We start from the raw sequence: 43474 nt of genomic DNA, 5'->3' as shown, positions 1-43474 counted from the left end.
TCCGGAGCCTATGCCCAGGTCCTGGTCGTCAGTCCCGTCAAGGGCGTCGACGTAGGCCTTCGTGGCCGCGTCACTGGCCGCCGTGGGGGCCCCAAGACCGGTCAGCACAAGGCCGTTGGCATCGTTCCCATCGGTGAGAACCTCCTCTATGTTCTGTATCTCGTTCAAAGGGTCCGCGTCGGCGTCGTCCGTGTCAAGGGCGTCGACGTACGCCTTCGTGGCCGCGTCCTGTGCATTGGTAGGGTCCGCGATGTTCGTGATCGCGGAACCGCCACCATCGTTACCGTCGGCAAGTACCTCTGCCAAGGTTTGGTCATCAGTATTTATCAGAGCTGCCAAATCGGCCAACGCTACAGAATAGGTATTGCCCTCCGAATCTGTAATGACCAAATTGGTGTTGGTGCCATCTATTCCAAATGAGGCAACCGTAGTATTGGTATCCGTTAAGCTGTCGCTTAAACTACTTAAGTCCACATTGGCACTGCCCCCGTTTTCCAAGGAAAGTGTCAATGTATTGGTAGTTCCATCAAAAGTAAACCCTGTCAGCTGTTGATCATCGGTTGATGTCAATTCCCAAGAATCACCGTCCCAGAAGTAAATGGTCCCGGTATTGGTATTTACGTAAATATCTCCCATATCGGCGCCAGTCGGGCTGACTGCTCCTGTACTGGAAACATCGGTTCCTTTGAGGACTTCACAATTACATTGGTCCTGTAAGGTTACTGTGGTTTGGGAAAAGGCAATTCCTGTAAAAAGTAGAAACAGTAGGGCAACTATGCTCTTTTTCATGAGGTTACTATTTGTTGAGGCTCGGTATTCGATATGTTTTTTGTTGTTTCAGCCGTACTATTTTCAGTGCTTGCCTCAAGACAGAACACTTCGAATTTTACAACTCCCTACAAAATTACCTTTACCTATAGGGGTAGAAAATATTTGTTGTGTACAACTAAAAACCTACTGTATAGCATCCATATCATGAGGTCATTATCCCAATTCTTTATCATTTTTTTAAGACTGTTCATCGATGAGAGTCAATAAAAGCAGTTGTTCGGACGCCCGAACCCAAGTAGTATACGTAATCTAATTCTTACTTTATTTATTTTGAGAAGTACAAAGGATTCTTATCAAAAAATTAGTTGCCTTATTTAAGGAATAGCTACCAAAAATTTTAAGTAGAGGAATTAACTAAGATAGATTAGACACAAAATAAAAAGACCCTCCTAAAGAGGGCCGTTCATATTTTAAGAAGAAAAAATGTTATTTTATAATTCTGTTAATCAGTACATTATTCAAAAATAATGAACTCTGAACGTCTGTTCAACTGATGTTGTTCCTCAGAGCATCGAACCCCATTCATGCATTCATTGACCAATCTGGTCTCCCCAAATCCTTCCCCTTGAAGTCTATCTGGAGATATTCCTTTGGATATCATATAGTTGACCGTTGATTCTGCCCTTTTTTGGGACAACCAAAGATTATAGGCATCATTGCCACGGCTATCGGTATGGGAATTCACCTTAATCTTCAAACTAGGGTATTTTTCCATGGCCACAATCACTTTTTGGATTTCAATTTCAGCATCGGGTCTGATGTTGTATTTGTTCAGGTCGAAATAAATGGTGCTCAATTGCAACAGTTTGGCCAAATCGTCTCCAAAACCTCCTGTGACCAGATCCCTTTCCAAATAGAAATCTATGATTCTGGGCTTACCATAGGATCTGCCAAAATATTCCTCAGCAGGTACATACCCATCCCGGGATGCCCTAACAAAATTTCCTTTGGAACAGTCGAGTTGCAAAAAGTAATTCCCATCAGAATCGGTTATGGTAGATGAAACCTCTTTGTTCTCTTCATCAATGACCATTACGGTAGCACCTGCTAAAACTTCATTGGAGATACGATCCCTTACGGTTCCTGACACATCTTGGATACAGTCCAAAACCAAAGGCTCATTTTCCACGAATTCATAAATATCATCATCTCCCATGCCTCCTTCCCTATTGGAAGAGAAGTATCCGGTCTTGCTATCGGTATCATAAATAAAGGCGAAATCGTCACTGGGCCCATTGATTGGTCTTCCCACATTCACCACAGGTTGGTCATAATCATCAAAGGCAATCTTTGTAGCAAAAACATCCAATCCGCCCAATCCCAAATGCCCATCAGAAGAAAAATACAGTACCCCATCCGAAGTAATGAAAGGGAACGTTTCCCTTGCCATAGTATTGATATTCTTTCCTAGGTTCACTATGGGGCCATAGGTGCCATCACCGATAATATTGGTCATGAAAATATCCGATTCTCCAAGGCTACCTGGCATATCGGAAACAAAATAGAGCCTTTTTTCATCCGGACTCAACATTGGGTGCGCCACAGAATAAGAATCACTGTTAAAAGGAAGTTCCGTGATATTGGTCCACTCGCCATTCACTTTTTCGGCGCTATAGATCTTTAAACGGGTAATGCCCTCACCGTCTTTGTATTTTTTCCCGTCCATGAAGTTATTACGGGTAAAATACATGGTGCTACCGTCCTTTGTGACCACTGAAGTGGATTCGTGAAGGCGGGTATTGACATCTCCTTCCAATTTGACCACTGTATTATTGGACACACTATCCGCATTTACCTTGTATAAATCCAAAAAGTCCCTTGAATTCCATGTATGTCGATATCGTGCCAAATTACCTGTATCCCGATCGGAAGCAAAAATGAGTCCTTTTTCGTAGTAGGAAGCGGCAAAATCAGAATACTTGCTATTGTACCCAAATGGCTTGATGGTATACCTTCCCGAGTTCTCCTCGATTTTGGTCATGTAGTCCTCATCAAACCCACCGGTATAGGAAGCCGTCATGGTCTTGAATTTTTCCATCAACCTGGCCGCTTCATCATAATTCCCCACGGATTTTAAACTTTGGGCGTATCGGAACACATACTCCACCTCCATTTCATCCGGATATTCTTCTTCCAGTTTTTTATAGATGTCGGCCGCTTCTTGATATTTGGCGTTGAAGTAATAGGAGTTACCCAGTTTTTTCAACAGATCTGGCGAAGTGTAGCCCTTATCCAATACCTTTTTATAGATGTCGATGGCAGGACTGAAGGAATATTCCCGATAGCGTTCATCGGCCTTCTCTATGGTCCTTTCAATCTTTTTTTCGGGAATGCTGTCCTGAGCGACCATTTTGGCCCCTGAACCTAAAACTACGATAAGTATAATGAGTATTCTTTTCAGCATCCTATACTATATTAAAAGAATCTTGGTGATACGGTTCTCTGAAAACTCTTCAACAGTTCCAACCTTAAAAAAATCTCGAAGGAGCCATCATTGAACTGCGTTCCTCCCAATTCTGTGGTTTCCCTATCATATGCAAGTCCCACCATAAGTTGTTCGGTCAATTGAAAGCCTACCAAGCCACTCACAGCAGCATCCCATCGGTATGCGGCACCAAAACTGAACCTGTCCGCGAACAAAAAGCTGGCGGAAAGATCAACCTGCAAAGGTGCCCCTCCCACTGCCTTGGTCAACAGTGCAGGTTTAAACTTTAGGTCCGGGCCCAAATCGAACACATATCCTGTAATGAAGTAAAAATTGATACGCTGGGCCGACAAAAAGTTAACCGAGTTATCAGAATTGTCGTTGTCGAAATATTCGGTCTCCAAAATATTGGGTGCCGATAATCCTGCATAAAAGGTATCGGTATGATAGTAAATTCCCAAACCAAAATTGGGAGTGAACTTATTGTCGATATTGTTCTGGTTGACTACTTCCTGATCAAAGTTGCGAAGGCCGTTAAAATCAAGGCTGATCATATTGCCCCCTGCTTTCAACCCAAAGGATAGCTTGGCATCCCTAGCAAATTCAAGGGTATAGGAGATGGCCGCATCCAAATAAGTCTGCTGTACCACTCCATCCCCGATATTATCGTTCACCACGGAAACCCCATAGCCCAATCTACTATTCCTGATGGGCGAATGAAGGTTTAGGGTAAAGGTTTCTGGAGCACCATCCAAACCAACCCATTGTGAACGGTACAATCCGGCAAAACTCAATTGTCCACGAGATCCGGCATAAGCAGGGTTGACACTCAATGTATTGTACATATATTGTGTGTATTGGGCATCTTGTTGGGCATTCATACCCACGGATACGATTCCAATAAACATCAACGTGATTAAAAAACGCATTCTTACCATTCTGTCAATATTACCTGCTTATATATATGTATTCGGAATCCGTGAAACTGCCTTCATCCGTTTCGTAGTTAAAGATATAAAAATACACTCCTGCTGGAAGGTAATCGTTGACACTCAACGACGACCTACCTCTTGAACGACCATCAAACACATTGTTGACATTGTCATAGTTTTTACCCTCATATACGGCCACGCCCCATCGGTTAAATATTTGCAGGGTGCTAGATCGTATCCTATCGACACCTCTAATGAAGAGGAAGTCATTCTTTAAATCCCCGTTGGGCGTTAGCATCTGGTTCACTTCAATTTTGGAATCATCATCGATTCCATCCACCGTGACGGTCACAATGGCCGTATCACAATTTTCGGGGTTTGATGCTTCACAAATCGTATAGCTGATGGTATAGGTACCATCTTTTGTTCCAGGAATAACCGTCACACTACCATCTTGGTTGATGATCAGTTCATCCGTTGGGGTCGAAGTCAGAATCACATCATCAAGGTTAACGGATTCACCATTCAAGGTATCGTTATCCAATACATCGCTGTTAGGTATCAAACCCAATGCATCGGCACCATAAGCATCATCCACCGCATCGATTATATTGACCATGCCTTCGGTCACCTCGACGGTAACGGTAGCCGTGTCACAATTTTCCAGATTGGCAGCCTCACAAATGGTGTATGTGATGGTATAGGTTCCCTCTACAGTTCCTGGGTTCACGGATACACTTCCATCTTCGTTGATGGTGAGTTCGTCCGTTGGAGTAGAAGTCAAAATGACATCTGCCAAAGTTACTGACACTCCATTCAAGGTGTCATTGTCCAACACGTTACTATCGGTAATCACTCCGCTGGTGGTGTCCCAAGCATAGGCATCATCTACCGCATCAATCACATTGGCCATTCCTTCGGTGACTACTACAGTTACTGTTGCTGTATCGCAGTTTTCCATGTTGGCGGCCTCACAAATGGTATAGCTGATGGTATAGGTTCCTGCTGTAGTTCCCGGGTTCACGGAAACGCTTCCATCTTCGTTGATGGTGAGCTCGTCTGTTGGAGTGGAGTTCAAAATGACATCTTCAAGTGTTACAGATGCTCCATTAAGCGTATCATTATCCAACACGTCACTACCCGAAATTATTCCACCTGTGGTGTCTGCATTATAGGAATCATCCACGGCATCAATAACATTCGCTGCACCCTGTGTTACTTCCACAGTCACGGTTGCGGTGTCACAATTGCTTGGGTTAGCCGCTTCACAAATGGTGTAGCTGATGGTGTAGGTTCCTTCGGATGTTCCTGGGTTTACAGTGATGCTTCCATCTTCATTGATGGTGAGTTCATCGGTAGGGGTCGAAGTCAAAATAACATCTCCTGGAGTTACCGGTGTACCGTTCAAGGTATCGTTGTCCAACACGTCACTATCTGAAATAGTCCCACCATTGGTATCCGTAGTGTAGGCATCATCAACCGCATCAATGGTATTTGCACCCACTTGAATGGTAACCGTTGCCGAAGCACAAACATTTGGATCAACAGCAACGTTGCAAACTTGGTAAATAACGGTAATCGTTGAATTGGATTCCGACAAGACTGGAGTATAGATTATGAAACCTGTGTCGGCATCAAAAGTAACCGTGCCCAGTGCATTACCCCCAATTTGTGAAAGTGCGGTAATCCCCAAATTATTGACATCATTATTGGGTAGATAATCATCATTCTCCAAAATATTGATGGCAACCTGTGTAAGGGCAGGAGTTGATCCGGAATCATCCATGGCCGTGGCCTTCAATGGATTTGGATCTGTGCCGTTCGGATTTCCGTCATTATCACAATCCAAGGCTTCCCAATCCGCTGAAGGGGTCAAGGTCACACTCTCTGGCTTATAATCGCAAGGATCCAAGGGATCGGTACCATCTTCTTTTTCATCGCCATTGGTCACCCCATCGCCATCACAGTCGGAACTGTTCCAGGTTGATGATGGATCCACGGTCTGGCTACCAAGGACAAAGTCGCACGCATCGTTAGGATCGGTGCCGTCCTCTTTCTCATCACCGTTCGTCACCCCGTCCCCATCGCAGTCAGCAGTAAGGTAATCACCACTTTGTGGCAGGGTCACATGATCAGGGTTGTAATCACAGGGATCCAAGGGATCGGTACCGTCTTCTTTTTCGTCGCCGTTGGTCACCCCGTCGCCATCGCAATCCAACTGCTTCCATGCATCGGAAGGCGCACAGTTTTGGTGTTCCAATACAAAATCACAAGGATCCAACGGGTCTGTTCCATCTTCTATTTCTTTCTCATTCGTGACTCCATCACCATCACAATCGGCTGATAGGTAATCGCCGCTTTGTGGCAAGGTCACATGGTCAGGATTATAATCACATGGATCTAATGGATTGGTTCCGTCCTCGTGCTCATCACCATTGGTCACCCCATCGCCATCACAATCCAATTGTTTCCATGCATCGGAAGGTGCGCAGTTTTGGTGTTCCCAAACAAAATCGCAAGGGTCTAATGGATCGGTACCATCCTCTTTTTCTTTTCCATTGGTTACCCCATCACCATCACAGTCCATATTTTTCCAACTGTTGGGCACAGTACAATTTTGATGTTCCACAACCAAATCACATGGATCAAATGGATCGGTACCATCCTCTATTTCCTTTTCGTTGGTGACTCCGTCCCCATCGCAATCCATTTTTTTCCAACTATCCGGAACGGTACAATTTTGATGTTCCACAACCAAATCACAAGGGTCCAATGGGTCGGTACCATCTTCTTTTTCCTTTTGGTTGGTCACCCCATCACCATCGCAATCCATATTCTTCCACGTACTGGTTGGTGTGCAATTCTGGTGGGCCAAGATAAAATCACAAGGATCCTCCGGATCTGTTCCATCTTCTTCTTCCTTATCACAGGTCACACCATCACCATCACAATCCGTAAGGGCAGTAATGTTCATCCCAAAAGAATTTGTGTGATGATCATTGGATCGGGAAGAAAATGGGTCCCAAAGTCCGGATATGTCCCAAACCGAACTGGTGGATATTTTATCAACCCCAATTACGTGGTCGCTCCACGTTCTAATTTTGGAAGAATGATATGAAGGGGCAACACTGAAGGATGAAAACAGTCCTAAACCCAATAAAAGGGCCACAACACGAACGTGTTGGACTAGATTATTATCCCTAAGTCTTACAAAAGTAATGTTCTCCATAAATGATAAGTTTTGGTCAACTAATCACCATGGCTCCAGTGGTTCCCGTACGTGTAAGAAATTGGGGTTTCTTAGTTATTCTAGGTGTTCTTGTGCTTTTGACACACCACGTTTGAATTTCGTCACATAATTAAAATATTTGACGCTCACCTCCTATTTTAATCGACAAAAGGCGTTTTCCTCATCATTATTTACCATATACGCTACAACCACAAAAGGATAAACGTGGAATATCTCTTGAAAAAGAACAAAAACAGGCGAAAATTACTCTACTTTTTGATTTTGAAGTATCATTGCCCTCTATTTTTTTCCAATGATATCAACAATTGGCAATCCTATCCTAAATGTGGCTCAAAACAGATAATTCCCCTATTTTTGCCGAAATTTTTGTTGATGGATTTTGAAAGGGAAATAGCAAGAAGACGAACGTTTGGGATCATCTCCCACCCAGATGCCGGTAAAACCACTTTGACCGAAAAATTGCTTTTGTTCGGAGGGGCCATCCAAGAGGCCGGTGCCGTAAAGAGCAATAAGATCAAAAAATCGGCCACCAGTGACTTTATGGAAATAGAACGCCAAAGGGGAATCTCGGTCGCCACCTCGGTATTGGCGTTTATCTACAAAGACAAGAAAATCAATATTTTGGATACTCCCGGGCACAAGGATTTTGCCGAGGATACCTTTAGGACCCTCACAGCAGTGGACAGTGTGATTGTGGTAATCGACGTGGCCAAAGGTGTGGAGGAACAGACCGAAAAATTGGTGGAAGTATGTCGTATGCGAAACATCCCCATGATTGTTTTCATCAACAAACTGGACCGTGAAGGAAAGGATGCCTTTGACCTTTTGGACGAAGTGGAACAAAAATTGGGACTCTCCGTTACCCCGTTGAGTTTTCCTATCGGGATGGGATACGATTTTAAGGGCATCTACAATATCTACGAAAAGAACATCAACCTATTTAGCGGTAACAGTAAAAAAAATATTGAGGAAACCATTGCTTTTGATAATATTGACAGTCCCGAACTGGAAAAGATCATCGGCTCCAAAGCTGCTGAAAATCTTCGGGACAATTTGGAATTGGTAAATGGTGTATATCCCGAGTTTGACAAGGAAGCCTACCTTAAAGGCGAACTCCAACCCGTTTTCTTTGGCTCGGCCTTGAACAATTTTGGTGTCCGTGAGCTGTTGGACTGTTTTGTGGACATTGCCCCTTCTCCAAGGCCTAAAATGGCGGAAGAGCGCTTGGTGAAGGCCAACGAAAAGGAATTTTCTGGATTTGTTTTTAAAATCCACGCCAATATGGATCCCAAGCACCGTGACCGTTTGGCTTTTATAAAAGTAGTATCGGGGACTTTTGAAAGGAACATCCCTTACCTGCATGTCCGTCAGGATAAGAAGCTGAAGTTTTCCAGCCCCAATGCTTTTTTTGCCGAAAAGAAAGAGATTGTGGATATTTCCTATCCAGGTGACATTGTGGGACTACATGACACCGGAAACTTCAAGATCGGTGATACGCTGACCAGTGGTGAAAAACTCCATTATAAAGGCATTCCAAGCTTTTCACCAGAGCATTTCAGGTACATCAACAATGCAGATCCGATGAAAGCGAAGCAATTGTACAAAGGCATCGACCAGCTTATGGACGAGGGTGTCGCCCAGCTGTTTACCCTTGAGCTGAATGGCAGAAAAGTGATAGGAACCGTTGGGGCCCTCCAATATGAAGTAATCCAATACCGCTTGGAGCATGAATACGGAGCCAAATGTACCTATGAAAACTTCCCTGTTTACAAGGCCTGCTGGGTGGAGCCGGAGAACAAGAACAATGAAGAGTTTGCCGAATTCAAACGTGTAAAACAGAAGTTCTTGGCCACGGATAAAAGAGGTCAATTGGTATTTTTGGCCGATTCACCCTTTTCCCTTCAGATGACACAACAAAAATACCCTACGGTAAAGTTGCACTACACTTCGGAGTTTGAGTAAATCCTTATAAGAAGTTATTCTTTTGAAAAAGTTTTAAGCTTCTCCCGTTGGTCCAAAATTCAATGGGATTGCTGGTTGCTCATAGTCTTTGATGGGACCATGTGCTTTCTCAAAACGGGCCACATTGTCGTTCAATGCCTTCAAGAATTTTTTGGCATGCTGCGGCGTAAGAATGATACGGCTCTTAACTTTTGCTTTCGGAGCGCCCGGCATCAAACTAATGAAATCGACCACAAATTCCGATACGGAATGGTTGATGATTGCCAAATTGGAATAGGTTCCCTCAGCGGTCTTCTCATCCAACTCTATATTGATCTGTTTTTGATTTTGGTTCTGATCAGCCATAAATATGTGTCTTTCTTTATAATAAAAAAACCCTGACCATTTGGCCAGGGTTTTGTTTGTATTTAGAATTTGAATTCCTCTTTTCGGGCCATGATCTCATCATATTCCTCTTTCGAGCCCACGATGATACTGTCATAATCCCTCATACCGGTACCGGCCGGAATCTTGTGTCCAACGATTACATTTTCCTTCAATCCTTCCAAACCATCAACCTTACCGTTTACAGCGGCTTCGTTCAATACTTTGGTAGTTTCCTGGAACGATGCTGCAGAGATAAACGATTTAGTCTGCAACGACGCCCTAGTGATACCTTGAAGGATAGGTGTAGCAGTTGCTGCTACAGCATCTCTTGCCGTTACAAGGGTCTTGTCCTCTCTTCTAAGAATAGAGTTCTCATCCCTTAGCTGACGTGCGGTAACAATCTGACCAGGCTTCAACCTTTCGGAGTCTCCTGCATCTTCCACCACCTTCTTACCAAAGATCTCATCATTCTCATGGATGAAGTCGTCCTTGTGAGCCAATTGGTTCTCCAAGAAAATGGTATCTCCCGGATCTTCGATCTGTACTTTACGCATCATCTGTCTTACCACAACCTCAAAGTGCTTATCGTTGATCTTCACACCTTGTAAACGGTATACTTCCTGAACTTCGTTCACCAAGTATTGCTGTACTGCAGAAGGTCCTTTGATGGCCAAGATATCCTCTGGGGTAATCGACCCATCGGACAATGCCATACCGGCACGTACGTAGTCATTTTCCTGAACCAAAATCTGGTTGGAAAGTTTCACCAAGTACTTCTTCACCTCGCCAGTTTTGGACTCGATGATAATCTCACGGTTTCCACGCTTGATCTTACCGAAGGATACCACACCGTCAATTTCGGTAACCACGGCAGGGTTGGATGGATTCCTTGCTTCGAAAAGCTCGGTTACCCTTGGAAGACCACCGGTGATATCCCCTGCCTTGGCAGATTTACGTGGAATCTTCACCAAGATTTTACCTTCCTTGATCTTCTCACCGTCGTCCACCATCAAGTGGGAACCAACAGGTAAGTTGTAAGAACGCAAGGTTTCTCCTTTACCATCCTTGATCAACAAGGTTGGGATCAAACGCTTGTTCCTTGATTCGGAAATAACTTTTTCTTGGAAACCGGTCTGTTCATCGATTTCAACTTGGTAAGTCATCCCTTGTTCTATATTCTCGTATGCAATCTGTCCCGTAAACTCGGAAACAATAACACCGTTATAAGGATCCCACTGACAAATCACGGTTCCTCTGGTAATCTTGTCGCCATCGTTCACGAACAATTGTGATCCATAAGGAATATTGCTGGTACTCAACGTTATTCCCGTCTTGGCATCGATGATCTTGATCTCCGTGGTCCTGGAAATTACAATGTTGGTCTTCTTACCTTCACTGTTCTCTCCTTCAACAACCCTTAAATCCTCAATCTCGGCAATACCATCAAACTTGGATTCCAATCGGCTATCCTCAGAAATGTTACCTGCAATACCACCAACGTGGAAGGTACGCAATGTCAACTGTGTTCCTGGTTCCCCAATGGATTGGGCAGCAACCACACCAACAGCTTCACCTCGTTGAACCATCTTGTTGGTCGCAAGGTTTCTACCGTAACATTTTGCACAGATTCCCTGAGGAGCCTCACAGGTCAACGGTGACCTTACTTCAACTCTTTCGATAGGAGCTGCTTCCACTTTCTTCACATCGGCTTCAGAGATTTCCTGACCTGCTTTCAAGATCAATTCCTCAGTCAACGGATTGTATACATCATGAAGGGATACCCTACCCAAGATTCTTTCACCAAGGGTTTCAACAATCTCTTCATTTTTCTTCAATGGCTCCACTTCAATACCTCTCAACGTGCCACAATCCTCGATGTTGATGATCACATCCTGGGAAACATCCACCAAACGTCTGGTCAAGTAACCCGCATCCGCAGTTTTCAAAGCGGTATCGGCAAGACCTTTACGCGCACCGTGGGTTGAGATAAAGTATTCCAAGATGGACAATCCTTCCTTAAAGTTGGAAAGGATCGGGTTCTCGATAATCTCACCACCACCTGCTGTGGATTTTTTAGGCTTGGCCATCAAACCACGCATACCGGTCAACTGACGAATCTGTTCCTTGGAACCCCTCGCACCTGAATCCAACATCATATACACAGAGTTGAATCCTTGTTTGTCCTCGCGAATTCGCTTCATGGCCAATTCGGTCAACATAGCGTTGGTAGAGGTCCAAACATCAATAACCTGGTTGTATCGTTCGTTGTTGGTGATAAGACCCATGTTATAGTTCATCATGATACCATCTACCTGCTCATTGGCCTCGGCGATCATCTCATGCTTCTCTGCTGGGATAATGATATCTCCCAAACTGAAGGACAATCCACCCTTAAAGGCGAACTCATATCCCATGGATTTGATCTTATCCAAGAAATCAGCCGTTGTAGGCACATCGGTTACCGCAAGGATATCACCAATGATGTTACGAAGCGCTTTCTTGTTCAATACGGTATTGATGTATCCTGCTTGTTCTGGCACCACGGTGTTGAACAATACACGACCTACCGTTGTTTCAATAATTTTGGTGACCAATTCCCCTTCTTCGTTGAAGTCCTTGGTCCTTACCTTAATACCGGCGTTCAATGCAACTTTCTGCTCGTTAAAGGCAATTTCCACTTCCTCGGGAGAATAGAAAGTCAACCCTTCGCCCTTAACAGGCTCTTCCGGGGTAGACTTTTTCTCTTTGGTCATGTAGTACAATCCCAAAACCATGTCCTGGGAAGGTACGGTGATCGGGGAACCGTTGGCAGGGTTAAGGATGTTCTGTGAAGCCAACATCAACAATTGAGCTTCCAAAATGGCCTCTGGCCCCAATGGCAAGTGTACCGCCATCTGGTCCCCATCAAAATCCGCGTTGAATGCGGTACAGGCCAATGGGTGCAAACGGATCGCCTTACCTTCAATCAGTTTAGGCTGGAACGCTTGGATACCCAATCGGTGCAATGTGGGGGCCCGGTTCAACAATACAGGGTGTCCTTTTAGGACGTTTTCAAGGATATCCCAAACCACGGGCTCCTTTTTATCTATGATTTTTTTGGCAGATTTAACGGTCTTTACAATCCCCCTCTCGATCAACTTACGGATGATGAACGGTTTGTAAAGCTCGGCCGCCATGTCTTTTGGAAGACCACATTCGTACAATTTCATTTCCGGTCCAACGACGATTACCGAACGAGCGGAGTAATCCACACGTTTACCCAAAAGGTTTTGACGGAAACGACCTTGTTTACCTTTCAAGGAATCTGAAAGGGATTTCAATGGTCTATTGGACTCGGTTTTAACCGCAGATGCCTTTCTTGTGTTATCGAACAACGAATCCACAGCTTCCTGAAGCATACGTTTTTCGTTACGCAAGATCACCTCTGGTGCCTTGATTTCCATCAAACGCTTCAAACGGTTGTTACGGATGATCACCCGTCTGTACAAATCGTTCAAATCGGAAGTGGCGAAACGACCACCATCCAATGGCACCAACGGACGCAATTCTGGTGGGATCACAGGAATCACCTTCATGATCATCCATTCAGGTCTGTTTTCCCTGTTGTCCTGAGACTCACGAAGGGCCTCAACCACCTGAAGGCGTTTCAAGGCTTCGGTCTTACGTTGCTTGGAGGTTTCGGTATTTGCCTTGTGACGTAGTTCGTACGACAACTGCTCTAGGTCGATACGAGCCAAAAGGTCGATCAAACATTCGGCACCCATTTTAGCAACGAACTTGTTGGGGTCCGTGTCTTCCAAATACTGGTTTTCAGTGGGAAGGGACTCCAAAATGTTCAAGTATTCCTCCTCGGTCAAGAAATCCAATTTTTGGATTTCCTCACCTTCCGGACCTTTGGCAATACCAGGTTGGATGACCACATATCTTTCGTAGTAAATGATCATGTCCAACTTTTTGGAAGGCAATCCCAAAAGGTATCCTATTTTGTTCGGCAATGAACGGAAGTACCAGATGTGCGCCACCGGAACCACTAGGTTGATGTGTCCTACACGGTCCCTACGTACTTTTTTCTCTGTTACTTCAACACCACAACGGTCACAAACAATTCCTCGGTAACGGATACGCTTGTACTTCCCACAGGCACACTCATAGTCTTTTACTGGACCAAAAATACGCTCGCAGAACAATCCATCACGCTCAGGTTTGTGCGTTCTATAGTTAATGGTTTCAGGCTTCAACACCTCGCCACGGGACTCGGCCAAGATAGACTCTGGAGAAGCCAATCCGATGGAGATTTTGTTGAACCTTTTTGGTGCGTTATTGTCTTTTATTCTAGCCATAACAATATGGTGATGATATAATTAATGTAATATAGTGTTCTATTCTTCCAGTCTGATATCCAAGCCCAATCCTTTAAGCTCGTGCATCAATACGTTGAAAGATTCTGGTAATCCAGGTTCAGGCATTGTTTCACCTTTCACAATGGATTCATAGGTCTTGGCCCTTCCGATCACGTCGTCGGACTTCACCGTCAAGATTTCCCTTAGGGTAGATGATGCGCCATAGGCTTCCAATGCCCATACCTCCATCTCACCAAAACGCTGACCACCAAACTGGGCCTTACCACCCAATGGTTGTTGTGTGATCAATGAGTATGGTCCAATGGAACGTGCGTGCATCTTATCATCCACCATGTGGCCCAATTTCAACATATAGATCACACCAACGGTAGCAGCTTGGTCAAATCGTTGACCGGTTCCACCATCATAAAGGTGTGTATGTCCAAATCTTGGTACACCGGCTTTGTCGGTAAGCTCGTTGATCTCGTCCAAGGTAGCACCATCAAAAATTGGGGTACCATATTTTTGGCCCAGTTTCAAACCTGCCCAACCCAAAACGGTTTCGTAGATCTGACCGATGTTCATCCTTGAAGGTACACCCAGCGGGTTCAATACGATATCCACAGGGGTTCCATCTTCCAAGAACGGCATATCCTCTTGACGAACGATACGGGCCACGATACCTTTGTTACCGTGACGACCGGCCATTTTATCACCTACCTTCAACTTACGTTTTTTGGCGATGTATACTTTGGCCAATTTCATGATACCTGCAGGAAGTTCGTCACCCACGGAAATCGTGAATTTGTCCCTTCTCAAGTTACCTTGAATATCGTTCAACTTGATCTTATAGTTGTGCAATAGGTCGGCCACCAACTCATTGGTATCCTCATCCGTTGTCCAGCTTCCACCAACCAAGTGGGCGAAATCATCAACAGCATTCAACATTTTAATGGTGTATTTCTTTCCTTTTGGAAGTACTTCCTCACCCAAATCGTTGATTACACCCTGCGATGTTTTTCCGTTGATCAAACCGAAAAGTTTTTCGATCAACACATCTTTCAATTGTTGGAACTTCACTTCGTAGTCCATCTCCAATCTTGCGATGGCCTCTTTGTCCTCGGAACGTTTTCTCTTGTCCTTGATGGAACGGGAGAACAATTTCTTATCGATGACCACACCACTCAAAGATGGTGAAGCTTTCAAAGAAGCGTCTTTCACATCCCCGGCTTTATCACCGAAGATGGCACGCAACAATTTTTCTTCCGGAGTAGGATCGGACTCCCCTTTTGGAGTGATCTTACCGATCAAGATATCCCCAGGTTTCACTTCGGCACCGATACGGATCATACCGTATTCATCCAAATCCTTGGTGGCTTCTTCTGAAACGTTCGGAATATCATTGGTCAATTCCTCCGCACCCAATTTGGTATCCCTTACTTCAAGTGCGTACTCATCCACGTGGATGGAGGTAAAGATATCTTCACGTACCACTTTTTCAGAGATTACGATCGCATCCTCGAAGTTGTACCCTTTCCAAGGCATGAAGGCAACCTTCATGTTTCGACCCAAGGCCAATTCTCCTTTTTCGGTAGCATATCCTTCACAAAGTACCTGTCCTTTTTTCACCTTATCACCTTTTCTCACGATAGGCTTCAGGTTGATACTGGTACCTTGGTTGGTCTTTCTGAATTTCACCAATTCGTAGGTCTTGGAATCTTCCTCGAAGCTTACCAAGCGCTCTTCCTCGGTTCTATCATACTTGATGGTAATCTTCTGTGCATCCACATACTCCACAACACCATTTCCTTCGGCATTGATCAATACCCTTGAATCAGTGGCCACTTGTCTTTCAAGACCTGTACCTACGATCGGGGATTCTGGACGCAACAATGGAACGGCCTGACGCATCATGTTCGATCCCATCAAGGCACGGTTCGCATCATCATGCTCCAAGAACGGAATCAAGGATGCAGAAATGGACGCAATCTGGTTCGGTGCAACGTCCGTATAGTTTACTTCCGCTGGATCTACCACAGGGAAGTCACCTTCCTCACGGGCAATAACCTTATCCCTATCTATTGTTCCATCTTCTTTCAACGGAATGTTGGCCTGGGCAATCTTCATTCCTTCTTCCTCCTCTGCACTCAAGTAGCTGAACGCTTTGGTATCCACCACTCCATTTTCCACCTTGCGGTATGGAGTTTCCAAAAAGCCCATTGGGTTTACCTTGGCAAATACGGACAATGAAGAAATCAAACCAATGTTAGGTCCTTCAGGTGTCTCGATGGGACACAATCTTCCGTAGTGGGTATAGTGAACGTCACGCACCTCGAAACCGGCTCTTTCACGGGAAAGACCCCCTGGTCCAAGGGCAGACAATCTTCTCTTGTGTGTAATCTCTGCCAACGGGTTGGTCTGGTCCATGAACTGGGACAACTGGTTGGTACCGAAGAAGGAGTTGATCACGGAAGACAAAGTCTTGGCGTTGATCAAATCGATCGGGGTAAACACTTCGTTGTCACGAACGTTCATACGCTCACGGATGGTACGGGCCATACGGGCCAAACCTACACCAAACTGTTGGGACAATTGTTCCCCAACGGTCCTTACACGTCGGTTGGACAAGTGGTCGATATCATCGATCTCTGCTTTGGAGTTGATCAACTCAATCAAATACTTGATGATGGTGATGATATCTTCCTTGGTAAGCACTTCTTTGTCCATACCAATATCCAAGCCCAATTTCTTGTTCATCCTGTAACGGCCCACCTCTCCAAGGCTGTATCGTTGATCGGAGAAGAACAATTTCTCGATAATACCACGAGCGGTCTCCTCATCGGGCGGCTCGGCATTACGCAATTGTCTATAAATGTGCTCTACCGCTTCCTTTTCAGAGTTGGTAGGGTCCTTTTGCAAGGTATTGTGGATGATGGCATAGTCAGACTGTGCATTGTTCTCCTTGTGAAGCAAGATGGTTTTCACGTCGGCATCAATGATCTCGTCTACATGCTCTTTCTCCAAAATGGTATCACGGTCCAAGATGATCTCGTTACGCTCGATGGAAACCACTTCACCGGTATCCTCGTCCACGAAATCCTCATGCCATGTGTTCAACACCCTTGCGGCCAATTTACGGCCCAATACTTTTTTAAGTCCGGCCTTGGAAACCTTCACTTCCTCGGAAAGGTCGAAGATTTCAAGAATATCCTTGTCCCTTTCAAAGCCAATGGCACGGAAAAGGGTGGTTACCGGTAATTTTTTCTTACGGTCGATATAAGCGTACATAACGCCATTGATGTCCGTAGCAAACTCGATCCAAGATCCCTTGAAAGGAATTACCCTGGCCGAGTACAGTTTTGTTCCGTTAGCGTGGAAGGACTGCCCAAAGAAAACGCCGGGCGACCTGTGCAACTGGGAAACAACGACCCTTTCGGCACCATTGATCACGAATGTCCCGCTAGGGGTCATGTAAGGTATGGTACCCAAGTATACGTCCTGTACGATGGTCTCGAAATCCTCGTGCTCGGGATCGGTACAGTACAGTTTAAGACGTGCCTTTAATGGAACGCTATAGGTAAGTCCACGCTCGATACATTCTTGGATGGAATATCGTGGTGGATCTATGAAGTAATCCAAAAATTCCAGTACAAACTGGTTTCTGGTATCGGTGATTGGAAAATTCTCCATGAAGGTGTTGTAGAGACCTTCGTTCCCTCTTTCGTCAGATTTGGTTTCAAGCTGGAAAAAATCTTGAAATGATTTGATCTGAATGTCCAAGAAATCCGGGTATTCCGGTATGTTCTTAGCGGATGCGAAATTAACTCTTTCAATAGTGTTTGTGAACATCTATGGACAAATTTTGAACGTGAATACTATTCGGGTCTGTGTACGGCTTTATACACTCCTTATTAAAATAGGCTAAGGTCTAACCATAAAATGGAAAGACCTTAACCAAACTTGTATGGGAAAAGCTATTATTTAAGCTCAACTTCTGCTCCTGCTTCTTCCAATGATTTTTTGATGCCTTCGGCCTCATCTTTGGAGATGCCTTCCTTAACAGCTTTAGGTGCGCTGTCAACGATGTCTTTAGCCTCTTTAAGACCAAGACCGGTCAATTCCTTAACCAATTTAACTACTGCCAATTTAGAGGCACCAGCTGCTTTAAGGATTACGTCGAATTCGGTTTTTTCCTCAGCGGCTTCTTCACCACCACCAGCGGCACCGCCAGCGGCAACAGCTACTGCAGCAGCAGCAGGCTCGATACCGTATTCGTTCTTAAGGATGTCAGCCAACTCGTTTACTTCTTTTACGGTAAGGTTAACCAACTGTTCTGCAAAATCTTTCAAATCTGCCATTTTTTCTATCGTTTAATAAAAATGTTTAAAAATATACTTAGTTTATTGTGCGCGAATTACTTCTCAGATAAGGTTTTAAGGATACCGGCCAATTTACCTCCACCAGACTTAAGACCAGAAATAACGTTCTTGGCTGGTGATTGCAACAATCCGATGATGTCCCCGATAACTTCTTCCTTGGACTTGATGTTCACAAGTGCTTCCAAGTTTTGGTCACCGATATAGACAGCCTCTTCGATAAAGGCTCCTTTCAACAAAGGTTTATCCGATTTTTTTCTAAAGTCCTTGATAAGCTTAGCTGGGCCATTCCCTGTCTCGGACAACATCAAAGATGTATTGCCTTTCAACACACTGGAAAGTTCACCAAACTCCTTATCAGAAGCTTCCATTGCCTTTGCAAGCAAGGTGTTCTTTACGACCGCAAGTTTAATGTTCGCCTTAAAACATGCCCTTCTTAGGTTAGAAGTGGCAACGGCATCCAATCCTGAAATATCGGCCAAATAAATATTGGCGTTTTCAGCTAACTGTGCAGTCAAATCTTCTATTACGATTGCTTTTTCTTCTCTTGTCATAGTTAAAATATTGAACTACCAGTTAATTAAACTGCTTTAGGATCTAATTGAACACTGGGACTCATGGTACTGGACAAGTGGATGCTCTTCATGTAAACACCTTTTGCCGCTGAAGGTTTCAATTTCACCAAGGTATCGATCAATTCCTTGGCGTTCCCAGCGATTTTATCGGCTGAGAAAGAAGCCTTTCCAATTGCAGCGTGTACAATTCCGGTCTTGTCTACCTTAAAGTCGATTTTACCTGCCTTGACCTCGGATACCGCTTTTGCAACATCCATGGTCACTGTACCTGTTTTTGGATTGGGCATCAAGCCCCTTGGACCCAATACTCTACCCAATGGACCCAATTTTCCCATAACGCTTGGCATGGTGATGATCACATCAACATCGGTCCAACCGCCTTTGATCTTATCCAAATATTCATCCAACCCAACAAAATCGGCACCGGCCTCTTTGGCCTCTGCTTCTTTATCAGGTGTCACCAATGCCAAAACCTTTACATCCTTACCGGTTCCGTGTGGAAGGGTAACAACGCCACGTACCATTTGATTCGCTTTTCTGGGATCTACACCCAAACGAACAGCGATATCAACCGATGCGTCAAATTTTACATTGGTTATTTCTTTTACCAAAGCTGATGCCTCTTCCAAAGAATAGAGCTTGTTCTTGTCTATCTTGGCCTGGGCCTCTTTCTGCTTTTTAGTCAATCTTGCCATTTACTAATTGCTTTAAGATTTTAAAAAGGTTTGGTTCCCGATACCTTAAGACCCATAGATCTTGCAGTACCTGCTACCATACTCATTGCAGACTCGATGGTGAATGCGTTCAAATCCGCCATTTTGTCTTCTGCGATGGTTTTCACTTGGTCCCATGATACGGTACCATTTTTCACCCTGTTAGGTTCGCCAGATCCTTTTTTAATCTTCGCCGCTTCCATCAATTGAACTGCCGCAGGTGGTGTTTTTACGACAAACTCGAAAGATTTGTCCATGTAAACGGTGATAACAACAGGCAATACCTTGCCCTGTTTGTCCTGCGTACGAGCATTGAACTGCTTGCAGAACTCCATGATGTTAACACCGGCAGCACCTAAGGCGGGTCCAACCGGTGGCGATGGGTTCGCAGCACCTCCCCTAACTTGTAATTTAACTACCTTACTTACTTCTTTTGCCATTGTTTCTAATTAAATTCAAAGTTGTGTCAATTGGAAGCAACACAGCTTTTATATGTAACAGCTCTTGTTATACTTTTTCAACTTGCATATAGCTGAGTTCCAATGGTGTTTTTCTTCCAAAGATTTTCACCATAACCTCTAGCTTACGCTTTTCTTCATTGATTTTTTCAACGGTTCCATTGAATCCGTTGAAAGGTCCATCAATAACCTTGACCGTTTCACCCAGCACAAATGGAATGGCCACGTTGTCCGTATTGACGGCCAACTCGTCCACTTTCCCCAACATACGGTTCACCTCTGATTTTCTCAAAGGCACGGGATCACCTCCTTTGGTTTCTCCCAAGAAGCCAATCACATTGGTAATGGATCGGATGATGTGTACCATCTCACCTCCCAAATTGGCCTTTATCATGATATATCCAGGAAAGTAAACCCTTTCTTTATTGATTTTCTTTCCGTTTCTGATCTGTACAACTTTTTCGGTAGGGACAAGAACCTCGTCAAGATAGTCGCCAAATCCGGCGCGTTCTACCTCGCTCTCTATATAGCCCTTGATCTTGTTCTCTTGACCACTGACCGCTCTTACCACATACCATTTTTTCTCCAGAACCTCAGACATACCGATCGTTATCCTATTAATTTTTCAAAATACAATCTGATCAACTTACTGAAGAGGGAATCCACCCCCCACGTTACCAATGCGAACAAGATTGAAAAAACTGCAACAATGACCATCAGATTAGATGCCTTGGCCCTTTCCAACCAAGTAACATTGCTCTTCAATTCCTGGAATGATTCCTTTATGTAAGCGATCATAATTCTTCTTGTATTTTCTTGCACGGGAGGAGAGACTCGAACTCCCGACACCTGGTTTTGGAGACCAGTGCTCTACCAACTGAGCTACACCCGTTTATAATTACACTGAAAGGTATCCCGGGTAAACCGAGACACCCTTTAGTGTACTATTTATTGTAAAATGATTAATCTAGAATCTCAGTAACCTGACCAGCACCTACAGTTCTACCACCCTCACGGATAGCGAAACGTAGACCTACGTTCAATGCGATAGGTTGGATCAAATCAACAGTGATTGTCAAGTTGTCACCTGGCATAACCATTTCAACTCCATCAGGAAGGTTGATGTTTCCTGTTACGTCAGTTGTACGTACGTAGAACTGAGGACGGTAGTTGTTGTGGAATGGAGTGTGACGACCACCTTCTTCTTTTTTAAGGATATACACCTCAGCTTTGAATTTAGCGTGTGGCTTAACGGAACCTGGCTTACAGATTACCATACCTCTTTTGATATCGGATTTTTCGATACCCCTTAGAAGAAGACCAACGTTGTCACCAGCCTCACCTCTATCCAAAATCTTACGGAACATCTCAACACCAGTGATGGTTGAAGTCAATTTTTCAGCTCCCATACCAATGATCTCTACAGGGTCACCCGTGTTGGCAACACCAGTTTCGATACGACCTGTGGCAACAGTACCACGACCGGTAATGGTGAACACGTCTTCGATAGGCATCAAGAAAGGCTTATCAACATCCCTTTCAGGAAGTTCGATCCAGCTATCAACAGCTTCCATCAATTCCATTACAGTGTCAACCCATTTTTGCTCACCGTTCAAAGCACCAAGTGCAGAACCAGCGATTACGGGACCGTTGTCACCATCGTACTCGTAGAAAGAAAGCAATTCCCTCACTTCCATCTCAACAAGCTCCAAAAGCTCCTCATCATCCACCATGTCAACTTTGTTCAAGAAAACAACGATACGAGGAATACCTACCTGACGACCCAAAAGGATGTGCTCACGTGTTTGTGGCATAGGACCATCGGTTGCAGCAACAACCAAGATGGCACCGTCCATCTGAGCAGCACCGGTAACCATGTTCTTAACGTAATCCGCGTGACCAGGACAGTCAACGTGGGCGTAGTGACGGTTAGCCGTTTGGTACTCAACGTGTGAAGTATTGATAGTAATACCTCTCTCCTTTTCCTCTGGTGCATTGTCGATGGAATCAAAGCTTCTCATCTCAGAAAGACCTGCGTTGGCCAATACAGTTGTAATAGCGGCAGTCAATGTAGTTTTACCGTGATCCACGTGTCCAATGGTACCAATATTTAAGTGGGGTTTGGAACGATCAAAAGTTTCCTTTGCCATTTTAAAATAATTTTAATCTTAGTTTATATTAGTGTACAAATCGTTTTGAGCCAATGAGGGGATTTGAACCCCTGACCTCTTCCTTACCAAGGAAACGCTCTACCCCTGAGCTACACCGGCCTATGGGTTATCAGGTTTAGAGTTTAAAGTTGCAAGTCACGCTCGCCAAAACTTCAACCTTAATAATTGAAACCGCGGTTTCAAATTTAGAGCGGGAGACCGGGTTCGAACCGGCGACATTCAGCTTGGAAGGCTGACGCTCTACCAACTGAGCTACTCCCGCATTTTTTTTGGGTTTTACCCCAAGTTCCATTATTTCAAAAAACTTCCCTTCCGCTATGTTCCGCAGAACACCTTTTGTGGGGAGAGCAGGATTCGAACCTGCGAAGGTGAAAACCAACAGATTTACAGTCTGTCCTCGTTGGCCGCTTGAGTATCTCCCCGCCTTATTTTCAGTACCTTACGAGCCGATAGAGGGACTCGAACCCACGACCCCGAGATTACAAATCACGTGCTCTAGCCAACTGAGCTATATCGGCATTTTGAACCCCTTTCGGTCACAAAAAAAGTCCGCTATTTCTAACGGACTGCAAATGTAGAGATATTTTCTTTTAATCAAAATAAAATTTCAAAAATTTTGATCAGGCTTTCGCCCTTAATTTCTCTTTTCGTTTTACCAATTGTCTTTCCAAAGAACTACAGGCCGAATCAACTGCCTCTTCAAAGGTCTTGCACTGCTTTTTTACCATGAATTTGTCCCGGGGTACGGAAACCATGATTTCCACTATCTTATTTTCTTTTGCACTCGTGTTGTCCACTTTTAAAAAAACCTCCGAATCAATGACCTTGTCATAAAATAGGTCCATCTTATCCATTCGTTTCTGGATAAAGTCGAGGAGCTTACCATCAGCCACAAAATTTACCGATTGTGCATTTACTTTCATAAGACATAGTTTTTAAAGTACTGTCAAGTGACAGTGGAGTTAAACAATACAAGAAACGATCATTTCTTGTTTCTTGGATGGGCCTTTTGATGAATTTTCTTGAGTTCGGCAATGCTATTGTGCGTGTACACTTGTGTGGATGCCAAACTCGAATGACCCAATAATTCCTTCACGGAATTCAAATCTGCGCCCCTGTTCAACAAATGGGTTGCAAAGGTGTGCCTCAATATATGTGGGCTCTTTTTTACCTTGGGGGACACTAAACTAAAATACTTATTTATGGTACGATAAACAAGTGTTTCATAAATTTTAAGACCTTCTTTTGTTAATAAAAGGTAAGGTGTTTCATGGGCGTGTTCCAGCCCGTTGCGCAGCTCCAAATACGCCTTGATCTGCCGTACCGTGGACGGGAGCATGGGCATAATGCGTTCTTTGTTCCTTTTACCCAATACCTTTAAGGTATGGTTGGCCAAATCAATATCGGCAAGCTTGAGATTTACCAGTTCGGCCCTACGCATTCCGGTGGCGTATAACAACTCCACTATAAGTTTGTCTCTTTCCCCCTCAAAACCTTCCTCAAAAGGAATTTCGGTGAGGATAAGTTCCATTTCGGATTCGGAGAAGGGCACTTCCACTTTCTTCTCGGTTTTTAAAGCCCTGTGTTTGGCCAATGGTGAAGCAGTAATCTCGCCAATCTTCAAGAGAAATTTGTAATAAGCCTGTAAAGAAGATATTTTTCGGTTGATGGACCGGTTAGAAACCCCTTCATTGGACAGGGATACAATCCAGCTACGAATCATGGGATACCCTACAGCATCAATATCGGTTTCATCGTAGTTGTCCCTACAAAAGCTCATAAATGTATCCAAATCCCTTCCGTAAGCCTTTACGGTATGGTCGGAATAGTTCTTCTCCAGTTTTAGGTAAGATGTGAAGGCTTGCATGGACATATCTCAAAGGTAGCCAAATTGATATTCCCCCAAGCCTGAAAACAAAAAATCCCGTTCCGATAACGGAACGGGATTTAAATATGGTGATCAGAAACCTATACTTCCTCTTGATCTCTCAAACCTTGGATGTACTGGGCTTTCTGAATTTCAGCTCTACGCTGTACAGAAGGTTTTGTGAACTGCTGTCTGCTTCTCAACTGACGCATGGTACCTGTTTTATCGAACTTACGTTTGAAACGCTTTAAAGCTCTATCGATGTTTTCTCCTTCTTTAACTGGTATAATTAACATGGGCTACAACCTCCTTTCTTTTATATTTTGGGAGCGCAAATATACATTTAATAATTTGTTACGAAACAAATTACTTCAGAATTTTTCTGGATATGACCAACTTTTGGATTTCCGTGGTACCCTCCCCTATGGTGCACAATTTGGAATCTCGGTAGAATTTCTCCACCGGAAAATCTTTGGTATAGCCATAACCTCCATGGATCTGTACCGCTTCGGTGGCCACTTTTACGCATACTTCCGAAGCATACATTTTGGACATGGCCCCCAATTTGGTTACCGGTCTTCCCTCGTTTTTCAAGAAGGCAGCTTTATGAAGTAACAACTCGGATGCCTCGATCTCCGTGGCCATATCGGCCAGCTTGAAGGATATTCCCTGAAATTCGGAAATAGGCTTTCCAAACTGCACACGTTCCTTGGAATATTTAAGGGCCGCTTCATAAGCACCTTTGGCAATACCCAAGGAAAGGGCCCCAATGGAAATACGTCCTCCATCCAAAACTTTCATGGACTGGATAAAACCATCGCCCACTTCGCCCAATCGGTTGGCATCGGGAATTCTACAGTCGGAAAAAATCATTTCCGCCGTTTCACTGGCACGCATACCCAATTTATTTTCTTTTTTACCGCTGCTAAAACCAGGAGTTCCTTTTTCAACAGCAAAGGCCGTCATCCCATGACTATCTCCCTTTTCCCCTGTTCTGGCAATCACCACGGCAATATTACCGCTTTTGCCATGGGTAATGAAATTCTTGGCACCGTTCAACACCCAATAATCTCCTTCCTTAACCGCAGTAGTGTTCATACCACCAGCATCGGAACCGGTATTGTGCTCGGTCAGCCCCCAAGCCCCGATCCATTCGCCCGAAGCCAATTTTGGAATCCAGCGTTGCAACTGGTCTTCGTTGGCAAAGGACAATATATGGTTGGTACAAAGGGAATTATGCGCCGCTACCGACAGCCCAATGGAAGGGTCCACTTTTGAAATTTCTTCAAGGACGGCAATGTATTCATGATACCCCAGACCGGAACCACCAAGTTCCTCGGGCACCAAAATTCCCATAAATCCAAACTCCCCGGCCTTCTTGAACAGCTCAACGGGAAATGTCTGGGCCTCGTCCCATTCCATTACATGGGGCAATATATACTGCTGGGCAAAATCCCTGGCAGACTCAGCGACCATCTTTTGGGTCTCCGAATAATCAAAGTTCATTTTGGACAACGTTTCCGTAACCATTCGCTCTTATTTATAGGGCCAAATATAACTTAATTCTGTCAATCCTTTCCTTTGGAAAAGATGTAACGTTTGTTAATTCGTCAAGTGAGGTGAAGTCGCCATTTTCTTCTCGATATTGAACAATTTGCTTGGCGAGGTTGTAATTAATGTATATCAAATGGGCCAATTGGTCCACCGTGGCTGTATTAACAGGTATCTTTTGAATGGTTGGAGGTTGGAGCACCTTATATTGACCTAAAACCTTATCTACGATTTCCGGGGCTAGTCCATATACATCATAAAGTTGTTCATTGACCAGAAAGCCACCTAACTTATCCCGAAACTTTACAATTCTTGCTGATAAGGTTTCCCCGATTCCGTTGATCTTTTTCAAATCTTCTGCCGAGGCCGCATTCAAATCCTTTATGGTAAAGATTTCTTTAGGGAGGTTGCTTTGGTTCTTTTTGGTTGAAGACGTTTCCCATTCCTTCCACTGCGGAAATTTAAAGTAGGGAGCAATGGCCTCCAGTAAGGAATCGGATATCTGGGTTACTTCCTGAAATGCTTGCGCCGAGTTTACAAACCGTCCTTTTTCCCTAAAAGCAAACAATCTATCGAGTTCCTCAGTGGTCAATCCCAAAGTATATCCTTTTTCATCTGAGATATAATTGGGGTTGAAAGGATACATCACATAACTATCCTCGTGAGCGGTGGATTTGAGACTATCCAACTTTGCCTGGGCCATCTCATCCACGAAAATTTGGGACTCCCCTCGAAATGTTTCGCCCTTTACAAAGTAAAATGCCACTTGCAGCCCTATGATGACCAGCAACAAAAAGAAAATCCCACTTCGTTCCTGTTTATTGAATCTGAAGTGGGATTTTAATTTCATCTGGAGAAGTATTACATTTTTTCCGCCAAATCCTCTGCACCATCTTCCAGTGCATCGTGTTTTTTATTGATGGCGTTCATATACTTGTTCAATTCCTTTTTCACAACCGGGGTCAATATCAACACCCCAATAATGTTGGGCACCACCATGGCAAAAATCATCGCATCGGAAAAGTCGATTACCGATCCAAGACTGATGGAAGCACCTACAATTACGAAGAACAAGAAAAGAATCTTATAGGTTAGGTCACTGGTCCTGCTTTTTCCAAAAAGATACATCCAACCTTGCATACCGTAATACGACCATGAAATCATGGTAGAGAAGGCAAACAAAATCACTGCAATGGTCAATACAATTGAAAAGTGAGGTATTACCGAATCAAATGCCGTAGCAGTAATCTCAACACCTTCGGTAATTGCGGTGCCATATTCCAAGAAACCTGATTCATAATTGGTAATGATGATCACCAAGGCTGTCATGGTACAAATGACCACAGTATCCACAAAGGGTTCCAAAAGGGCAACTATTCCTTCACTTGCAGGATATTTGGTCCTTACCGCGGAGTGGGCAATGGCCGCTGAACCTACACCGGCCTCATTGGAGAAAGCTCCCCTTCTTACCCCTTGGATCATTACACCGATCAAACCTCCGGCAATTCCTAAACCTGAGAACGCTCCTTCAAAAATCAACCCGAAGGCATCATCTATGGATGAGAAGTTGGCTCCCAAAATGATCAAGGCGGCCAACACATAGATTCCTGCCATGAACGGTACTACTTTTTCGGTCACAGAGGCAATCCTCTTGATTCCCCCGATGATCACAATCGCCACCAAGACCGCCATACCAACACCAAAGTACATTCCGGCATTATCACCTTGCATCCCGAACAACTCCACGAACTGAGCTGCAGCCTGGTTGGCCTGGAACATGTTTCCGCCACCGAACGAACCTCCAATTACAAAAATAGCGAACAGCACGGCGAGCACTTTACCCAGTCCTCCTGCTTTTTTCTCCTTAAGGCCTTTGGTCAAGTAATACATGGGTCCCCCATAAACGGTACCATCCTTACCTACATCCCTATATTTTACCCCCAAGGTACATTCAGCAAACTTGGACGCCATACCCAATAGTCCGGCCAAAATCATCCAAAAAGTAGCCCCAGGTCCACCAATGGACAAGGCTACCGCAACACCTGCAATATTCCCCAAACCTACCGTTGCCGATAAGGCGGCCGTTAAAGCCTGAAAGTGGGAAACCTCTCCATGTGCGGATTCGTCCCTCAATGTATCGGGTAAATCATGCTCTTTTGCAACATCTCCGTAAAGATGGTCCACCCCATGCTTTTCAATGTCCTCGTACTTACCCCTAACCACTCTAATGGCCGTTCCAAATCCAGTAAAGTTGATCAACTTGAAATAAAAGGTAAAGTATAGGGCACCTCCGATCAAAACAATCAAAACCCAAGGGATTTTAAATTGCTCCGAGAAAGGGATTTCATAAAAAATAGCTCGTACGAACCAACCTGTGTAGCTAGAAAAAACTGCGTCGATTTTTTCTGATGTGCTTTCTTGTGCAAAAGAAAGAGCTGGTATGATGAAACTAAGCAAAGTAAGAAGTCTATACTTCATAATAATGTTTTGGTTATGTTAGTTTTTTGTAAAGGCCCCAATATCCTAAAAAAATTCAACGCAAAAAAATTAATGCCTGTTAAACTATCCTATTTGGAACATTTGGTTGAGCTTTCGAATCTGCTCCGGTCTACCTAGTACAATGACCTTACTTTTAGGTTGTAGTTCCAGATCTGCCTCCGGGTTGATAATGTATTTTCCGTTGGGATCGATATAACCGATTATGGTACAGCCCGTTTTTCTTCTCAGGTCCAGATCACGAAGTGAATTGCACTCCACCTGACTCGTAAAATCCTCGATCTCCACCTCTTCCAAATTAGTGGTATGTTCCCCTTCCAAGGACAATTGGTCCATAAAGGTGATCAAGTCGGGCATGACGACGAGGGATGCCATATGGTCCCCACCGATCTTGTCGGGCATAATCACTTTGTTGGCCCCTGCAAACTGTAGTTTTTTAACAGAAGTAATCTGCGAGGCCCTACTGATGATGAATAAGTTTCTATTCAATTGGCGCGCGGACAACACTACAAAAAGATTTGCGGCATCATCAGGGACCGCGGTGATTAAATACTGGGCCCTGTCAATACCCGCTTGCATAAGGATTTCATCTTCATTGGCATCGCCCTCCACAAACAACACTTCTTCCCCATGGCGCTCAATGATTTCCTTGTCCTTTTCAATTACGACGAAAGGTTTCCTGTAGGCCATCAACTTTTCCGCTGCCTGCATCCCGTTCCTACCATATCCACATACGACCACATGGTTGGAGAGTCCATCGATTTGTTTCTGCACTTTTTTCTTTTTTAACTGTTCAAGTGAATTTCTGGCCAAAATATATTCCGACACCACCGAAATGGCGAAACCGAAAATAAAGACACTGGTTACGATTAAAAATACGGTAAAAATCTTTGCATCGGCATCCAAAGGTCTGACTTCGGAAAAACCTACCGTGGTCACCGTAATAATGGTCATGTAGATGGCCTCGATCCATGTAAAATCCGAAAAGAACTTATACCCCAGCACCCCGATCAATAGGACGAATACCATCAACGAAAGGGCCAATACTATTTTGGAACGCATCAGTCTTATCATGATCAAAGGTCAAATACGGAAGTTCTCTTGGTATAGATCAAATCTTTTATCCTAAGCCAAAAGGCCATGAAGAGGTATAGGGCAAATCCAAAGCCCAAGGTCACAAACGTCAGGTAAATAAAACTGGTACGCACCACCCGGGCACGGATTCCCAATCGTTCGGCAATACGCCTACAAACCTCAAAGCCCCTCTTTTGAAAGTAATAAAGGGTGTTATAGAATAAAGACATAGTTAAAATTATGTATTTCTATTCAATAAATGTGTGCCCACCACACATTGAAGGCATTTATTTTTTGAGCAATAGTTGTTGTACAGTTCCAATTTGGCCTGGCTCTCAAAAGCATTCTTGGTTTTGGGACCCAACCTATCAAAGTGTGCAATGATAGAATTTTCCTCTTTTTTCACCTCAGATAGAAGGGAGATCAATGTTTCATCCACCTCATGACCCATGTGCCTTGCATGGCAAAACTTCAGTGGGACCAAAGTGTTCACCACCAGTAGATCTATAAATTTTTTGGAAAGTCTCTTGCTGCTTTTCCTGGAAACTTTACCGAAGGTAAAATGGTTGTCCCAATATGGGCTGGTACCCGTCTGGAAAACATCATAAACCTCTTTCAACCCAGAAGGGCCCATTAAAATGGAGAACAATTGGGGGTGACCTTTATAGAGATGGGCCAATTGTGATATTCTTATGGTCGGAAAATTCGCTGGCCTTAACCCAAAGAATTCCGGTTTGGCCATCGTTTTGGACAGTCCAAATTTATTGGCGAGGTATCCGTATTCCTTTTGGAGCTGAAGATAATGGGCATCGGTACAATCCGGCTCGTTCAGAAGACCAAAGTGACCAAACAACAAACTTTCCAATTGATGGGCATCATGGCACGTTTTCCGGATGAAGGCAAAATCCAACTCCAAAGCCCGATCCAAAAAGAACGGACCGTTTACCTTGGAGCCAAAATTCTTGGCCAACAAGATGAAGAGCACCGCTTCCCAGTCGTTTTTGGTTTTGTTGAGCAGGTCGAAAATGAGCTCGGATTTATGCTCCAAGCGTTCGATGTACAATCGATGCATCCAACTTTCAAGCAAAAAAGAATCCATCTCCCCAAAATCCTTTTCACAGTTGCTAAAGCCCGATCGGGAATTCTCCATGAGCGCCTTATATTTCAAAAGCAACTCTGAAGGAATAAAATTTCGCATTTCAAGGGTAGGAATCTTGGAGCCATCCTTCCTAAAAACTACAACGTCATCTTCCCAAACTACATGGAGGATGACGTTGTCATAATTGCTATCGTTTTCATGGTGGTGCACATACCAATCCGAAGATTTAAGGTGCATTTCCACATTACCGGCCCATAACTGCCCATCGATGGTAACGCTGGCATTGAAAAAATCCGGTCCGGCGTGACGGTTCTGTATTCCTACGGATTTAACCAAAACCGGTTCATCATCCGTGGTACATAGCTGGTTAGTTGGAAGCTTATTATGCCTCCAAATAAAATGAAGTAGGTCCTCTCGCATCGATTTGGGGTAATGTGGGGCCTACTCTACTCTATCGCCGTCCCAGTTCATAAAGCCACCTTCCAAGTTATATGCATTTTCAATTCCTATACTGTTCATGATGGCACAGGCCTGTCCGCTGCGGTTGCCCGACCGGCAATACACATAATAGTTTTTGGACTTGTCCAACTTTTCAAGTTCCATCAAAAATTCCTGTCCCAAATAAATATCGATGTTCACGGCACCTGGAATATAACCTTCTTCCATTTCCAATGCTGTGCGCACATCCAAAATGAAGGCGTTGTCATCATTTTCCAATTGTTCCGCCCATTCCTCTTGTGATAAATTTGCCATTTTACTGTTTTATATTCTGCAAAAATAAAAATCCGGAGTGTTACTCTGGATTTACACTGACATTATTTTAAACAACCTCTTACTTAGAGGCCATAAACAAAACCCATTACAACTTAGAGTCTGTTTTTTGAACAAAATCTTTCAAGGCAGCGTTCAATTCTTCATAGGTGAACCCGTGTTCAAAAAAACTGCGTTTGCCCTTATTATAAATTAAGGTAGCGGGAATACCCCCACCCCACTCTTCGTTCACTTTGGGAATCCACTCATTTTGCTTGGGATCGTCCAATATTACGACTTCTGATTCTATACCCTTGTTTTTCACATAAGGTTCCAATCTTGACTTCCACATATGCGGCATATCAAGACTTACGAGTATCACTTTTACCTTATTATCCTTTTGCTCGGCACCTACCTTTTCAAAATAGGGCAGTTCTTCCAAACAAGGTTTGCACCAAGTGGCCCAAAAATTTATGATATAGGTTTGGTCATCATCCTTGTGAAGCAAAGGTTCCAATCGGTCAAAATCATATATAGGAAATGGCACATTGTCCGCATTCTCCGATTCCAACGCCACTTCCTGAGAATCGGCTCCATCCTTCTGCTTTTTACCGTCACCACACCCCATTACGAGGAAACCCATAAAAAATAAAATCAATAACCTATTCATTTACTGTTATTTACATCAATAAAATTAGATAATGAACCATCCCCCCAGTTCCTTTTAACAAAATTTTATCTGTTAAAAGTAAGGAATAAACCAAAAGATCAACATACATTTGTATATACAAATATTGTTTGTACATGAATGTTGAGGAAATTATAAAGACGTCAAAGAAAATGCCATTGGAAACCAGGACATTGATTCATCTTACTTTGGTGCACAACAAGCTCAATGAGCTGACGAGCAATGCCCTAAAACCATTTGATGTTTCCCTTCAACAGTTCAATGTCCTCCGGATTCTCAGGGGACAGCAGGGTAAACCTGCGAACCTTTCGACCCTGAACGATCGCATGGTCACCAAAATGAGCAATACCACCCGTTTGGTGGACAAACTTTTGACCAAAGGTTATGTAATTAGGAATGTTTGTCCATCAAATAGACGCAAAGTTGAGATTCTGATTACCGATGAAGGCTCAGGGGTATTATCCCAAATGGACAAAGCCGTTGCCGAGGCCGAAAGCAACATAGTACAACATTTTACCAAAGAAGAACTAGAACAATTAAACACCCTATTGGATAAATTTTAAATAACATGAACATCATTTTAGAACATAGAACTTGGCGCTATGCCACCAAAAAGTTCGATCCTTCCAAAAAAGTATCGGACCAAGATTTGGAAACCTTGCTGGAAGCTACCCGTTTGAGCGCCTCTTCCTATGGACTGCAACCCTATCACATTTTTGTGATTTCCGATCAAGAAACCAAGGAAAAGCTTAAACCTGCTTCTTGGAACCAGTCACAGATCACCGATGCATCCCATGTCATTGTTTTTGCCAACACAACCGATTTTGGCGAGGAATTGGTGGATAATTTCATCGAAAACACCAGCACAACCAGGAACATTCCTATTGAAAACCTTAAGGGATACGCGGATTTCATGAAGTCTAAATTGGTATCGCTTCCCAGTGAGAGTAAGGATACCTGGACCGCTAAACAAGCCTACATTGCCTTTGGCAATTTGATGCAGGCCGCGGCCGAACTGAAAATAGACACCTGCCCCATGGAAGGATTTGAATCGGACCAGTACAATGAAATTTTAGGGCTGACGGAAAAAAACTTGAATGCCGCGGTTGTACTTACTATTGGATATAGATCGGAAGAAGATCAGACCCAACATTTACCAAAAGTGAGAAAATCCAAAGAAGCATTATTTACCCATATATAAATTTTAACCTTTAAAAACAGATTATAAACAACAGTATGAAAAAGACCATTTTAAGCCTAGCATTGATCACCCTGTTTGGAGCAGCCGCCGTTGCCAACCCGATCAAAAAAGAAACCAAGGAAGTAAAAACTTCTGAAAGCAATGTTACCTGGAAAGGATACAAAGTGGGTGGTTCCCACACTGGAACCATTGCACTTAAATCAGGTGCCCTTCAGTTTGATGGAGAAAAATTAGTAGGTGGTGAATTTGTAGTTGATATGACCAGCATCAACACTACCGATTTGGAAGGTGACTACAAAGGAAAATTGGACGGTCACTTGAAGTCTGATGACTTTTTTGGCACCGACAACCATCCTACCGCTAAATTGGTTTTTACTAAAGTAAAAGCTACTGGCAAAAATTCCTATTCCGTAACCGGTGACCTTACCATTAAAGGTATCACTGAACCCGTAACTTTTGATGTTTCTGTCTATGGAGACAAAGCAACTGCTTCTGTAAAAGTGGACAGAACCAAATACAATGTAAAATATGGTTCCGGGATCATTGGTACCGCCAAGGATAAATTGATCTATGACGAATTTGATTTGGTAGTTGACCTGCAGATGTAGTCAGCCCATGTTTAGTGTGTGAAAATCCCGTTCGAGATAATCTTGAACGGGATTTTTAATTTTAAACAAAACAATGTTTGTCCGTTAAAAATTCCTCCCTATATTTGAGGCAATGAATAACAGAGTAGCAAATAACTGGTGGTGGATAAACTTACGTCAAACGTCGTGAGCTAAGTCCCCATTATAACCATACAAGAGGCTTGTCATCACGACAGGCCTTTTTCTTTTTAAGAACTTTTGTTCTTGTTTCCGCGAAGGCGGAAATCTTAAAAATTGAAAATGAGTTTTTATGTCCATATCATATCGAACAAACAAATGGGAACCATTTATATAGGCTATACCAACGATTTGAAAAAGAGAATGTATAGGCATAAGCATGGTGTTGGAAGCAAATTTGCAAGTAGATATAATCTAAAAATATTGGTCTACTATGAAAAATTTAAATTTCCAATGCCTGCAATCAGAAGAGAAAAACAATTAAAAAAATGGAATAGAGATTGGAAAATCAACCTAATAAATGATTTCAATCCAAATTGGGAAGATTTAACCTATTTCTTTAATTAACCAAAAAACTTTCCACCTCCGTGGAAATAGAAATGAAAATGATATATTCTTTAAAAACACATTACAAAAAAATCTTGGCGGACACCATCACCCCGGTAAGTGTCTACCTTAAGATCAGGGACAAGTTCCCGAACAGCATATTGCTGGAAAGTAGCGATTACCACGCCAATGACAACAGCTTTTCGTATATCTGCTGCAACCCCATTGCCTATATCAAAGTGGAGAATGAAACCATCACCCAACAATTTCCCGATGGTAAAAAGGTGGAAACCGTGATTGATTCCGAAACGGATGTGACCGAAGTCATCCACAACTTTGCCAAACAGTTCTCGGTGACCCAAAACGGTTTCAAGTTTATCTACAATGGTCTTTTTGGTTACATGGCGTATGATGCCGTCCGTTATTTTGAGGATGTGGAGATTTCAAAAAAGGAAAATTCCGTCAGCATTCCGGACATCTATTATGCCGTGTATCAGAACATCATTGCCATCAACCATTTTAAGAACGAGGCCTACCTGTTCGCCCACTGCTATGATTCGGAAAGTAATGTGGACGAAATCGAGCAACTTTTCAATGTACGCACTTTTGCATCATACAATTTTAACAAGGAAGGAGAGCCAAAATCCAATTTAAAGGATGAGGAATACAAAGAACATGTAGAGCTGGCCAAAAAGCATTGCCAACGTGGGGATGTATTCCAATTGGTACTTTCCCGAAGGTTCACCCAAAAGTTCAAGGGAGACGAGTTTAATGTATACCGTGCTTTGCGTTCCATCAACCCCTCCCCTTACCTATTCTATTTTGATTATGGCAACTTCAAGATTTTTGGAAGCTCGCCCGAGGCGCAACTGATCGTGAAGGAAGGCAAGGCAGAGATCCATCCCATTGCCGGCACCTACAAACGTACCGGGAATGATGAAAAGGATGCGGAACTCGCCAAGAAACTGGCTCAGGATGATAAGGAAAATAGTGAACATGTGATGTTGGTGGATCTGGCCCGAAACGACCTCAGCCGAAATGGCAACACCGTAAATGTGGAAACCTACCGCGAGGTACAATACTTCTCCCATGTGATCCATTTGGTTTCCAAAGTAACGGGGCAAAAAAAGAAGGACATCAGTACCATGAAAGTAGTGGCCGATACTTTCCCTGCAGGTACTTTAAGCGGTGCTCCCAAGCACATGGCCATGCAACTCATTGAAAAATATGAGAAAACCAGCCGTTCCTATTATGGTGGTGCCATTGGATTCATGGATTTTGAAGGCAATTTTAACCACGCCATCATGATCCGAACCTTCTTGAGCAAAAACCACGAACTACATTACCAAGCAGGGGCCGGATTGGTGGCCGCATCCAATGCCGAAGATGAACTACAGGAAACCTATAATAAACTGGGTGCTTTGAACAAAGCCCTTGAAATTGCCGAAACGATCTAACCATGGGAAGGAAGATTTTAATGATAGACAATTACGATAGTTTCACCTATAATTTGGTGCACTATCTTGAGGATTTGGATTGTGAGGTCACAGTAAAACGGAACGACCAACTTACTTTGGATGAAGTGGAACCCTTCCAGTACATTGTGTTGTCCCCCGGACCGGGAATTCCGGATGAAGCAGGCCTTTTGAAGGACATCATCAAAACCTATGCCCCTACCAAACGTATTTTTGGTGTCTGCTTGGGATTGCAGGCCATTGGCGAGGTCTTTGGTGGCACTTTGGTGAACCTGGACAAGGTGTATCATGGAGTTGCAACCACTATCACGGTTACAAAGGATGACCCCATTTTCAAAGGGATGGCGAAAAACCTTCAGGTGGGAAGATATCATTCCTGGGTGGTGGATACCAATGTGCCGGAAGTACTTGAAATTACTTCTGTGGATGAAAACGGGCAGATCATGTCGCTTCGGCATAGGGAATATGATGTCACAGCAGTACAGTTTCACCCTGAATCTGTCTTGACCCCAGAAGGAAAACAAATGCTTGAAAATTGGTTGAATGAATAATCTTCATGTCATTCCCACGAAAGTGGGAATCCAAATGATTCAATAATAGATTCCTGCTTTCGCAGGAATGACAAAATACTGAAATGAAAGAGACTTTAAACAAACTGATCAATCACGAAATACTGCCCAAGGAAGAGGCCAAACAGGTATTGGTCAACATTGCCAAGGGCGATTATAACACTTCCCAAATAGCTGCATTCCTTACCGTGTACATGATGCGGAGTGTCACCATTGAGGAGCTCGAAGGCTTCCGGGATGCCCTTTTGGACCTTTGCTTGGCAGTGGACCTATCCGATTACGACCCCATTGACCTTTGTGGAACCGGGGGTGATGGCAAGGACACCTTCAACATTTCCACCTTGGCCTCCTTTGTAACGGCCGGAGCCGGAATTCCAGTGACCAAACATGGCAACTATGGAGTTTCTTCCAAATGTGGCAGCAGCAATGTGATGGAATTTTTGGGCATCAAGTTCAGTAACGACCATGATTTTTTAAAGCGTTCCATTGAAGAAGCAGGTATTTGTGTGTTGCACGCACCCCTCTTCCACCCTGCCATGAAAAATGTGGGCCCCATCCGAAGGGAACTGGCCGTAAAGACCTTTTTCAATATGTTGGGACCGATGGTCAATCCTGCCTTTCCAAAGAACCAAATGGTTGGGGTATACAATTTGGAACTGGCACGGATGTACGGATATCTCTATCAGAATACCGATAAAAAATTTACCATTTTGAATGCGTTGGACGGTTATGATGAAATCTCGTTGACAGGTGATACCAAGACTATTTCCAACAACTCCGAAGCCATGTTGACACCGGCAGATTTTGGGGTGGAAAAAGTTACCCAAGAAGAGATTACCGGTGGTGATGACATTTCCGAATCTGCCCAAATCTTTATGAATGTGCTGCAAGGAAGGGGCACTGAGGCCCAGAACAATGTGGTCTGTGCCAATGCCGGGGTGGCTATCGCTACTGTGCAGGGCATCACCCCAAAAGAAGGTTTTGAAAAGGCCAAGGAATCCCTTTTGAGTGGAAAAGGATTGGAGGCGTTGAGGAAATTACAGAAGTTGAGTACAAACTAGAGTCATCTCGAGCTGTCATCCTGAGCGAAGTCGAAGGAGTGGTCGAGAGAAATTATTAGATTCTTCACTTCGTTTAGAATGACAAAATAAAAAAAATCGTCATGCTGAACTCGTTTCAGCATCTCATTATGATAAAGAATACATGAACATATTAGACAAAATAGTAGCCGACAAACGCAAAGAGATCGATTTGAAAAAATCCTTGATCACCCTTCCCCAATTGGAAGCTTCGGTGATGATGGAACGTACCTCGGTTTCCTTGGCGGCAGTCCTGCGAAAAAGCAATACGGGCATCATTGCCGAACACAAGAGACGTTCCCCGTCCAAATCGGTCATCAACCAAAATCTGAACGTACAGGATGTGGCCAAGGGCTATGCTAACGCTGGCGTTTGTGGTATGTCCGTTTTAACGGATGGAAAGTATTTCGGTGGTTCATTGGACGACTTGGTTTTGGCCAGGGCATCTGTGAACATTCCGCTTTTGAGAAAGGAATTCATCATAAATGAATATCAGATTGTGGAGGCCAAAGCCTGTGGAGCCGATGTTATTTTGTTGATAGCTGCCATTCTGACTCGTGAGGAAATCAAGGTACTTTCCGAATTGGCCAAAAGCTTGGGCTTGGATGTTCTGTTGGAAGTCCACAACGAAGAGGAACTCCAAAAATCCATCATGCCCAGTCTGGATATGTTGGGGGTAAACAACAGAAACCTGAAAACCTTCGAGGTGAGTTTGGATACCAGCAAGACCCTATCGGAACAGATTCCGGATGACTTTGTGAAAGTGTCCGAAAGTGGCATCAGTACCATTGGGGCCATTCAGGAGTTAAAGGAATTTGGGTACCAAGGATTTTTGATCGGTGAGAATTTCATGAAGACGGATGATCCTGGTGCCAGTGCCAAAGAATTTATTGATGAATTAAAAAAATAATGTCATTTCGAAATGAGCGGAGCGATTGAGAAATCTCCATTTAGATTTCTCACATTCGTTCGAAATGACCAAGAACAAAAAATGAAACTAAAAGTTTGTGGCATGAACCAAAACCCAATTGAGGTGGCACAACTGCACCCCGATTATATGGGTTTTATTTTCTGGGAACCTTCCTCACGCTATTTTGAGGGAGACATGCCGCAATTGCCGCAATCCATCAAAAAAGTGGGCGTATTTGTGGATGCTCCTTTGGAAGTGGTCTTGGAAAAAGTGAGCCAATACGGATTGGATGCCGTACAACTTCATGGTACGGAAAGTGTTGCATATTGTTCCCAATTAAAATCCAACTTTCTGTCTTTTCGAGCGCAGTCGAGAAACCAGAAAGTTGATGATGAAAATGAGGTCTCGACTCCGCTCGACCTGACAAATTTGCAAATCATCAAAGTATTTTCCATCAAGGATAATTTTGATTTTTCAGTCTTGAAAGATTATGAATCCGTTTGTAATTATTTCCTTTTCGACACTAAAGGAAAATTGCCCGGAGGTAACGGATATACTTTCGATTGGTCCGTTTTGGAACATTATCCATCCACCAAACCCTTCTTTTTAAGTGGGGGAATTGGATTGGATTCCGTGGAGAAACTAAAGGAATTTTTGAATAGTCCAGCATCACGATATTGCCTCGCCATAGATGTGAACAGCAAATTCGAGATCGAACCCGGACTAAAAGACATACCATCATTGAAAGCGTTCAAAAAATCGCTTTCCGATTTTTTAACTGATTAAACAGGAACCAAAAATGGCAACTGTACATTGATAACTGATAATTGTAACTTGATATGAGCTATCACGCTGATGAACGAGGCTATTACGGAGAATTTGGAGGAGCTTTCATCCCTGAAATGCTGTATCCCAATTGTGAGGAGCTTCGGCAGAATTACCTTCGGATTATGGCGGAACCTTCCTTTCAGGAAGAATTCCATCAATTGTTGAAGGATTATGTAGGCCGACCCACACCCCTATATTTTGCAGAACGCCTATCCAAAAAATACAACACCAAAATTTACCTGAAACGGGAGGACCTTTGCCATACCGGCGCTCACAAGGTCAACAATACCATCGGACAGATTTTGATGGCAAAAAGGTTGGGCAAGCACCGCATCATTGCCGAGACTGGTGCGGGGCAGCATGGTGTGGCCACGGCAACGGTTTGCGCCTTGATGGGTATTGAGTGCGTGGTGTACATGGGCGAAATTGACATAGCCCGCCAAGCACCCAATGTAGCCCGAATGAAAATGTTGGGAGCCGAGGTGAGACCAGCCACATCAGGTAGTAAAACCCTGAAGGATGCTACCAACGAGGCCATCCGCGATTGGATCAACAATCCTGTGGATACGCATTACATTATCGGCTCGGTCGTAGGTCCGCACCCTTATCCGGACATGGTGGCCCGATTTCAATCGGTCATTTCTGAAGAAATCAAATCCCAATTGTTGGAAAAAGAAGGTCGTGAAAACCCAGATTTTGTGGTGGCCTGTGTCGGCGGGGGTAGCAACGCTGCCGGGGCATTCTATCATTTCTTGGATACTCCCGAAGTAGGCATTATTGCTGTGGAAGCCGCAGGAAAAGGCATTCATTCCGGGGAAAGTGCCGCTACTTCTGCGTTGGGCAAGGTGGGTATTATCCACGGGAGCAAAACCTTGTTGATGCAGACCTCGGACGGACAGATCACGGAACCTTACTCCATCTCTGCTGGTTTGGATTACCCAGGCGTGGGACCCTTGCATGCGCATTTGTACACTTCAGGTCGTGGGGAATTCATTTCCATCACCGATGACGAGGCCATGAAAGCCGGTCTGGACCTCTGTAAATTGGAAGGTATCATTCCAGCCATCGAGTCCTCTCATGCCCTGGCTATTTTTAAAGAACGAAAGTTTGCCGAAGATGATGTAGTGGTAGTGAACCTTTCCGGTCGCGGAGATAAAGATTTACAGAATTATATTGACTATTTTAAATTATAGGTAGGTGTCATTCCTGCGAAAGCAGGAATCCAAAAAATGATCAAGAACTTTCATCAATATTATGTCTACATTTTAAGCAACAAACCCAATGGGACTTTGTACATAGGTATCACCAACGATATTCAACGAAGGATATTAGAGCATAAACAAGGTTTAATTGATGGATTTACCAAAAAATATGGTCTTGATGTTTTGGTCTATTTGGAAATGTACCATAATGTGAATGATGCCATTTCGAGAGAAAAACAGCTCAAAAAATGGAAAAGGCTGTGGAAAATAGAACTGATTGAAAAAGAAAACCCAAAGTGGTCGGATTTATCAATTGAATGGAATGACTGATGGATTCCGCATCAAGTGCGGAATGACAAATTAATTGAAAGACTTGATTGTCATTCCTGCGAAAGCAGGAATCCACAAAATGCTGAAAATGGATTCCGCATCAAGTGCGAAATGACAAAACAAGCAAAGGATTAAAATATCATTCCCCGAAAGCTGGGATCTTTAAATAGAGTTGAAAGTGGATTCTGCATCAAATGTGGAATGACAAAAATCAAAACTAAAATGTCATTCCTGCGAAAGCAGGAATCCATAAAGACAAGCTTAATGAAGAATGACAAAATGAATTTTTAATATGAACAGAATCAAACAAAAACTGCAGGAGGACAAAAAAATCCTCTCCATATATTTTACCGCGGGTTATCCCACTTTGAACGATACGGTTAAAATCATCCAAGATTTGGAACAAAACGGCGTGGACCTCATCGAAATCGGTTTGCCCTTTAGTGACCCCTTGGCAGATGGTCCCACCATCCAAGCAAGTTCCACGGCTGCCTTAAAGAATGGGATGACCACAACCCTGCTCTTCGAGCAATTGAAGGATATCCGAAAAACGGTTTCCATTCCGCTGATTTTGATGGGGTATTTCAATCCGGTGCTACAATATGGAGTAGAGGCATTCTGCCAAAAATGCGAAGAAATCGGTATCGATGGGCTTATTCTTCCCGATCTGCCCCTTGATGTGTATCAAAAAGAGTACGAAACCCTATTCAAAAAACACGGTTTGATCAATGTGTTCTTAATCACTCCACAGACCAGTGATACCCGGGTCAGGGCCATTGATGATGCTTCGGAAGGATTCATCTACATGGTAAGTTCGGCTAGTACCACAGGGGCCAAGGAAGGTTTCGGACCGGAGCAATCCACTTATTTTGAACGCATTGCGGCCATGAATTTGAAAAATCCACAAATTGTTGGGTTTGGGATCAGCAATGCACAAACCTTTCAGCAGGCAACATCACATACGAAGGGAGCCATCATTGGTTCGGCTTTCATCAAACATTTAACACAAAATGGGGTGGACGGAATCGGTGGTTTTGTGGGTCAAATTCGTTAAATTTCAGGTTTTAAAATGAACCCTATTTTGTCCCATGAAAAAAACCGTTTCATTCCTTTCCCTTATACTTTCATTTTCCCTTTTTGCCCAAGATGATGTTGCTGTAAAATCCCAAGTGGCCGATGCTATCAACGAACTTCAGGAATTCATAGCCATCCCCAACGATGCCTTGAACCCTGATGATATTGACAGAAATATCATGTGGTTGAAACGAAAGTTCGGGGAACGCGGATTCAACACCGCTGTTTTGGATACAGATGGACTGCCTTTGTTCTTTGCGGCTTTGCCCATGAACAATGAGAAACCCACGCTATTGATCTATATGCATTTGGATGGCCAATCCGTAGATCCGAGTAAATGGGATCAACCCAATCCTTATCAAATGGTTCTGAAGGTTCCCGAAGGTGATGGTTTCAAAACAGTCTCGTTTGATGAACTGGATGACGACATCAACTATGATTGGCGACTTTTCGGTCGTTCCACATCGGATGATAAATCTCCCATTGTGATGCTGTTGAACACCATCGATCTACTAAAAAAAGATAGCAAGGAGATACCTTTCAATGTAAAAGTCATTTTAGACAGCGAAGAGGAAAAAAGCAGCAAACCCTTACCAAAAGCGGTAAAACAATATCGAGAGTTGTTGGAAGCGGATTTTTTGATGATCGTGGATGGCCCGGTGCATTCTTCGGGCGAGCCCACCGTGGTTTATGGTTGTAGGGGTATCACAACCCTTTCCTTGACCACATATGGTCCCATTAAACCCCAGCACAGTGGTCATTATGGGAATTATGCGCCAAGCCCCGGTTTTCAATTGTCCCAATTGCTGGCCAGCATGAAAGATGCGGAAGGAAGAGTTCTTATCCCAGGGTATTATGATGGAATCACCATTGACGATGCGACTAGGGGGATTTTGAAAAGTGTACCGGACAGTGATGCCGAAATTGCCGAAAGACTCCAATTCAAAACCCCTGAAAAAGTGGGCAGTTTTTATCAGGAAGCGTTACAATATCCGTCCTTGAACATTAGGGGATTGGGTTCTGCCTGGATTGGGGACAAGGCCAGGACCATTGTACCGGAAAGTGCCACGGCAGAACTGGACCTACGTTTGGTAGTTGAATCCGATGGAAACCGATTAAAAAAATTGGTCAAAGACCATATTACCAAACAAGGTTTTAAGGTATTGGACCACGAACCCTCCAAAGAAGAACGTATGCAATACGATAAAATAGTCACTGTAAAAGAAGGCAGCGTTACCGATGCGTTCCGCACCAACTTGGACAACCCTTATGGTCAGTTTTTGACACAGACACTGAAAAATACCTTTAACAAAGATGTCATCCAAATTAGAACCATGGGTGGAACGGTTCCCATTGCCCCTTTCATCAATGAATTGAAGATTCCGGCCTTTATAGTTCCAGTGGTAAATCCAGACAATAACCAGCATAGCCCCAACGAAAATGTTAAGATTGGGCAGTTGGCCTATGGAATCAAGGCATTCTATGGTATACTGTCTTCAACCATGGAGTAAAAACAAAAATTTCCCAAATGAAAAAGCCACCATGAATTCATGGCGGCTTTTTGTATTCTGTGCAAACAATTACTCGTTGTGGTTCTTATTCTTTTGCTGACCGGGAGCATATGCTTTGGCGCTCTGGTCCCCTGTTATTTTTTTGGCCTGACCTGGCGGAATGCCATTTTTATTTGCATGGTAATTGGCTGAACAGGAAGCCAAAAGCATTACAACACAA

The 43474-nt window shown here is 43.7% G+C and carries 40 protein-coding genes and 5 tRNA genes (1 of these 45 cut by a window edge); 14 read left to right on the top strand and 31 right to left on the bottom strand.

Features of this window, described 5'->3' with window-relative positions; genetic code table 11:
* From D2U88_RS18660 to D2U88_RS18645, 4 genes are all read right to left on the bottom strand, one after another.
* Positions 1 to 789: hypothetical protein (locus tag D2U88_RS18660; RefSeq protein WP_220473521.1), on the bottom strand; the 789-nt coding region annotated here is incomplete at its 3' end.
* Between the two features lie 496 nt (positions 790 to 1285).
* Positions 1286 to 3235, bottom strand: a complete 1950-nt coding sequence (locus D2U88_RS18655) for an OmpA family protein (protein ID WP_119642052.1) — start codon at positions 3233 to 3235, stop codon at positions 1286 to 1288.
* Positions 3236 to 3246: 11 nt separating this feature from the next.
* Positions 3247 to 4194 (bottom strand): PorP/SprF family type IX secretion system membrane protein, encoded by a 948-nt coding sequence (locus tag D2U88_RS18650; protein WP_119642051.1) that lies wholly within the window; start codon positions 4192 to 4194, stop codon positions 3247 to 3249.
* Positions 4195 to 4204: 10 nt separating this feature from the next.
* On the bottom strand, positions 4205 to 7417 hold the full coding sequence (locus tag D2U88_RS18645) for a T9SS type B sorting domain-containing protein (protein ID WP_119642050.1): 3213 nt from the start codon (positions 7415 to 7417) through the stop codon (positions 4205 to 4207).
* Between the two features lie 393 nt (positions 7418 to 7810).
* On the opposite strand from D2U88_RS18645, the gene D2U88_RS18640 reads away from it, so the two are divergent.
* Positions 7811 to 9400: a peptide chain release factor 3 gene (locus tag D2U88_RS18640; RefSeq protein WP_119642262.1), complete on the top strand. Its 1590-nt coding sequence runs from the start codon at positions 7811 to 7813 to the stop codon at positions 9398 to 9400.
* Positions 9401 to 9433: 33 nt separating this feature from the next.
* On the opposite strand, the gene D2U88_RS18635 is transcribed toward D2U88_RS18640, so the two are convergent.
* The 26 genes from D2U88_RS18635 to D2U88_RS18510 all read right to left on the bottom strand — a co-directional run bounded on the left by D2U88_RS18635 (position 9434) and on the right by D2U88_RS18510 (position 31879).
* Entirely contained in the window at positions 9434 to 9745 is a 312-nt protein-coding gene (locus D2U88_RS18635) for a DUF3467 domain-containing protein (protein ID WP_119642049.1), read from the bottom strand.
* Between the two features lie 62 nt (positions 9746 to 9807).
* Entirely contained in the window at positions 9808 to 14106 is a 4299-nt protein-coding gene (gene rpoC / locus D2U88_RS18630; protein ID WP_119642048.1) for a DNA-directed RNA polymerase subunit beta', read from the bottom strand.
* Between the two features lie 39 nt (positions 14107 to 14145).
* Positions 14146 to 17955 carry a DNA-directed RNA polymerase subunit beta gene (gene rpoB, locus D2U88_RS18625; RefSeq protein ID WP_119642047.1) on the bottom strand — a complete coding sequence of 1270 codons (3810 nt, stop codon included), beginning with the start codon at positions 17953 to 17955 and terminating at the stop codon, positions 14146 to 14148.
* Positions 17956 to 18083: 128 nt separating this feature from the next.
* A complete protein-coding gene (rplL, locus tag D2U88_RS18620; protein WP_119642046.1) occupies positions 18084 to 18464 on the bottom strand; it encodes a 50S ribosomal protein L7/L12 in 381 nt (126 codons plus the stop codon).
* 56 nt (positions 18465 to 18520) lie between these two features.
* On the bottom strand, positions 18521 to 19036 hold the full coding sequence (gene rplJ / locus D2U88_RS18615) for a 50S ribosomal protein L10 (RefSeq protein WP_119642045.1): 516 nt from the start codon (positions 19034 to 19036) through the stop codon (positions 18521 to 18523).
* A gap of 26 nt (positions 19037 to 19062) precedes the next feature.
* Entirely contained in the window at positions 19063 to 19752 is a 690-nt protein-coding gene (gene rplA / locus D2U88_RS18610) for a 50S ribosomal protein L1 (RefSeq protein WP_119642044.1), read from the bottom strand.
* 20 nt (positions 19753 to 19772) lie between these two features.
* Positions 19773 to 20210 carry a 50S ribosomal protein L11 gene (gene rplK / locus D2U88_RS18605; protein ID WP_108424153.1) on the bottom strand — a complete coding sequence of 146 codons (438 nt, stop codon included), beginning with the start codon at positions 20208 to 20210 and terminating at the stop codon, positions 19773 to 19775.
* 67 nt (positions 20211 to 20277) lie between these two features.
* Positions 20278 to 20829 (bottom strand): transcription termination/antitermination protein NusG, encoded by a 552-nt coding sequence (gene nusG / locus D2U88_RS18600; RefSeq protein WP_119642043.1) that lies wholly within the window; start codon positions 20827 to 20829, stop codon positions 20278 to 20280.
* A gap of 8 nt (positions 20830 to 20837) precedes the next feature.
* On the bottom strand, positions 20838 to 21026 hold the full coding sequence (gene secE, locus D2U88_RS18595; protein WP_119642042.1) for a preprotein translocase subunit SecE: 189 nt from the start codon (positions 21024 to 21026) through the stop codon (positions 20838 to 20840).
* Positions 21027 to 21047: 21 nt separating this feature from the next.
* Positions 21048 to 21120 (bottom strand) — tRNA-Trp (locus tag D2U88_RS18590).
* A gap of 70 nt (positions 21121 to 21190) precedes the next feature.
* The gene (gene tuf / locus D2U88_RS18585; RefSeq protein ID WP_119642041.1) at positions 21191 to 22378 is read right to left on the bottom strand and encodes an elongation factor Tu; all 1188 of its coding nucleotides are present in this window, start codon (positions 22376 to 22378) and stop codon (positions 21191 to 21193) included.
* Between the two features lie 48 nt (positions 22379 to 22426).
* Positions 22427 to 22498: transfer RNA gene (locus tag D2U88_RS18580), tRNA-Thr, on the bottom strand.
* A gap of 90 nt (positions 22499 to 22588) precedes the next feature.
* Positions 22589 to 22661: transfer RNA gene (locus D2U88_RS18575), tRNA-Gly, on the bottom strand.
* A gap of 77 nt (positions 22662 to 22738) precedes the next feature.
* Positions 22739 to 22821: transfer RNA gene (locus tag D2U88_RS18570), tRNA-Tyr, on the bottom strand.
* 22 nt (positions 22822 to 22843) lie between these two features.
* Positions 22844 to 22917, bottom strand: a tRNA-Thr gene (locus tag D2U88_RS18565).
* 102 nt (positions 22918 to 23019) lie between these two features.
* The gene (hpf, locus tag D2U88_RS18560) at positions 23020 to 23322 is read right to left on the bottom strand and encodes a ribosome hibernation-promoting factor, HPF/YfiA family (protein WP_119642040.1); all 303 of its coding nucleotides are present in this window, start codon (positions 23320 to 23322) and stop codon (positions 23020 to 23022) included.
* A 59-nt stretch (positions 23323 to 23381) separates the two neighbouring features.
* The gene (locus D2U88_RS18555) at positions 23382 to 24272 is read right to left on the bottom strand and encodes a tyrosine-type recombinase/integrase (protein WP_119642039.1); all 891 of its coding nucleotides are present in this window, start codon (positions 24270 to 24272) and stop codon (positions 23382 to 23384) included.
* A gap of 95 nt (positions 24273 to 24367) precedes the next feature.
* A complete protein-coding gene (gene rpsU, locus D2U88_RS18550; RefSeq protein WP_119642038.1) occupies positions 24368 to 24562 on the bottom strand; it encodes a 30S ribosomal protein S21 in 195 nt (64 codons plus the stop codon).
* 70 nt (positions 24563 to 24632) lie between these two features.
* Complete coding sequence (locus D2U88_RS18545; RefSeq protein ID WP_119642260.1) at positions 24633 to 25772, bottom strand: acyl-CoA dehydrogenase family protein; 1140 nt, start codon at positions 25770 to 25772, stop codon at positions 24633 to 24635.
* 34 nt (positions 25773 to 25806) lie between these two features.
* On the bottom strand, positions 25807 to 26667 hold the full coding sequence (locus D2U88_RS18540; protein ID WP_119642037.1) for a ComEA family DNA-binding protein: 861 nt from the start codon (positions 26665 to 26667) through the stop codon (positions 25807 to 25809).
* 11 nt (positions 26668 to 26678) lie between these two features.
* Positions 26679 to 28295 (bottom strand): alanine/glycine:cation symporter family protein, encoded by a 1617-nt coding sequence (locus D2U88_RS18535; protein ID WP_119642036.1) that lies wholly within the window; start codon positions 28293 to 28295, stop codon positions 26679 to 26681.
* 84 nt (positions 28296 to 28379) lie between these two features.
* Positions 28380 to 29387, bottom strand: coding sequence for a potassium channel family protein (locus D2U88_RS18530; RefSeq protein ID WP_119642035.1), 1008 nt, complete (start codon positions 29385 to 29387; stop codon positions 28380 to 28382).
* Between the two features lie 2 nt (positions 29388 to 29389).
* Complete coding sequence (locus D2U88_RS18525) at positions 29390 to 29617, bottom strand: PspC domain-containing protein (RefSeq protein ID WP_119642034.1); 228 nt, start codon at positions 29615 to 29617, stop codon at positions 29390 to 29392.
* An 8-nt stretch (positions 29618 to 29625) separates the two neighbouring features.
* Complete coding sequence (locus D2U88_RS18520; RefSeq protein ID WP_119642033.1) at positions 29626 to 30906, bottom strand: DUF2851 family protein; 1281 nt, start codon at positions 30904 to 30906, stop codon at positions 29626 to 29628.
* 21 nt (positions 30907 to 30927) lie between these two features.
* Complete coding sequence (locus D2U88_RS18515; RefSeq protein ID WP_119642032.1) at positions 30928 to 31239, bottom strand: rhodanese-like domain-containing protein; 312 nt, start codon at positions 31237 to 31239, stop codon at positions 30928 to 30930.
* 106 nt (positions 31240 to 31345) lie between these two features.
* On the bottom strand, positions 31346 to 31879 hold the full coding sequence (locus D2U88_RS18510; RefSeq protein WP_235855829.1) for a TlpA family protein disulfide reductase: 534 nt from the start codon (positions 31877 to 31879) through the stop codon (positions 31346 to 31348).
* A gap of 161 nt (positions 31880 to 32040) precedes the next feature.
* Here D2U88_RS18510 and D2U88_RS18505 point away from each other — a divergent pair, with 161 nt between their 5' ends.
* The 13 genes from D2U88_RS18505 (at position 32041) to D2U88_RS18445 (ending at position 43254) form a co-directional block, all read left to right on the top strand.
* Positions 32041 to 32487, top strand: a complete 447-nt coding sequence (locus tag D2U88_RS18505) for a MarR family winged helix-turn-helix transcriptional regulator (protein WP_119642030.1) — start codon at positions 32041 to 32043, stop codon at positions 32485 to 32487.
* 5 nt (positions 32488 to 32492) lie between these two features.
* Positions 32493 to 33125: an NAD(P)H-dependent oxidoreductase gene (locus D2U88_RS18500; RefSeq protein WP_119642029.1), complete on the top strand. Its 633-nt coding sequence runs from the start codon at positions 32493 to 32495 to the stop codon at positions 33123 to 33125.
* A gap of 35 nt (positions 33126 to 33160) precedes the next feature.
* Positions 33161 to 33733, top strand: a complete 573-nt coding sequence (locus tag D2U88_RS18495; RefSeq protein WP_119642028.1) for a YceI family protein — start codon at positions 33161 to 33163, stop codon at positions 33731 to 33733.
* Positions 33734 to 34012: 279 nt separating this feature from the next.
* A complete protein-coding gene (locus D2U88_RS18490; RefSeq protein WP_119642258.1) occupies positions 34013 to 34297 on the top strand; it encodes a GIY-YIG nuclease family protein in 285 nt (94 codons plus the stop codon).
* 38 nt (positions 34298 to 34335) lie between these two features.
* The gene (locus D2U88_RS18485; protein ID WP_119642256.1) at positions 34336 to 35733 is read left to right on the top strand and encodes an anthranilate synthase component I family protein; all 1398 of its coding nucleotides are present in this window, start codon (positions 34336 to 34338) and stop codon (positions 35731 to 35733) included.
* A 2-nt stretch (positions 35734 to 35735) separates the two neighbouring features.
* Positions 35736 to 36302: an anthranilate synthase component II gene (locus tag D2U88_RS18480; RefSeq protein WP_119642027.1), complete on the top strand. Its 567-nt coding sequence runs from the start codon at positions 35736 to 35738 to the stop codon at positions 36300 to 36302.
* Positions 36303 to 36385: 83 nt separating this feature from the next.
* The gene (trpD, locus tag D2U88_RS18475) at positions 36386 to 37381 is read left to right on the top strand and encodes an anthranilate phosphoribosyltransferase (protein WP_119642026.1); all 996 of its coding nucleotides are present in this window, start codon (positions 36386 to 36388) and stop codon (positions 37379 to 37381) included.
* Between the two features lie 142 nt (positions 37382 to 37523).
* Entirely contained in the window at positions 37524 to 38309 is a 786-nt protein-coding gene (gene trpC, locus D2U88_RS18470) for an indole-3-glycerol phosphate synthase TrpC (protein WP_119642025.1), read from the top strand.
* Positions 38310 to 38390: 81 nt separating this feature from the next.
* On the top strand, positions 38391 to 39095 hold the full coding sequence (locus D2U88_RS18465; RefSeq protein ID WP_119642254.1) for a phosphoribosylanthranilate isomerase: 705 nt from the start codon (positions 38391 to 38393) through the stop codon (positions 39093 to 39095).
* A gap of 53 nt (positions 39096 to 39148) precedes the next feature.
* Complete coding sequence (trpB, locus tag D2U88_RS18460; RefSeq protein ID WP_119642024.1) at positions 39149 to 40330, top strand: tryptophan synthase subunit beta; 1182 nt, start codon at positions 39149 to 39151, stop codon at positions 40328 to 40330.
* Positions 40331 to 40366: 36 nt separating this feature from the next.
* Positions 40367 to 40669, top strand: coding sequence for a GIY-YIG nuclease family protein (locus D2U88_RS18455; RefSeq protein WP_119642023.1), 303 nt, complete (start codon positions 40367 to 40369; stop codon positions 40667 to 40669).
* A gap of 292 nt (positions 40670 to 40961) precedes the next feature.
* On the top strand, positions 40962 to 41723 hold the full coding sequence (gene trpA / locus D2U88_RS18450) for a tryptophan synthase subunit alpha (protein WP_119642022.1): 762 nt from the start codon (positions 40962 to 40964) through the stop codon (positions 41721 to 41723).
* A gap of 34 nt (positions 41724 to 41757) precedes the next feature.
* Complete coding sequence (locus D2U88_RS18445) at positions 41758 to 43254, top strand: M20/M25/M40 family metallo-hydrolase (protein WP_119642021.1); 1497 nt, start codon at positions 41758 to 41760, stop codon at positions 43252 to 43254.
* A gap of 69 nt (positions 43255 to 43323) precedes the next feature.
* On the opposite strand, the gene D2U88_RS18440 is transcribed toward D2U88_RS18445, so the two are convergent.
* Positions 43324 to 43474: the 3' portion of a quinol oxidase subunit 4 gene (locus D2U88_RS18440; RefSeq protein ID WP_119642020.1), read on the bottom strand. It continues 32 nt past the right edge of the window; 151 of the gene's 183 nt are visible here — the last part of the coding sequence; its start codon lies beyond the right edge, outside the window — the gene reads right to left on this strand; its stop codon occupies positions 43324 to 43326.

The sequence above is a fragment of the Flagellimonas aequoris genome, assembly GCF_003584165.1.
Taxonomy (GTDB): Bacteria; Bacteroidota; Bacteroidia; order Flavobacteriales; family Flavobacteriaceae; genus Flagellimonas; species Flagellimonas aequoris.
This window is presented reverse-complemented; position numbering and strand designations above follow the sequence as displayed.

Bases quoted from the DNA above. Each gene is read 5' to 3' on its own strand.
- D2U88_RS18655 (WP_119642052.1), bottom strand. From the start codon at position 3,235: ATGCTGAAAAGAATACTCATTATACTTATCGTAGTTTTAGGTTCAGGG.
- D2U88_RS18650 (WP_119642051.1), bottom strand. From the start codon at position 4,194: ATGGTAAGAATGCGTTTTTTAATCACGTTGATGTTTATTGGAATCGTA.
- D2U88_RS18645 (WP_119642050.1), bottom strand. From the start codon at position 7,417: ATGGAGAACATTACTTTTGTAAGACTTAGGGATAATAATCTAGTCCAA.
- D2U88_RS18640 (WP_119642262.1), top strand. From the start codon at position 7,811: ATGGATTTTGAAAGGGAAATAGCAAGAAGACGAACGTTTGGGATCATC.
- D2U88_RS18635 (WP_119642049.1), bottom strand. From the start codon at position 9,745: ATGGCTGATCAGAACCAAAATCAAAAACAGATCAATATAGAGTTGGAT.
- rpoC (WP_119642048.1), bottom strand. From the start codon at position 14,106: ATGGCTAGAATAAAAGACAATAACGCACCAAAAAGGTTCAACAAAATC.
- rpoB (WP_119642047.1), bottom strand. From the start codon at position 17,955: ATGTTCACAAACACTATTGAAAGAGTTAATTTCGCATCCGCTAAGAAC.
- rplL (WP_119642046.1), bottom strand. From the start codon at position 18,464: ATGGCAGATTTGAAAGATTTTGCAGAACAGTTGGTTAACCTTACCGTA.
- rplJ (WP_119642045.1), bottom strand. From the start codon at position 19,036: ATGACAAGAGAAGAAAAAGCAATCGTAATAGAAGATTTGACTGCACAG.
- rplA (WP_119642044.1), bottom strand. From the start codon at position 19,752: ATGGCAAGATTGACTAAAAAGCAGAAAGAGGCCCAGGCCAAGATAGAC.
- rplK (WP_108424153.1), bottom strand. From the start codon at position 20,210: ATGGCAAAAGAAGTAAGTAAGGTAGTTAAATTACAAGTTAGGGGAGGT.
- nusG (WP_119642043.1), bottom strand. From the start codon at position 20,829: ATGTCTGAGGTTCTGGAGAAAAAATGGTATGTGGTAAGAGCGGTCAGT.
- secE (WP_119642042.1), bottom strand. From the start codon at position 21,026: ATGATCGCTTACATAAAGGAATCATTCCAGGAATTGAAGAGCAATGTT.
- tuf (WP_119642041.1), bottom strand. From the start codon at position 22,378: ATGGCAAAGGAAACTTTTGATCGTTCCAAACCCCACTTAAATATTGGT.
- hpf (WP_119642040.1), bottom strand. From the start codon at position 23,322: ATGAAAGTAAATGCACAATCGGTAAATTTTGTGGCTGATGGTAAGCTC.
- D2U88_RS18555 (WP_119642039.1), bottom strand. From the start codon at position 24,272: ATGTCCATGCAAGCCTTCACATCTTACCTAAAACTGGAGAAGAACTAT.
- rpsU (WP_119642038.1), bottom strand. From the start codon at position 24,562: ATGTTAATTATACCAGTTAAAGAAGGAGAAAACATCGATAGAGCTTTA.
- D2U88_RS18545 (WP_119642260.1), bottom strand. From the start codon at position 25,772: ATGAACTTTGATTATTCGGAGACCCAAAAGATGGTCGCTGAGTCTGCC.
- D2U88_RS18540 (WP_119642037.1), bottom strand. From the start codon at position 26,667: ATGAAATTAAAATCCCACTTCAGATTCAATAAACAGGAACGAAGTGGG.
- D2U88_RS18535 (WP_119642036.1), bottom strand. From the start codon at position 28,295: ATGAAGTATAGACTTCTTACTTTGCTTAGTTTCATCATACCAGCTCTT.
- D2U88_RS18530 (WP_119642035.1), bottom strand. From the start codon at position 29,387: ATGATAAGACTGATGCGTTCCAAAATAGTATTGGCCCTTTCGTTGATG.
- D2U88_RS18525 (WP_119642034.1), bottom strand. From the start codon at position 29,617: ATGTCTTTATTCTATAACACCCTTTATTACTTTCAAAAGAGGGGCTTT.
- D2U88_RS18520 (WP_119642033.1), bottom strand. From the start codon at position 30,906: ATGCGAGAGGACCTACTTCATTTTATTTGGAGGCATAATAAGCTTCCA.
- D2U88_RS18515 (WP_119642032.1), bottom strand. From the start codon at position 31,239: ATGGCAAATTTATCACAAGAGGAATGGGCGGAACAATTGGAAAATGAT.
- D2U88_RS18510 (WP_235855829.1), bottom strand. From the start codon at position 31,879: ATGGGTTTCCTCGTAATGGGGTGTGGTGACGGTAAAAAGCAGAAGGAT.
- D2U88_RS18505 (WP_119642030.1), top strand. From the start codon at position 32,041: ATGAATGTTGAGGAAATTATAAAGACGTCAAAGAAAATGCCATTGGAA.
- D2U88_RS18500 (WP_119642029.1), top strand. From the start codon at position 32,493: ATGAACATCATTTTAGAACATAGAACTTGGCGCTATGCCACCAAAAAG.
- D2U88_RS18495 (WP_119642028.1), top strand. From the start codon at position 33,161: ATGAAAAAGACCATTTTAAGCCTAGCATTGATCACCCTGTTTGGAGCA.
- D2U88_RS18490 (WP_119642258.1), top strand. From the start codon at position 34,013: ATGAGTTTTTATGTCCATATCATATCGAACAAACAAATGGGAACCATT.
- D2U88_RS18485 (WP_119642256.1), top strand. From the start codon at position 34,336: ATGATATATTCTTTAAAAACACATTACAAAAAAATCTTGGCGGACACC.
- D2U88_RS18480 (WP_119642027.1), top strand. From the start codon at position 35,736: ATGGGAAGGAAGATTTTAATGATAGACAATTACGATAGTTTCACCTAT.
- trpD (WP_119642026.1), top strand. From the start codon at position 36,386: ATGAAAGAGACTTTAAACAAACTGATCAATCACGAAATACTGCCCAAG.
- trpC (WP_119642025.1), top strand. From the start codon at position 37,524: ATGAACATATTAGACAAAATAGTAGCCGACAAACGCAAAGAGATCGAT.
- D2U88_RS18465 (WP_119642254.1), top strand. From the start codon at position 38,391: ATGAAACTAAAAGTTTGTGGCATGAACCAAAACCCAATTGAGGTGGCA.
- trpB (WP_119642024.1), top strand. From the start codon at position 39,149: ATGAGCTATCACGCTGATGAACGAGGCTATTACGGAGAATTTGGAGGA.
- D2U88_RS18455 (WP_119642023.1), top strand. From the start codon at position 40,367: ATGATCAAGAACTTTCATCAATATTATGTCTACATTTTAAGCAACAAA.
- trpA (WP_119642022.1), top strand. From the start codon at position 40,962: ATGAACAGAATCAAACAAAAACTGCAGGAGGACAAAAAAATCCTCTCC.
- D2U88_RS18445 (WP_119642021.1), top strand. From the start codon at position 41,758: ATGAAAAAAACCGTTTCATTCCTTTCCCTTATACTTTCATTTTCCCTT.